The following is a 55,335-nucleotide window of genomic DNA, read 5'->3' on the forward strand; positions in this document are numbered from 1 at the left end:
ACTGGATACAGTTCTCCGTAGCGATGTCCTTTTCGAGGGTAAAAAGAAGCTTCTTGCAGTTCATCTCCTGATCGTCGATCATGAGACTGTAATTCGTCTTATCGAACTGGGCAATCATGTCCCGGTCGTTTGAACAGAGTACAAGGAGACAGGTGCTGTCACGTACTGCTGAAAGGTCCAGTGGGTCATCAACCTCCTCCACTTCAAAACGAGCCGCTTCAAGAATGAGTCTCATCGCATTCTTGGCTTTTTCCCGCATGTCTTGTTCCATCATACATAAATTGCCATGGTCTTATAGAACAATTTTTCTATTGTAATGTCCGAGATTAGTGTAATGATGCCTCCTCTGAAATTTGTCAATCACAATATCGAGGATTATGCCATCCAGGTCACGTTTGATCCCGTTGAGGGCACGGGTAAAATCGTGTACAACCTTTCTCTTATTAAAAATGAGGACCTGGAATTTGCTATATCCATCCTCAAGGATGCGAATAAAACCGGGGTCAGTGTCAGCGGGCTGGTCAAATTCTTTGCATCCGGCCAGAAAATAACGGACTTCACCGTTCCGAAAGGGTGCACGGGAATCTGTACCATGTGCAGCATTACATTCGACGGTCTCCTGATCCGGCGCGGGATCCCGGTCAACCCGATCGGCGGCGGGGTTGTCGAGATCGAGAACCGGATACCCATCCGGTTCACCCATATCATCCTCTACGAGCATACCACCATTGATCCGCTTCAGGTACTGATATCCCAGAAGACAACCTCGGTGACGAACGTGATGCGCCAGGGCAGCGGTCACATCCTTGCCAACATTCGAGAATTCCACATGGAAGCAGAACCCCTTGTGGGGCAGGTGCTCGACGAGCTTTCGAGCAGCAGCTACTCGGGGATCCTTGAAGTGGGCATTCCCAACGTATCCCTGCTCGGTGTCCCGGTAAATCCCCAGTATATTGCGATTGCCGCAGTCGGCGGGACGAATCCGATGGCGGCGATACGGGAAGGCGACCGGTGGGTGCAGACCCAGGCGATGAAAGGCCTGATGGATATTGAGGACATGGAAGAGATCCGGAATTTCTGAAACGATTCTTTTCTTATCTTCTGCTCCCCGCATTTTTGCCCCTTCTATGATCAGGTAATACTACTGCACAAAGAACCGGATACCTCCTTCCGATTCTGAATAGACGGCCACGGCATCCCGATGTGCGCGGAACCCCCCGGGGCTTGTGGCTCCTTCTTACGGTAGTACTCATCGCCCTTATCGCGGGAGGCGCCGGGTATTATTTAGTTGTAATAAGAAAGAATAAATGATGCTTGGATGGGACGGGGAGCTGCCTCCCCCTGCAGTCCGGACAATCGAGGAGATGCGCCCTGTCCTTGCCGAATCGTCATGTACATGCAGCGAGCCGCTCTATTTCATGTACCGCGATCTGGCAAAGTCAGATGCCGACTGGCGCTGGTTGCATGCCCATAACCTGAGGTATGACCTCACGGTGATCCCCCCCCACGATCTCTGCGGGGAGTGGGTGAAGACCAAGGGCCATTACCACCCGAAGAACCCGGCACGGGTAGGCTACCCGGAGATTTACGAGGTGCTTGAGGGAAAAGCGCATTACCTCCTCCAGTCACGGGATCTTCGCGATATCGTTATGATCAGTGCACATGCCGGGGATATTGTCATCATACCACCTGAGTATGGTCATATCTCCATCAACCCTACTCGGGATGAGACGCTCGCGATGGCAAACATCGTCTCGACCGCATTTGAGAGTGAATATGGGGAGTACGAGTCGCACCACGGGGCAGCTTATTTCGAATTATCTACCGGGGAACTGAGGAAAAATCTCCGGTACCCGGATATCCCCCCGGTCAGGTTGGTCAGGCCGAAATCTGGAAACGGGGATCACCGTATCTTAAGGGGGCCCCTGTACAGCCTTATAGGAAACGCAGAGGCACTGGCCTTCCTGAACAATCCGGAACACTATTCCTCTATTCTGGACATACTGCTAATAGATTAGGTGACGGCTGCCGCTTGTGCCCGCTCTTTTTCACAAGGGCAAGCACTTTCTCTTCTGTCGGTGTCCCTGCCTGCCATTGCTGGTGTTCAAGGGCTTTGAGCGATGTATCAATATCTGCATAGGAAAGACCAATCTCCCCCTCGTCGCTCTGCCCCTCCCACAACCCTGCAGACGGTACTTTGTTCAGGATCGGGTCCGGTATGTCGAGTTCCTTTGCCACAATGTATACTTCAGTTTTATAGAGATGGAGGATCGGCTGGAAATCTGCCGCATTGTCACCGTATTTCGTGCAGTAACCCAGCATGTACTCACTCCTGTTCGATGTGCCGCAGACAAGGCGGTGATCCCGGTTCGCGTGGTAATAGAGGACGGTCATGCGGATACGGGCCATCAGGTTGCCCAGCAGGTACGGGGACTCCGTGAAATCCGGGATGGTCTTAAAACCGGCAAGCATGGGATCAATGCTCACGATACGGTGGCTCATACCGAGCCTGGCGCAGAGATCTGCGGCATCCCGGGCGTCAGCCGGGTCGCTGACCGACGATGGCAGGGAAAGGCCGAGCACCTTGTCCGGGCCAACCGCACGGCAGCAGAACGTGGCTGCCACCGCGGAATCGATACCTCCGCTTAACCCGATCACGATCCCCTTGCACCCGGTATTCCAGTATGCGTACCGGATCATCTGCTCCACCCTGCCCATGCTGCACCCGAGATCTGATGACATGCTCTTCACTCCGTTATAGTAGTCGGATAAACGACTTTAACTGATCGGTGTTCCCGACGGCGATCACATTGTCTCCCTGCTGGAGCACCTCATGCGGGTCTGGTGCGACTATCGAGCGGATCACGCTTTCCATGCCAATTATCCGTACGCCGGTCTTTCCGGCAAACCACCCGACCGTCCGGGAATCACTCTTATTGACCTGTTTCATCACCACGATATTCCCATTTGGAAGGTCGAGCAGGATGGTCACGGTGTCCGCAAGCACGATACGCCCGATGGATTGTCCGCCGATCATGGGAAGAAGGGCGACATAATCCGCTCCGGCGCGATAGAGCTTGTCCACGGATGCCGGTTCATTGGCCCTCGCCAGGATCCTGATCCCCGGGTTGATATTACGTGCCATGAGAGCGGTGAAAATATTCACGTCATCATCGTTGAGAGCGACGATGCAGTACTGGGCGGACTCGATATGTGTGGCCTTGAGGACCTGCTCATCCTCGGCATTTCCTATCACCTGGTCAGTGATGTCCTGCTGCCGGGAATCGATCACCGTGCAGGCTGTCCCGGAAGACTGGAGTTCCTGGTATGCGGACTTACCGACATCCCCGAAACCGGCGATAATGGCCCGGGCGTCCCGTCTCCCTCCCACATCGAACTCAGCAGTGATGGCCCTGACAATGGCATCGGCCCTGCCGAAAAGGAAAAGCGATGTAGTGTCGTCAACGATCACATCCTCTTCGGGCTGTGCAACGAATGTGCCCGATTTCCAGAGGAACAGTATAATGATCCCGTACTTGTTGAATAACTGGAGTTCCCGGAGGTTCTTCCCTTCGGCAGTGCATCCGGCCACGACCGGGGTATTGATGAGGCGGATCTCACGATCCGGCGTATGGTTAAAATTGATCGTGATCCGGTCCATTCCCGGAATCTCCGCGACCGTATCTCCACCGGGATTGAGGACCGCGTGGCGTGCGAGGATCCTTCCGGTCGAGTGCTTGGGTGAGAGGACATAATCCGCGCCGGCATAGCGCAGGTACCGGTCGAAGGAGATCTTGTCCACAACGGAGATGATCCTCCCCGTTGCCATCTTGCGGATCCCAAGGATGATGTTGGCCGTCAGGCGCTCATCCATGGAGATGACGATAAAACTGGCTTCAGAGATATGTGCCGCATCCCAAGTGGAAGGATCGGTATAATCGCCCCACACCACGTAGGCCCTCCGCCGGTACTGGGTGGCAATTTCCAGGGCAGCAGTCTTGTCCTGCTCGATGATCACGATGTCATGGTCGGAGATGGTCAGGCTGTCGATAACCGACCGGATCAGCTCATCGTACCCGAAGACGATGATATGCCCGCTGAGTTTGTGGGGAGTCTTTTTTGGGGGTGCAGGGGCGAGAAGGGTCGAAAGGAACGGGGCGAGGAGCAGGGGAACGACAATGAAGATCATGATGACACCGGAAATCATGATCTGGATGGCAAGAAGTACCGTCAAATCATTGACAAAGGGAGGAAGATCAGTATATCCTACCGTAGTCATTGATTCCACGACGAATAACAGGGCATGAGACCAGGATAGTGTATTGTTCTCAAGAACCGGGTAGAACATGTGAAAGGTATAGGTATAAAGGCCAATGAGCGAAGCAAAGGCGATGAAGTAGATCGATATCTGGATCCCGGGGGAATTCCTGACCGCTCTCCAGATCCGTCCCCGTTTATGCGCCATGCGGGAGCACCTCGTCAGACTTCCTGCAGGTGAGTGCCAGCGATTCACTGAGGTTCAGTACGGCATGGGGTGCCGCGGGGTGGCGTTTGGAATAGTCGATCAGCATAGCCTTCACCTCAGTATATAACGGGTCATTTTCCTGCGGGCAGGGCAACTTCTCCTCCGTTATCCCATGAACCCGGGCATAAACCGCAATCTCTTCTGCCGGGATATGACTGAGCGGGGTTATCAGAGGCAGAGTGCTGGCACAATCGTCGCTGTAGGGAATATGCCTCTCAACATTTCCCTGCAGGACATCTGCAAGAGCTGATGCAGCTGCGTCTTCCAGCATAGTGGCAATGGCGATCTTCGTAATCCCGGAATCCCTTGCCATTTCTTGGTACCCTGCAATCCCCTCGCAGGCAGGAATTGCAGAAACCCGGATGTCCCTTCGATTTCCGGTCAGCTTATCTAAAAAGAAGAGCAGGGCCTTGCCCGAGGAATTTCCGTCTAAAGGAACGCCGATATGATCGCCCGGCCGCATCCACTGGTGCACCCGGATCGCCCGCTTCACTTTTGCCTCAAGATCATTAATGAAATGGTCCCGGCAGAGGTGCTGCCCGGAATAGGGCTGGTAAACGATCGATTCCTTCCTGCACTTGCTGCATTGCATCTTTCTTTATCCAATCAATTCTGGATGATGAAAGATGTTTAAGGTTATGCCAGCCGGGTGGCATGACACGGAAGATCCTATGATCTTCCTCTCAAGCTTCGGTCCTGATGGCCCTCTGCTTGAAACAGAAGATGTGATTTTATAGTCTCGCACATAACCACTCTAACGATTATGGTCGTCGCCGCGGAACATATCCGCACCTTAAACAAGTATGAAAAATCCATCCTCCTTGCTCTCGAACGGGGGATGAAGCGATACTCGTGGGTGCCGCTGGAGCACTTGAAGACGACCACAAAATTGTCCGAATCGGAAATCAATTACCGCCTCTCGCGGCTCATCGCGTGGGGGATGGTCCGGTTCAACCCGGTTCCGTATGATGGCTATACCCTTGTCTTCGGGGGATACGATACGCTTGCGCTTGCTACCCTCACGCAGAAAGGAACAATTTCGGCACTGGGCACCCTCATCGGTGAAGGAAAGGAGTCCGTCGTGTACGAGGCCCTGGGACTTGGCCCCGTGGCGATCAAGTTCCACCGGGTGGGTGGGCGCTCCTTCTCCTCAGCCCGGCTCAACCGTGAGTACATGGAGGAGGGGCACTGCCCGTGGCTTCTTGCATCGCGGAGATCCGCGGAGCGCGAGTTCCAGGCCCTCAAAGCGCTTCACCCGAAGGTGAGTGTCCCGCTCCCCATTGCCCAGAACCGGCATACGGTGGTGATGTCCTTCATCAATGGCGCCATTCTCAACCGCTGCCGTCTCGACTCTCCCGCAGAAGTCCTCGATGAGATCCTCGAAAACGTCCGCACGACGTACAAGGCTGGCATCATCCATTCAGATCTCTCGGAATACAACATCATGGTCGAGGACGGGAAGTGCATCCTCATCGACTGGCCCCAGTGGGTCGAGACCAGCCACCCGAACGCAGATGCGATCGTCGGGAGGGACATCGACAACATCCTGGCATTTTTCAAGAGGAAATACAAACTCAGGCGCGACCGGGAGGTTGCGTTGCAATGCGTGATCACCTGAAGGTCTTTGGCATCGATATCATCAAAGGCTCCGTCCGATCACGATCCCGGCGGCCGATGTACGCCCTTGTCCGGATGGACGGCTCACGAATCGAGAGCGAGAGCGAAGTGTCGATGTTCCGCCTCTTCCGCCAGCTCGCTAATGAACAGCCGGATATCCTAGCGGTTGACAGCCTGCAGGAGATCGCGGCTGACCAGCACGAACTCTTCTTCTTCCTGCAGGGTCTGCCCCCCCAGACCCGTCTCGTGCAGGTGACGGGGGGCGAACGCAAAGAGACCCTCGGGAAGGTCGCGGCACGGTTCAACATCAGTTTCAACAAGTTCGATCCCTTTGCGGAAGCCCGGACCACAGCACAGGTCGCAACGCTGGGTGCCGGCGCGGAAGTGATCGCGTTCGAGAACGAGAGCGAGGTCGTGGTCAGCCGGCACCGCTCGCCGGGCAAGGGCGGGTGGAGCCAGAACCGGTATGTCCGGAAGATGCACGGTGCTGTCCAGCTCAAGGGCAGGGAGATCGAACAGGCGCTCGTAGCTGCGGGCTTGAGATACGGGAAGAAGGAGACCCGGGCATTCGGCGGGTGCAGCAGGGTTGCGTTCCGCGTCTTTGCCACCCGGGACCAGGTACCGGTCTCCACGTATCGCGGGGCCGATGTCCAAGTCCGCATCAGCGGCAAGCGTCTCGAGCGGATCCGGTTCCGCCCGCTCTCCGCAAAACCGCGGTACCTGATCGTAGGGATCGATCCCGGCACCACCATGGCAGTTGCCGCACTCGACCTTGACGGCAACCTGCTCCACCTCGCGAGTTCCCGGCAGATGAACATGTCGGATGTGATCGAATCGCTCTACAAAGTGGGAAAGCCGTTAATCATCGCCTCCGATGTCGAGGAGATGCCCTTCACGGTGGAGAAGATCCGCCGGGCCTTCTCGGCAATTGCCTTCACGCCAAAGCAGGATACGAGCGTGGAGACCAAGATGGAGCTTGCCGCGCCGTTTGCCTACGCAAATGACCACGAACGGGACGCCCTTTCCGCGGCTCTCGATGCGTACCGCCAGTACCGCCACCGCTTCCAGAACTTACTGAAACGCATCCCGCCAGGCCACGACCTCGACGAGGTGCGGGCCCGGGTGATCCGCGGGCAGTCACTCGACCAGGTGATCGGGGAGATGAACTCGGTGGCTCCCGTGCCAGTGACACAAACCCCCCCGGTTGCAGTTGACGAGAAACATGACGAACGGGTCCGGATGCTGGATGGGATGGTGAAACGCCTGCGGACCTACGTGGCCGAGCTTCAAGAAGAGGTCAAGGGGAAGGACTACGAGATCCGCCGTCTCTCTGCACGGTTGCGGAACGTCCACACCACGAGGGATGCGGAGCTGGCGAAGGATACGGAAGTGGTCAAGAAGGATGCGGTCATCCAGAGCCTCAAGAAGCGCCTGCACATGGAGGAGCGGTACAACCGGAACTTGGCAAAACGCCTTGCCCGGATCAAGAAGTTTGCCGAGCTCTCCATGGACGGAGAGGTGGTGCCGGTGAAAGTGATGGAGACCCTGACAAAGGAAGGGCTCCGACGGCTCGTTGACGATGTGGGAGTCGATGAGGGCGATATCATTTACGTAAGCCGGACGGACGGGTGGGGGAGGAGCGTGATCAAGGACTTATCGGAACTCCGGGTAAAGGCAGTCATAGTCGGAGAGAAGAACCTCTCCGAGAGCGATCCGCTGATCCTCCCCGGCTTCAGGGGAGCAGGTGTTTCCCTGCTCTCAGACAAGGATGCAGGGGTCCAGGTGCGGGGAAAGCAGGGACTCTGCGGGAAAGAGACTCTGGATGCTGCCCTTGCACGCTGGAACGACCAGCAGGCACAAGCCGAACGCGAGAAGAAGTCGGAAATGATCGAGCACATCTTCAAGGAGTACAAGAGCGAACGGGGTAAGGAGGTGCGCAAAGGTGGATGACCGGGAGCTCCTGAACGTGGTAATGGGCATCGTCGGGCGGGAGAACTGCCTCGACGACTGCGCAGTATTCCCGTGCGGGGAACAGGTAATGGTCGCGACGACCGACATGCTCCACCGGACCACGGATTTTGTCCCCGGTATGACGGACTGGCAGGCCGGGTGGATGAGCGCTGCGGTCACCCTTTCCGACATCGCGAGCATGGGGGCGGTACCGAAATACCTGCTCATTGCGGTCGGGCTCGATGACTGGAAGAGCCTTGCCGGCGTCATGCAGGGGGCAAAGGACTGCTGCACGCGCTATGGTGCGGAGATCATCGGGGGAGACATTGATCGTCACGGCGAACTCACCGTCGTAACGACGGGGCTCGGCCTTGTCGACAGACAAAACCTTGTCCGGAGAACCGGGGCTCGGCCGGGCGATCTTGTCTGCATCACCGGAACCCCGGGACAGGCGCAGGCATGGCTGGACGGCTATCACCAGTACAAGAAGGCCCTGTTCGAGCCGCAACCCCGTGTTGAGGAAGGGCAGATCCTCGGAAAGGCGGGAGCGAGTGCGATGATGGATGACAGCGACGGGATCGCGCTTTCGCTCTATGACCTGATGAGCGTGAACGGTTGCGGTTTTACTCTGGACTCGTCAAGACTCCCCCTCCCTACAGGTATTCCCGCAGCACAGGCCCGTGAGCTCGCCCTGTATGGCGGGGGGGACTACGAATTGATCTTCACAATCCCACCAAGAAAGTTCCCGGTTGCCGGTGTCCCCTCCACAGAAATCGGCATGGTAGTCCCGGAAATATCCGTCACTGTGGACGGCCAGCCCCTGCAGAAGCGAGGGTACCAGCATACGTGGGAATAATTTTTCACCCGTCGTGGACCCCCTGCCCCGCAGTTCTCTTAAATACAAGGCGAAAGAGACATTTTACCTGGAATTTCTGCCAGGGGAGATACTGATGGAATCACTTGAGAGCAGGATGGAGCGTCTGACACCGGAACAGCACAAGGAAGTAGAGGATTTTGTAGACTTCCTCCTTTTGCAAAACAATATCCGGCAGGCACCGGTCACCATCTCCCCACCACCACCCGTTCTCCGGAACACTCCTCCCATACTTTCCGCTGAGCCGTCCCCTTCTCTGCAACAGCCTCCTGTCCGGATGCAGGATCTGGTTATCCGGGACGAATCGCATTCATCCGCGATCGGTGCTGATCCCGCTCCTTCTCCGGTCGGGGAGAACACGGCTGGCGGTGATGACTGGATCACCCGCGACTATATGGACTACGGGAAGTTCGACCAGCAACCTTCCCCTGCAACAGAAGCGGTCAAGAAAGTGAAACAGAAGAACATTGCCCGGGGGGCTGAGGAAAAATCCCGGCAGCTGCTCGACTGGGTGGATTAAATCCATGTATTTTTAAAAAAAGCCTAATGGTATGTTCGGTAGGGCAACAGTTTATCCACGATGGTCTTTGTCTCACCCGAATAAAGCATGACCTGGACCTGAACCCGGTCGGTGCCGCGTGTACCCTGCAGCGTGACTTCCGACAACTGCTGGTTGAAATTGAGTTTTCCCTCGGTGACCGTTCCATCCGACCTCGTCAGGATCACCCGGTTATCCTTCTCGAGGCCCATCCCCGGTCCTCCGTTGAACTGAACGGTCACCATTGCATTGCTGTCATCCTTTCTCGCGTCCACGTAGAGTTCGGTATCCTTTGCCAGCGTCTGGGTAGGTTCAACCGTGAGTACAACGGTATTCACCGCAGCATCCGAACTCCGGTAATTGACGCTAGCCGATGGTGTAAGATTGTTCGGATTCGAGATGTTCGAAATAAATCCAAGGTTGAACATTCCCATCTGCATTCCAATGACAAGGAGAATAACTGCCACCACCGTGATCGCTGCAACGGCAAGTCCCTTTTTATGTCTTGCAGGAAACACCGTGGAGTAACTTCCTGGTTTTGGGAGATGTTCCAGCCCGGGTTCCGGATGAATCGTTTCAGGTTCGGAGGCCGGGACAGGTGTGGACAGAATCGGAGGAACCGGTGTGGAAGATTCTGTCATCTGCGGACTCTCTCGGAGAGATGCCGCGTTCAGACCGGCAGCCGGTTTCCGGTCTTGGTTTATGATGGCTTCAACGGTTTTGACCAGAAGATCGATGTGTTGCTCCATGGGAGGGGAGACGGCATCAAGCCAGTGCGGGACGCTGATCAGGTACTCCATGGATTTGGAGGGGGGCACATCTTCAATCCGGAATGGGATGATGATCCGGCCCTTGTTCACCGCATTCGTCAGCTCTCTGGTAACATGGGAGGATTTATTTGCAAAGGAGGAAAAGATGAGCACAACCACTTTTCCCTCTTCAATACCTTCGATGATCGCTTCCGGGAAACTTTTCCCGGGGGGGATATCGCGTGGGGCTATCCAGCAGCGGATATTCCGGAATTCAAGTTTTGCGCAGACCGCGTCAGCAATGGGTTTGTCATGCTGGGCATAGCTGATGAACACATCGTGATGACCTGGGTTTTTCCGAGACGATTCATCAGACATAAAAGGATCAGGGTTTTATGCTCTTAGAGGACTCTTTTTAAATGCTAACTGGGATTGCGAGATATTAGTAGTTTTCCCACGGGCCTGACGGAGAGTTATGAAAAACACCCGGCGCCGCGATCTCAGAAAAAAACCTGAAGGGTCATCGAACTACGGGGGAGGCGGATCATAACAGGATCTTTCCCGATTATGTAAAACGTCGTGAACCGGGGTTTCGGAGATCCAGGATAATTTCCGGGGTTGCTTCACTGAACTTTATATGGTTGGAGGTGATCCTCTGGTTCCGGTCCTGGACTATGCAGTCATAGTCACCATACATCACCCGGAACCCGACACTGCCGTCCTCGGTTGTGACATCGCTGCCGTCAATTTTGCCGGCTCTCCGGATAGATACGAGGCTACCTTTCTGCGGCACCCTGTCCCTGAGGATGATCATCCGGAGGTGCCCGATGCCCTGGCTTTTTTTGCCGATCTCGGGGATCACAGTAGTGACGTTCTTCCTCAGGTGGATCTTCTCAAGGATCCTGCACCCCACGACAACGGCTTCGACATTATCCGGCTTTATGCCATAAAGGACGAATTTTTCGTGGCCGGTTATCATCATCACTGCCTTGTCTCCATAAAGTTCCCCCTTCTTGTCGACATAGATCGCACCTTCGGCTTCGCCGTCGATAAACGAGAGGTACAGCTCCCGGCCGCCCTCTTTTGCTATGGCTATCCCGCTGACGCTGCCGGTCTCGGAAAACCTGAAGAGCTCGGGAAGGGTGAACGTGCCCAGGTACTTCGATCCCTTGAGAGTATTCTCGATGAGGTCCTTTATCGACCCCCCTGCGGGAGGCGATGGGGCCTGAACCGGGGGGGCCGGCGACATATTCTCGGATAATATGATATTTTCGACCGTATTTGCCAGGATCTCGATATGCGTATCAAGCGGCGGGGTGATGGCATCGAGCCAGTGAGGTACGCTTATCAGGTATTCCATGGATTTTGAGGGGATCACATCCTCAATCCGGAACGGGATGATAACCAGGCCCTTGTTCACCGCATTCGTCAGCTCCCTGGTGACATGGGGAGATTTATTTGCGAAGGAGGAAAAGATGAGCGCAACCAATTTACTTTCTTCTATTCCTTCGACGATTGCTTCCGGGAAATTTTTTCCAGGGGGGATATCCCGGGGGGCTATCCAGCAGCGGATATTCTTGGACTCAATCTTTACGCAAACCGCATCGGCAACTGGTTTGTCTTCTTGGGCATAGCTGATGAAAACATCGTAATGGCCTTGGTTTTTCCGAGACGATTCATCAGACATATATCATATCAGGATCGTATGAATTTCCTGCCCCGCTATGGATTTTTATTGTGGGCTATAAGATTATTATTGTTGCTCTTGTCCAAACGGACAATTTTCAGGTACACCTTTGCAAGGACTCCCGGCAGGGCTTGGACGGCGTTCCGGTCCTTCTGTCGTTGCGCCTCCGGTAGTTGTTCCCACGGGATAATGCAGTCGTGGATTTTCTGCTGATCATCACGGTTCTTGCCGTAAGTCCATCCTTTTTTCAGACGCTCATTCACCCACTGCCTGTGCTCCTTTTCTGCAAGGAACTCGGCCTCGCTATCGGTAAATACAAAGACCGGCTCACGGCCGCTTGTCGACAGCCCGATAGCACAATGGATCATATGGAGGGTCTTCCAGATATCCTCGACCTGCCGGAGGTTTGACTCTTTTAACCGATGGGGCAGCTCATCCCAGGGACGCACGGAAGGGTTTGATTCCGGTGTAGCACCGGCTTTTTTCTCCTGTTCGATGTATTCCTGGTGGATAGCCCGTGCAACCAGCTCGTGGGTTCCGGTTGCACCGATATCGTAGTATTTTTTGATGATATTCCGGACTTTTTCAGAATCAATCCATCCCCGGTCAATCCGGGTAATCATAGCGTCGATCTCCATTGCCCGGGTCTGGATCTTGGCAGCAGCAGTCCTGTCGTCCAGAAGGTCGCAAAGGCCGATGATCGCGGTGAGCGGGTTCCGCAGGTGGTCACCCAGGACGGCAAACTGCTCGATATTTTTCTCGATTTGGGTAAAAGCGAGCTTTTTTAATTGTTCCATCTCAACCGAGTCGGTAATATCCAGACCGCATAAATAAATGCTGGAAATGGGCTGGTCCGCATCCCTCCGTGGAAGGGCAGTGAACCGGATCACTTTTCTCTCCCCGGTCTGTCCCTGAACAGACCGGACAATGCCGGACCGTAATTCCCCGGATTCGATTACCTCGTGGAGGTCTTCCATGATCTCATCTGCGTCTGTAGGAAATATCTGCCATATTTCCCAGGGAGTAGCGCTGGATTCTCGCGTACCCATGAATTCATTGAATGCGCGGTTTGACCATTCAACGATCCCGTCATGTCTCATAATGAGCACCCATTCGGACAACCCCTCAAGGGCATCGGTGAGAGTTTCCGTTTTACCAGCAGACAGATCCATCCGTGTCCCCCCTCGTACCTTTCTAGTGGATACTATCCGTCAGTTGTTATCTAATAATATCTGTTCCCTGCCGGATCCGTGGCTCTGCCTTTCGAACCCGGCGAGACCTAACGGTCTTTTTTTAGGGAAGTTTTGGAAAACGAGTATGGACTCGACGGGATTTGAACCCGTGGCCTTCACGTTGCAAACGTGACGATCTACCCCTGATCTACGAGCCCGCTGCATGTATGCTTGCGGCATATTATTTTTCTGCCGATTCCATATAGTTGTTACTGATCACACGGGGTTTTTTGGTAATCCGTTCACGTTTTCCTTCAAGGCGGGGGCCGGTTTTACCGGGATGCAAAACCATTTTGTAAACCGAAAGAGATACAAGAACATACTCCGGGCAATCGATCCGGGATGGAGTTTTCATGGCAAAACTGATCATCGAACCCAAGAAAACAAAGGATGGACAGATCGAATACATCGTCAACTATCACGATCCCAAAAGCGACAACTCATTTACGGTGACAACCACCAATGATCTCAATGAGGCGGTTGAACGCCTGAAATCGACACTGGAGAGCGAGGTTCAGGCAATGCTGGAGAAGAAGTGACGATCAGGTAATTTCCTCATTTAAAAAACGGATATGGACCCGGCGGGATTTGAACCCGCGGCCTCTACGTTGCGAACGTAGCGATCTACCCCTGATCTACGAGCCCGCTGCTGGTGTGGTTTATAGGTTTTGAGCCGCAGGAATATAGTTGTTGGTGTCCTGCGGAAGAAAACGAGAACCAAAAAGGGATTTAGAGAATAATCTCGATATCCAGTTTTTCCGCCAGTTCCTTGTACCGGTTCCGGATGGTGACCTCAGTCACACCGGCAACTTCCGCCACTTCGCGCTGGGTGCGCCGTTCGCCTCCTAGGATAGAGGAGATGTAGATTGCAGCTGCTGCGACGCCCGTTGGACCCCGTCCGCTCGTTAGTTCACGCTCGCCTGCCTGTCGGAGAATCTCCACGGCCCGGCTCTGCACCTCGCCCTTGAGGGTGAGACCCGAGCAGAACCGAGGTACGTAATCGATGGGGGAGGTCGGGAGGAGCTTCAAGCCCAGTTCGCGGGAGATGAACCGGTAGGTCCTGCCGATCTCTTTCCTCGACACACGGGATACTTCTGCGATCTCGTCGAGGGTCCGGGGTACGCTGCACTGCCGGCATGCGGCATAGAGTGCCGCTGCTGCAACACCTTCGATGCTCCGCCCGCGGATCAGGTTCTTGTCGACCGCATCACGGTAGACAACGGCTGCAGTCTCACGGACGTTTCTCGGGAGGCCCAGTGCGGAGGCCATGCGGTCCAGTTCCGAGAGGGCGAATGCAAGGTTGCGCTCCGTTGCATTGCTGACACGGATCCGGCGCTGCCACTTGCGGAGACGGTAAAGCTGTGCCCGGTTCTTGGACGAGATTGCCCTGCCGTACGAGTCACGGTTGCGCCAGTCGATCATGGTCGAGAGCCCCTTGTCGTGGATCGTGAAGGTCATCGGGGCGCCGACACGGGACCTCTTCATCCGCTGGTCATGGTCAAAGGCACGCCACTCCGGGCCGCGGTCGATAAAGTCATCATCGATGACCAGCCCGCAGCTCTGGCAGACCAGTTCTGCCCGCTCGTAGTCATGGACGAGCTGCCTGCCACCACACTCCGGACAGACGGTCTCGGTGTGGTTCTCGGCTTTTTTCTCCTGCTCTTTCTGTTTCGTACGGGATTTGAGCGCTTCGCGCTCAGACTGGAGGACTTTTAATTTTTCAACTTCCTGCATCCACATTCACCTGATTTGAGATTGGGATTTCTTTATTCTGATTGCCGGACAGGCGTATCCATGGGAACTGTTACTTTGTGAAGAGTTTTTCATTGGGCTGGACAGTGCATTTCTCCCGGCAGAGAACGGCGGCATAGGGGGCCTTCACGTTCCCGAAGAGATCCAGTATCTTGCCAACCGGCTTCATGCGCCGGTCGTTCACCTCGCTGTAGAGAGCGGGGAGCTGGGCGGCATCGCACTGGATAATGAGCATCCGGCTGCCAACGGTGCTCATCGCTCGACCAACAACTTTCACGAATAACCTCAGGGATACAATAATGCTGAAATATTTTAGTAATCTATATATGTGCGACGGCACGGTATTTAAATATTGCGTGAAAGTATAAATAGAGATTTCACAATTCCAAAAATTGGTCGATATTTAAAGATAGCACCTGTTTGCACTCTGCTTCGGTCAGTCCGGCCCCTTTGGCCACGATAAATTTCGCGCGCTCATCAAGGATATCGTGGGGAGCGTGAGCGTCGGAGTCCACGACCAGCTGGCACCCGGCCTCCCGTGCAACCCGTGCGACGTGACCATTGGTCCGGTTGTGACCCCCACGTGACGTGATCTCGAGAGCAATTCCGTTCTTTGCCGCTGCCTGCGCATCCTTAAGAGAAATGACGCCGGGGTGGGCCAGGACATTGACCTGCCTGCACGTGCAGGCAGCATGGTTAGTGCCCTCTGCAACAGGCTCGACCGGTGTCTCACCGTGGACAATGACAATATCAGCTCCCGCCGATTTTGCCGTTTTTGCAAGCGACGCGATCTGGGACGGGGGCACGTGGGTGATCTCCACGCCACAGAGCAGCCGTACGCCATAGAGACCGGCAGATTCCCTCAAGAGTGCAAGGGTAGTGAGAACGGGTTCTGCGTTGGAGAGATCCACATGATCGGTGATTGCGACGGTTGTATACCCAATGACCGCCATCCGGCGGACAAGCTCGATAGGGAGCATCTCGCCGTCCGAGAGGATCGTGTGGGTGTGCAGGTCGTACATGCCGCTCATTTCCGTACTTCCAGCTTCTGTGCGACTTTCCTTATCAGGACTTCCTTGCTCTCCGTCCATTCAGCAATAATCCGGCCTTCTCGCCGGGTCCAGTGGGCCGGGTGGTGATGGTCTTCCACGCGGTACGTGATGCCGGAACGTTTGAGAGCGCGTTCCAGATCCATCAGTACCGGTCCCTTGATAGCGAGGCTGCGCGGGACCCTCCGCCCAAAGGTACGGGAATACGCCACATTAAAGTAACAGGGATATAATATGCACTCGCCAGCTGCCATTGCCGGAATGTTTGTGGGTCAAGGTATAAACACTGCACGCTCTCACCTTGTACTATGCATCATATAGACGTCAGGCTGGAGAAGGATGTCTACGACGCCAACAACGCTCTTGCCGATCACAACGCAAATCACCTGAAGGCGCATGGGGTGCGGGCGTTTGACCTGCTGGGCGCAATAGGGTCGGGGAAGACTGCCTTGATCGAACGCATCGTTCCTCTGCTTGAGAAGAAGGGGCTCAAGGCCGGTGCAATCGCCGGCGACGTATATGGTGACGACGACTTCAAACGGATCGTAGCCCTCGGTGTTCCCGCGTACAACGCCAACACGGGCAAGGAATGCCACCTCGATGCCCATCTTGTGGAGCATGCGATCGATCACCTCCCGCTCGATAACATCGACATCCTGTTCATCGAAAACGTGGGCAACATGGTCTGCCCTACGGATTTCCGGCTCGGGGCGGAGAAGCGTATTGTAGTCGTGAGTTCCACGGAAGGGGACGATGTAGTGAACAAGCATCCTATGATGTTCCGCGACTGCACGATCGGCGTGATCAACAAGGTCGACCTGGCGCCGCTTGTGGGGGCGAACCTGGACCGGATGGAGTCGGACATCCGCCGCTACAATCCCGGCATGCCGGTGTTCCGGACGAACCTGAAGACCGGTGACGGGGTGAAAGCGCTCCTTGACACCATACTTGCCTGAACCAGTATGGTGACGGGCAGAGAAAAACAAAGAAGTACTATAAATAATTCTGAAAGGAATATATACAGCACCATCGTCGGGAAGAATTTCCGGAGAATACGATTTGAGAGAGTGACACCATGCAGTGGCAGGGAGAATCAGTACGGAAGGTAACCGGTGGCAGGCGCCGCCCGGCACAGATGAAGAGGAGAGCAGAGATCGGACTTGCACCGGCAGACACCCATATCGGTGAGGACCGGATGAGGATTATCCGGACGTACGGCGGGAACGACAAGGTCCGTGCGCTGCGTGCGAGCGTTGCGAACGTGACCAACCCGAAGAACGGCGAGACCAAAAAAGTCAAGATCGAGACCGTGGAGAAGAACACGGCAAATCCGAACTATGTCCGGCGGAACCTGCTCACCAAGGGCGCAGTCATCAAGACCGAGATCGGGCATGCCCGGATTACCAGCCGCCCTGGCCAAGACGGCATAATCAACGCGCTGTTACTCGAATAAAAATAGTACAATATCCCTTTTTCCCTATCAGGGTTTTTTAGGTTCGTGCGATACCCGGCACCCTTTTATTCAGCAATCTTTTTTCTTTCAGATGTACAATGCTCTAGTCATGCGAAGGATCTATTATCGTTTCCCCCAGCGGGTGGATCTCTCGTTTGCGATGGGCATGCCGTTTAACGAGACCCTCAATTATATCGCACACCTGAACAACGAGGAATCGACAAAGACCACCGGGAAAGAGCTGGTCAAGGTCAAGACCAAGGTGGAGATTGCGATTGACCGTGCCACGTTTGGCGAGATCATGCCGGATGTCCTCCGTCCCGGCGTCATCACGGAAGCGGTCGATCTCCGCGTGTCCGTACTTGCGCTTGCCCTGCGCGGCGGCGGGAAAGTTCCCATTGCCAATGATATTTTTTACCTCCGGCTGAGTGACCAGGTCTCGCGGACAGATATCGATATTGCAAAAGAAGGCCGCGGGGAAGGGCTGGATGCACTTGATATGAAAAATATTCTCCTGGGTGCCCAGAAGTGACCCTCCGGACAACGATCGCTGCCCCCTTCAGGCATACCCGGAAGACCGGCATGCGCAAAAATGAGTTGGTCTATTACTACGCCCTTGACCGGAAATGGATGAGCACCGAGCAGGCCAACCAGCTCCTGCGCCGGGCGGAAGAAGACGGCCTGATCCGGCAGGAGAATGGGATATATTCCCCCCTGTTTAATAGTGCGGAAGTGACCATTCCCATTGGCTTCAAGCCGACCTCCGCGATCTTTGAGCGCAACGACCCGACGCAGGAACTTATCGGCCGTATTGCACAGGCCCGTAACGTCGAGGAGACGCAAATTGTCGCAGAAATGAATCTCGTCATCAAAGACGGGTTCGATACTCATCTCCTCCCACCGGCAGCGCTGGTCATTCTCGCAAAAAAATACCATGTCCCGTTTGAGGACCTGCAGGGTCCACTCATGAAGTCCATACGGAAAGCGTAGGAAGCCCGGTTTTTCTGGTTACCCCGTGTTTGGGCCCGGGAGGAACGGATCAATACACAAAGTATTTCCTTAATTTATTCATTATCTATCATAGAGTATATCCGGAGACCAGACATGAGACACAGGAGTAGAGATCTTGGAGATACGCCGTGGGTCACCATCGCGGCGGTTGTCGGCGTGATCGCTGTAGTGATTATCGCACTGTTTTTTTTCCTAGGCGGGGGTTCAGGACAGACATCGGGGGCCACATCTTCCGGGAGCAGCAGCGTCGCCCCGCAGGCCACCGTGCTGTCGAACAAGGGAGTGACATCCATTACAGTGAAAGCGACCACCCCGGTATCGGTTCCGGCCACAGGTGTGTTCGTTGAGGTAAATTACCTCGGAAGTTACTCCGGAACCTATGGGACGAACAGTTCGGTGGAAAAGACACAAAATTCCGGCGATCGCTTGTACGCTATTGAAGACGCAAACAATACGATCGTGGCAAAATTCCAGAAGCAGGACCACTCCACGAGCCATGACCTGACCGTGCAGATCTGGAAAGATGGGAAAGCCGTTAAGTTCGCCAAAAACGGTTCGGCATACGGTATTGTCAGCGTCCAATACCCGTGATACTTTTTTAAAAAATTCCGCGTGTAAACCGGCAAAGAAGATCAAAAAGAGATTATGTTATTTCTTGCCGACCCGTGCTTTGGGTGCTGATTTTTCTTCTGCCTTCTTCTCGCCTTCAACTTTCGGGAAGAGCTCATCGAGCGTTTTCTCACCATATGCGGTAACACGTGCATTGATCTGCACGAAATCCTGAGTGATCTCGTTTGAACGGATCATCTTTCTGCGGCGCTCCCCATCCATCGTCGGATGGAACCCGATACCGCCTGCAAGGAGGAGCTTCTTGCGCCCTGCACCCGGGAGGCCCTTCTTTGCCGTGATCCCGGTCCGGTCCGAGGCACCGGTGATCAGGATCTTGTATCCCGCGAGCCCGAGGGATCCTGCTTCAAGTTCGTCACCGATACGTTTGCCCACGATCGCACCTGCTGCACCGCCACTGGCGTCAACATTGTAGGCACGACCGGTCTTGGGGTCTGATACAACGACTTTAAACTCAACCATAACTGATTCTCCTTATTGTTTTATCCAAAAAACCCGATCCTCCGGGTTTCTTTTCACGTCTCCGGCTTCTGGCGGATTCGCCTACACATGAGAAGTACCCATTTTATTATACTGGTACGCTATTAAACCCTCGCGTTCTCCGCAGGCAGTATAACGCCTATTTACCCCAGAAGGGATCGCCTTTGCGCCGCATCGCGGTAAATTCTGCTAGGATTTCCTGTGTGCTCGTGTTCAGGGTCTTGATCATCTCCTTCTCGAGCACCTTGACATGGCGTTCAGGGATATCCACGAACAGGTCATCGCCAACGCTCACCTGCCTGCCAACCGTTGCTCCCTCGATGGAGATGGCAACTTCGAGGCCGGCATCGGCCTCGCGGATCGTTTCCTGCCGGAGCTGCATGCTCTTGAGGTGTCCGATCTTTTTCCCGTCCAGCTTGATCAGGTTGACATCGCTGCGCAGTTTCCCTCCAAGCACTCGGACACCTACGACGGCCGGGTTGCTCTGGCGGAACACGCAGTCGGGGAGAAGGCGGATCTTCGCCGGCATAATTACGTGCTCGAACCGCTGCTTCTCCTGCAGTCGTTTCTGCTCGTCTTTCCATTCGACATACTGGTCGATCAACTGGTAGATGACGCGTCCTTCGAACACCTTTACCTGAGTGTACAGGGGATTCCTGATCATCTCCGCTGCATCCGGGAGGATCGGTGTGTTGAACGAGAGCAGGACCCGGAACGCCGGGTTCTTGATGGTTTCCGTCTCGATCAGGTCGTGACGGCTGACCGGCCCGACCTCCGCCCGCATGACCCCGATCCCCTTGCTTTCGAGTTCCTTGCAGAGTGCTTCAAGCGCCCCGATCGTGTCCGCCTTGATCACGATCCCTTCTTCGGCAAGGTTCACATGGATCTCGGTCATCTCCTTCCGGATTCGTGCTTCGACCTCATCGCGGTTGCCGCGGATGACAAAAAACGGCGATCCCGCGATCACGCCTTCGAGATTGGGTGCGGTGACCTTGATCCCTGAGGCCGCGGCAACGGATTTCACCCGTTCGAACCGGTCCTCCACGAGAATCTCCTTCATGGGCCGGGGTTTCAGCAGGGACCGCACTTTTGTCACCACAACATCACCCTGTGTCGCGACGGCGATCTCGTCACCGATCGCGAGAGTGCCGTTGTAGAGAATCACATCGAGGGTGATCCCGAGGCCCCGCTCCTCCTTGACCTCAAGGACGGTCCCGGCACCCGGGCCCTCCACCGAGAGTTTGAGCGCATCGCCCATGTACCGTTGGGCGAGGCCGATCATGACGAGAAGGAGGTCAGGTATGCCCTCACCGGTATGGGCACTCACCGGCACAATCGCGAGGTTGCGCTGGAAGTCAGAGACCCGGTCGAACCGGTCCGCGGAGAAGTCCAGCTCGGAGAGTTTGCCCACGATCTCATAGGTCTTGTTTTCGACATCACTCTTGACCCTCTCATTCTGCTTTGCAAAAGAGGAGAGGAACGACTCGTTCTCGTTGACACGCCAGCCGTGGATGCGGTCGATCTTCGTCGCGGCGATAACGAACGGTGTACGGCAGTTTCGCAGGATCTGCAGCGCCTCAATAGTCTGGGGCTGGAACCCCTGGTTGATATCCACAACAAGGATCGCCATGTCTGCAAGCGCACCGCCCCTGGCCCGCAGAGTGGTGAAAGCGTGGTGTCCCGGTGTGTCAATAAAAAGAAGGCCGGGAATATTGATCGGCACCTTATCCATCGTACCGCTCATCGTTAGTATCGCTTCGATAGGAACGATGGTGGCGCCGATATGCTGGGTGATCGCCCCGACTTCGGAACTGACGACCGATGATCCCCGGATCCGGTCAAGGAGCGAGGTCTTGCCATGATCCACATGCCCCATGACGCAGACAATCGGTGTCCTGATCTTCGGGTTCTCCGCCATATCCTAAAAACCCCTCTATCGTCCAAGCTCTGGTACCGGGTAAAAACCCCATACTCCCTCGTGCCCGTGCCATAGGACGCGGTGCGCCTCATCGTCAGGGAAGAGTATTCAGAGCCACCTGATATGTAATGGACGCCTGACCCTATTAATAATCACGCCTCGGTCAGGGCCCGAACCAGCGTCACATTTCCGCCCCTCCGTACCTATTCTGGCGGCAGCAGTACACGGATAGATTAATCAGATTCCGGTGCAAATGTAACAAGGACATCTGCCAGGGTAGGGTAGTCTGGTTATCCTAAGGGGCTGTGGATCCCTCGACCCGGGTTCAAATCTCGGCCCTGGCCTTTTCTTTTCATCTGGTTTTCCGGTTATTGGTCATTGAGCCGTTTATCCCGGTTCCGCGTTGCTTGTTCTGTGGCTCCTGCGTTCTCTCTGTTCCCAAGCCTCCGTCAAATCTGTTGTTATTACAGTACATATTTGTACAACAACAAACAAAAATGTACAATATCCCGGATGGGCCCCGCCGGCAACCGCAGGCCTTGTGAGGATTCGGATGGCACATCACACGTATGTTCATGGCTATTCAGCACGTGAATCGGAGCGGCTCTCCGACCAGGCACAGACACTTACGAACCTTCTCCACGATGACACCCGGTATCCCACGGGCTCGCGGGTGCTTGAGGCCGGCTGCGGCATCGGCGCCCAGACCGTGATCCTTGCGAAGAACAGTCCGGGTGCATTGATCACATCGGTCGATATATCTGAAGAGTCCCTGAAGCGGGCGGAAGAGAAGATCCGGCAGGAAGGGATTACGAATGTGACATTCCGGCAGGGGGACATCTTCCGGCTCCCCTTCGAACCGGGAAGTTTCGATCACATCTTTGTCTGCTTCGTGCTGGAACATCTTGCAGAACCACAGCGGGCGCTCAAACAACTCCGTCCGCTCCTGAAAGAGGGGGGTACTCTTACCGTAATCGAAGGCGATCATGGCTCGACCTTCTTCCACCCTGAGAGCGAAGATGCCCACCGGGCAGTTCAATGCCTCGTAACCCTCCAGCAGCAGATAGGTGGCAATGCCCTGATCGGCAGGGAGCTCTATCCGCTCGTCACGGGCGCGGGATACACGGACGTGCAGGTCTCGCCGCGGATGGTGTACGCGGATGCCTCCCGCCCGGCGATGGTCGAAGGGTTTACGAAACTGACATTCACAGCGATGGTCGAAGGGGTTGGCCCGGAGGTGCTGAAGCAGGGGCTGATGAGCCGGGATGAGTGGGAACGGGGGATCGCCGCACTCTACCGCACTGCCGAAGCGGACGGGATATTCTGTTATACGTTCTTCAAGGCAACTGCACGCAGGTAGCTGGCCTTATTACGAGTAATTATGTGCCCTCACTTTCGCGCCGTGTATCCCGCTCCATTTTACCTGTACATCTCGTCTTTTGTTCCGGAAACGTATTATGGACGACGCTGCACGAACCCGTGATATTGAAGAGTCAATAAAAGCCATGAACTGCTATTGGACAGCATCATGGAATGAGCCGGCATTCAGGAGATACCTTCACACCGATGCCGTGGCGGGGTTTTGTAGAAGCGGCAACGATCCGCGAATGGGAGAAACGCGATCACCGGGTTCAGCGCTACACTGCGGGAAAATGCGCCGTTGCCACGTACCTGTTCTCCATCACCTTCTCAATGGGCGGGCAGATACAGACCATGAAGGGCAGGGGCATGTTCTTCCTGGTAAAAGAAGAGAAGAGATGGCTTGTCGTTGCAGACCAGTTCTCACCCGAACCACTTCAGGTTTGAGGTACACTCCATTCGGAAGAAATGCTTCCCCATCTCTTCCGCCCGAAAAACGCGACCGGTATAAATTGTCTTGCGAAGAATACTAGGGAAGACACATCATGGACACCATCGTAATCGTCGGCTACATTGCAGGCGCCCTCACCACCATCTCGTTCGTCCCCCAGCTGATCAAAGCATGGAAGATGCGGGAGACGCGGGATCTCTCGCTTGCGATGCTCGTGCTGTTCGGCATCGGTATCCTTCTCTGGATCATCTATGGATTCTGGGTCGACTCCCTGCCCATCATAGCCGCAAACGTGAGCACGGTTGTCCTGATCCTCGTGCTCCTCTTCCTGAAGATACGGTATAAATAATCATACCCCGTCACCGGGCCTGGAGCGTTATATCCGGTTGATGATGAATAACCCGACGCCGGAAGACGGGCCTGACGAAAAAACTATGAAAAAAGGATCGGAATGTTCAGTCCTGCAGGAGCACAAGGCATCCCGCGATCTTGTCGTGGAGCCCCTGGTGCTTTTTCGTGAAACCGATCATGATGAACCCGATGAAAATAATCAGGGTAGAGATATATTTCCCGAAGAAGCGGAGTGTCGTCCTTGCGAAGGATGTCTTGTTGCCCTCGAGATCCGTCACCACGAGGTGCATGAGCACCTTGCCGGGCGTTGCCTGGCTGCGGGAAGACTCAAAGCCTGCATAATAAAGCCACGGGATGATAACGAACAGCATGCCAAGTGCTGCCACGATCGGTCCCAGTGCCGCATCAAGGGTTCCCGCCTCGGTCAGATCATGGTAGCTGACACCGCTGGCAGACATATAATAGGCATATTTCAACCCGTTTGTCAAGGAGAAGAATGTAATGACGATACTTCCCCCGATGAGGATCAGAATGAAATCAACGATGAACGCAATAAACCGCCTGCCCAGACCTGCATAAACCCCGACTTCGGGCCCCTCGTCCTCTTCAGGAGTGGCGACGGGTCTCGACTGGATGGACTCTATGTCGGCCCCGCACCACTGGCAGAATTTTCCGGAGGCATCAGTCTCTTTTCCACATTTAGGACAGAACATTCGTTTTACTCCTGATATGTAAACTTAATCCGGGTGTCCTTTTTAATTTAACTGTTCATTACTGGTATTTTTCCCAAATTTTCCTTTCGGATTCATGTTTTGCACGAAACTGCTGGGTCCGGAGAAGCATGTTCGACCGCTTGGTCATCGGAGCACAAATCAGTAATATGAATACATTCAAGCACTCTGCATGAAATATGCCCTGATTCCTGCAGTTCTGGCGGGGCTGGTGCTGTGTGCGCTCTCTGCCGGCTGCACAAGCCCGACCCAGACAGAGATCAAACCCGTGGAAACCGCCACGCTTCCGACAGCGGTTCCCACCACGTTCATCTCAACGGTTGTGGCGACACCGGTCCCGGTGGAAACACTGCCGGCCGAGCAATATGTCGACCTCCAGTTGTCCAAGGAGCGCCCCGATTACACGCTGCACCTGATCTACAACGGCGGCAAGGGTGAAGGCAATGTCGTGAACATCCTGATGAAAGCGACCCTGTCGGATGGGACGGTCGTCGAGAAGTACATGAATGACGGACAGAGACAGCCCCGGCGCGGAGACGAAATTATCATCCAGGGGACGAGGGGCAGTGACCGTGTCGAGGTGTTCGTGACCAGCGCGGGCAGGACCTACAAGGTGCTTGACCAGCCAATGATGACGCACACGCTCTGAACTGCCAAAAATACCTCTTTTCATTGCTATCCCGTGTGACTCATCCTGCTGATCCTTTCAGCGCACGTTCCGGGTCACGTACCCGAGCACGGCAATGACGGCCGGTGTCACCGCAAGTACAACCCACTGCCCCCAACCCGGCCGTCCCCACGGCAAGACGGGTCAGGAGGTTCATCGGGTTGGCCGGCGGGGAGAGGGATTCTTTATCACCGAAGCTGCGGACAAGAAGGATTTCAAGGAGTCAACGGCAGCTATCACGGAAGCTCGCGGCACGGTCGAGAAGATCGAGTCCCGCTATTCCTCGCTCGAAGAGATGCTCCTCAAGATCGGGAACCAGTCAGCAACCCGTCTTCACTCTCTTTTGCGTCCTGTACCGGGTGGGCAGCGGTTGGTTATATTACCCTGACGACCGCCCCGCTGTTGCGGGCTGAAGTGACCAGGGTCGTTCCCCCGACGGCCTGCTCCTGCATGAACGACCGTGCCGCTCGCTCAAGGTCCTGCATACCTGTATCTCCTATGGCAAAGATCGCGGGGCCGAACGAGCTCATGCCTGCACCGGCAGCTCCGGCCGTACGCACGGTGGAAAGAAGGCTTGTTACGACATTCGGCTGGCGGCTGATCTCGACTTTCTTGAACCCGAGGCTTTGGAGGGTATTGATGGAGGAGCCAAAGAGGTCGAGGTCGTGCTCGACAATTCCCGGGAGCATCCGCATCATCACCTCATGAGTGATGGCCCGGACATCGTCGAGCGGGACCGGGCATGACTCTCGGAAGATATCGGCTTCATAGCCCCCGCTGGCACCGGTAGGAAGGTCGGGGATGGCAAGCAGGATGCGCCAGTCGGCCGGCATGTCATGGCGGACGATCACCGGCGGGGGACTGACCCCCCGCGATGCGGATGACGGGCGGAAATCCGATTTCTCTTTCCCGGTTCCGAGCCGGTGCCCGCCATCGATGATGAACCCCCCGTGATCGAATGCCGCGGTGCCGATGCCGGAGGTCCCGCCCCGGCCCGTGAGCCGGGCAAGCTCGCGTGTAGTGAGCTGCCGGTCATGAAGTTCTGCGATCGCCCGTGCCACGGCAAGCGAGATCTGGGACCCGCTCCCGAGACCGACATGGGACGGGTATTGGTTCCTGACCGTGATCGCCACGTTCCCTCCAAGACCGAGTTCCCGCAGTACGCCTGCCGCCACCTGCCCGATCCGTTCCTGTGTTGCCAGGTCGCAGCCGGTTACAGAAAGGACCGGGGAGAGCTCTGCTTCCAGCAGGATGCCGGGTTCGTCAAGGGTGATGCCGATGCCGCCGTCAACCCGTCCCGAACCGCCATGCATGTCGATGAGCGAGATGTGGACCCGTGACGGGGTGTTCACGACCACCCTCCGGGTATCGAGGAACCGGTTGTAGGGGAATCGCTCCTCGATGAAGATGAGCGGCTTACCGCCGTGGATAATCTGGTACTGCCGGGAGAGGAGCGGCTCGTTCCTGCAGATAGAGAATAATTTACCGGCCTCTTCCGTTGCGGGAAGGACCCGGGCGGTGAGGATCTCCCGTCGGGCCTCGATATTGTGCTGTTTGATAATTTTTCCAATGGGAATGTCGGCCTTCATCAGGTCGTCCCTGAATTCCGGCGAGAGGCGCCGGATGGGCGTGTGGGATATCGCGTAGATCAACACTTCCCCGTTCTCTTCCGTTGTGATCTCCACGATCCGGAAGTTGACCGGGTCGCCTTCGGCAATGCGAAGGTGATCAGCGGTTGTGCAGTCGGCAGGGACGATATCCTGGACCAGCGTCCTGATAACGACTTTTTTTCCGGTGATTGATTCGAGGAGCTGGGTGACCGAACCGTCCGTGCCCAGGAGGAATTTCTGGACGGGCGAGATCCTGCCAACCTGTGCCTCCATCTCCCGGATTGCCTGTGCAATGTCCATCCCAACAACCTTATCACCGGATATAATAAGGATGCTGATGCACCATATCCGGCTCCAGGAAAAAATAAAAAAATCCTGAAACGATTCGCTGTTTCAGCGCACGTTCCGGGATCTGTTGGACCGTTTGACTGTTGCTGTACCGGGAGGCATGGCTGCCGGCACCCGTGCGGTAATTTCCGCGAGCGACCCGGCAGTGAGCCGGCCTTTTTTCCCGATCACGTCCCTTCCCGAAAGGGTGAGTACCCGTGATGTCATCACGTAGCTTTCGCCAAAGAGATCGAGCCCCCCGGTGGCAAAATCGTCAATGGAGAGCGGCAGGCTAGGTGCATCAGACGGCGGCTTGCTGCTGACCGGGCAGATGTGGATCCTGCCGGACTCTTCCGTCCGGATTACCACGACCGGCCGGGTCTTGGGTAAGGTCCGGTCATCCAGCGCGACCGATGCAAGAAGGACATCTCCCTGTACGTACTGCCCCATGCATAATTATCCGGTGTGGTATGGCATAAGGGATCCTATTCCATATAGCTGGAGGCAGAACCATTTATCCGTAGAACATCATAGGAGAATTGATGACGGCTTGCGATCACTGCGGCAATGAGACTGCACTGCCGTTCACCTGCCAGCACTGTGGGGGAAAGTACTGCGCTGACTGCCGGCTCCCGCCCAATCATAACTGTACTGGCATCGGGAGCTGGAACAGCAAACCCCGGCCTGCGGTGGGCATGAACTACAACCGGGGTGGCGGTGTACGTGTAACCGGCGGGGTGACTGTGGATACACGGCGCGAAACCTCAAGGAAAGCCGCCGGAGGGATCCCGTACCTGAAGATCATGGTCGCTGTTATCGTGTTGGTTCTACTCGGGCTCGTGGGGCTCATGCTGAGCGGGTACAGGTTCAGCTGAAATTCCGATCGTGCCGGCTCCGGAACCTGTTTTTTTGAGACATGGAAATTTGCTAAAAACGGCAGACAGAAATGCCCAACCTCTCCGGAATGTATTTGGGGTCAGCGGAGAGATTGTGCGCTATAGCGGGGGAATTTGCATGATGTGGCTTGCACTTGTTATTTTTGCTATCGGTATTGCATTTGGCTTTTTTCACAAGGGAACGGAGGATTACCGGGGGCTTCTTCGGAATGGTGCTATCACCGGTGTCATCATAAGCGTCGTCCTGGTGCTTCTTTCGATGGTGCTGCTTCCCGAGTATATCAGTTCCGGTCTCGCATTCCTTGGCGCGTTCGGTATCCTGATTGAGATCGTCATCTCCGTGATCATCTTTATCATCGGGGCCTTTGTCGGCGACAAGATCGAGCGTGTCATCAGAAAGTAACCCGCAGAGGATGCCTCAAGACAGTCCTCCGCAGATTTTTTTAATGCCTGTTTTCCTTCACCCATATTAACATCCGGCTCCAAACCTGTAAACAGGAGCATACTGACTGATGAAGATCCTCGCCATCCACGGGAGCCCCCGGACCGTCCGGAGCACAACGCGAATACTGGCAAACTTCGTTCTCGAAGGAGCCGCCGAAGCCGGCGCAGAGACCGAGATGATCGACCTCTGCGATTACCGGGTCACGCCCTGCTCGGCCTGCGAGGGCTGCTCGTTCAACGGGATCTGCGTGTTCGAGGACGATGTCCCGGCCATCATTGCCCGTATGAGGGAGGCCGACGGCATCATCTTCGCCTCTCCGGTATATATCGACAACATCTCCGGCCAGATGAAAGTCTTCTTTGACCGGCTCGCAGACGCGATCCACTACCAGCTGCTGGCCGGCAAATTCGGCTGCTCGGTTGCAACCACGCACACGTCCGGCGGTGATGACGTGGTCACGTACCTGAACCATGTCCAGAATTACCTTGGCGTGATCTCCATTGGGGGGCTCGGTGTTGCCACGGGCGGGAATACGGAAACCGTTGATGCGGCGGAGGCCTCTGCCCGGGAGCTCGGGAAAAAACTGGCCGGTGCGATACGTAATGGTTTCTCTGATCCGAACCAGGAAGAAGAGATTGCCGGCAACCGGGAGTTTTTCAGGGATATCGTCATCGAGAACCGCGACTTCCGCACCGAAGACTATGATCGGTGGGTGCAGATGGGCTGGATTGAGTAGCCCGCCAACTACAGAACATTATCGGCAAATTTGTGTAACGGCCTGATTGGGCATCTCACCGGTCGTGATATCGCTCCGCGCAAAACGCCACCCGTGTTTTGGGCTATCCGGAGGGATTTTTCCTTCCATGATATCCAGTAAAACGTAATACGACACAATCGCTCTGCCCGGGGGCAGTTGGGGGGACCGCATACCTGTCTAAAAACGGGTATGATGTGCAGAAGATTTCCATCAGGTAATCTTTGAAATGCAACGAAGGAGCATGAAAAAATGTGGACGTGAAGATTTTTTAAAGAGAACACCGCCCCATCCTCAACTATCCGTCTTTTTCAGAATCGAAAAAATGAGTTAAAATAAAAAAAATCAGTAGTTCTCTGCCACCAGCTCGAAGTATGCCCGCGGGTGATCGCAGACCGGGCACTTCGCGGGTGCCATCTTACCATCGTGGACAAACCCGCAGTTCCGGCAGTACCATTTCGAGGGCATCTCGGTTTTGAAAATGGTTCCGTTCATCAGGTTCTCATGCAGTTTCGCGTACCGCGCCTCATGGTGGGCCTCCACTTCCCCAACCATCTTGAAGAGATAGGCGATCTCCCCGAATCCCTCTTTCTTTGCTGTGGCTGCAAATGCCGGGTAGAGCGTGCCCCACTCCATCTGCTCCCCCGCAACTGCTGCCGCGAGGTTCTCTTTCGTGGTCTTGATCGCACCGGCAGGATAGGCCGCACTGATCTCCACATCGCCGCCTTTGAGCTGTTTGAAGAAGAGTTTCCCGTGTTCCTTCTCCTCATCGGCAGTCTGCTGGAAGATCGCCGCGATCTGCTCGTACCCTTCCTTTCGTGCTGCACTGGCAAAAAATGTGTACCGGTTCCGTGCCTGTGACTCACCGGCAAACGCAGCGAGCAGGTTCTTTTCCGTTTTGCTTCCGTTGAACTTCAAAGTAACAACCTCATGACTGTTCTTTTTTTCCCTAGAAGATATACCCCGCGGTTAGTATACAACCTGTTACCACATGGATCGATCAAAAGGATGCGAACGCCGTGATAGAAAAATAAAAGAAAAACGGGCCTGAAGGGATTTGAACCCTTGACCTGCGGATTAAGAGTCCGCCGCTATGCCGAACTAAGCTACAGACCCAAGCCTGTTAGACCTAATAATGTGGTCGATATTGCCGAATAAATGTTTTGGCGCTCCCGCACGATCCTGCAATTGGAATTCCTTAATACACTGGAGTGGTACATCTTCTGTAATATGCCACCAGAAGCCGCTTTTGAACAGCCGGGACCGACAAAATACAGTATTTTCGGGTGCGGCACGAATGGGTACAATATCATTCTCGAGCTGGCAAAAGAGAACGAGCGCGTGGTGGTCATTGACAAGGACGAGACCCGGGTACGGCATCTCCGCGACCAGAAATACGATGCATACCAGCGTGATATCACCTCCCCGGACCTGCTCGCCGGCCTTCCACCGTTTGAGATTGCCTTCGTCATGACCGGCGATGGGGACGCAAATCTTGCCGCAGTCCTTACGATCCGGAAGCGCTATCCCTCCACCCAGATCGTCGTCCGGGCAATTGACCCGGTGAACGGCGAGAAACTCACGGCTGCCGGGGCCGAAGTTGTTCTCTACTCTCAGGAAGTAGTAGCACGGTATGCGATCCTCCAGATCAAAAAGCAGCACTCGAGCAGGATCTCGCAGCGGCTCTTCACGCTGCTCGCCGGCTGGGAGGGGACGCTCGGCATCATCACGCACAAGAACCCGGATCCCGACGCGATCTCGTCTGCCATGGCGCTTGCCGAGATCGCAAAACATGCAAATCCGAAGACCCTTGCCACCCGGATCTTTTATGAAGGCAACATCGGCCACCAGGAGAACCGGACGTTCGTCAACCTCCTCGATATCAAGATGGAGCACCTCACTGCCGATGCCCTCGCGAAGTGCACGTACCTTGCCCTTGTCGACTGCTCGGGCCCCGGCGCCAACAACGACATCCCGCCCCAGACCAAGATCAACATCATCATCGACCACCACAAGGAGGGGAAGCACATGGCGACCCAGAGCATGTTCATCGATATCCGGCCCGGGGTCGGGGCTACGGCAAGCATCATGACCCAGTACCTGCAGGAGCTGGACGTACCAGTCGACAAGAGGGTCGCAACTGCCCTCCTCTACGGTATCCGGACCGATACCAAGGAATTCAAGCGCAACGTGACGCCGCAGGACCTCAACTACGCGGGCTTCCTCCTCCCTCTGACGGATGCCGACCTGCTCGATAAGATCATGTCGCCGTCCATGTCGCAGGAGACACTCGACATCATCGGGAAGGCGATCCACGAGCGGAAGATCCAGAGCGGGTACCTCTTCGCGAACGTGGGGTACGTGATGAACCGCGACTCCCTCCCGCAGGCGGCCGACCTCCTGATCACGCTCGAAGGCGTGAACACGGCGCTCGTCTATGGCATCACGGACAACGCGATCGTGATCTCGGCCCGCAACCGCGACATCCGGCTCCATATCGGCAATGCCCTTTCCGAAGCGTTCGGGGATATGGGGGATGCGGGGGGCCATCCGAACATGGCCGCTGCAACCCTTCCCCTCCACTATTTCGGCAAGGTCGAGAACAAGGCCCAGCTCCTCGAGATCGTGATCGAACCCGTGCTGCAGAAGTTCAAGAATCTCGTCGGGCTTGAGAACGAGGGTAGGAAGAATGGAATATAGCCGGTGGGAGCCCTGCTACTGCAGGATTCTCGCGTACTTCGGGTTCGACCGCGGGGCGGATGAAGAGGCAGCCCGACTGCTCGCCTTGCTCATGACCCGTGACAACCTTCTCTCTCTGGTAACCCTGACAGACGGCAACGAAGTCACCGTGTGCGGGAACGCCCCGTGCCTTGAGAAGGAACTCGGGAAGATCAGGGGCGTCGTGTTTGCCGCTGATGCGGCTGCCGACGTGCTCGAGGACAACGGCATCCGCCCGGACGCGATCTTCACGGATCTCGATGGGGCGACCGACCGGTTCCTTGAGATGAACCGGGAGGGAACCATCATCGTCATCCACGCACATGGGGACAACATCCCGCTTCTGAAGTACTGGGTCCCGCAGTTCACCGGCCCCGTTGTTGCCACAACGCAGGCGTCCCCTCTCCCCCATGTCCACAACTTCGGAGGGTTCACGGACGGGGACCGGGCCGTATTCGCGGCCGATGAACTGGGGGCGTCCTCCATCACGCTGGCCGGTTTCGATCTTGACGATGAGGATGTCGACCCGCTGAAACGCGGCAAGCTCCATATTGCAAAGAAACTCCTCGCCATGATCGGGCATTCTCCATGAGCACGACCGCGTTCATCCTCGACGGGTACGTGGACGAACCGGCATGTCTTGGCGTACCCCCGTATATTTCTCCTTACATCCGCACGGTCGCCGGTGCACTCATCGCCCATGGGTATCCGGTCAGGTATCTTACAATCGACCAGCTGAGGAAAGACCCGCTGCGGGCAAACGTGCTGAACACAGCAGCCCTGCTGGTCATGATCGCGGGGGCCACCGTACCCGGGAAGTATCTTGGCGGTACCCCGGCCACGCTCACCGAGATCCAGCAGATCGGCCACATGGTGAGGGGGCCGAAGAAACTGATCGGAGGCCCCATCGGGTTTGGCTATGCAGGAGAAGGCGGGCAGAAGGCGATCCGGCAGGTTATCAGCGGATTCGATGCCTTTCTCACCGGCGAACCTGCAATCGCGCTCGATAATTTTCTCACCGGCAATGAACCGGCCGGGGTGCTGGACTATGCCCGGACTGACCCGTGGAGCGTGGCGGGCAGCGGGATCATAGAGTGGCACCCGGACTACCCGTACGTGATGTGCGAACTGGAGACCGCCCGGGGCTGTGCCCACGGTGCATCGGGCGGCTGTTCGTTCTGTACGGAGCCGTTCTATGGCATGCCGAAATACCGGAGTATCGCCGCAATTGCAGAGGAGGTGTCAGCTCTCCATGCGCATGGGGCCCTCCACTTCCGGGTTGGGCGCCAGCCGGATATCCTCGCCTACGGGGCCGGTCCGGGTGAGTATCCTGCACCGGTACCGGAGAAAATAGAGGCTTTGTTCTTCGCTATCCGGTCCTCTGCCCCGGATCTGAAGACACTGCATATCGACAACACGAATCCCGCCACCATCGCCCGGCACGAGAATGCGGCCCGGGAAGCCCTCCAGGCGATCATCCGGCACCACACTTCGGGAGATGTCGCTGCGTTCGGGATGGAAACGGCTGACCCTGCCGTGGTCACAGCGAACAACCTCAAGGCACAACCCGATGACGTATTCCGGGCAATAGAAATCGTGAATGAGGAAGGGGGAAAACGCCGGGACAATGTGCCCGAGCTGCTCCCGGGCCTCAACTTCGTCTGCGGGCTTGCGGGAGAAACAGAGAAGACGTACGAGCTCAACGAGCAGTTCCTCGTGCGGGTCCGCGATGCAGGACTCTCGGTCCGTCGCGTGAACATCCGGCAGGTGATGCCGTTTGAAGGCACGCCAGCCTATACGGATAACACTCTCGGGAAATATGAGCGACGGTTCAGGAAGTTCAAGGACTATGTCAGGAACCGGATCGATCTCCCGATGCTCCAGCGGGTATTCCCGATTGGCACCGTGCTCCGGGATGTACGGATCGAGGTCTCCGGGGATCTCTCGTTCGGCAGGCAGATGGGTTCGTACCCGATCCTCGCGGGGCTGCCCCTCCGATTGCCGCTTCATTCGGTCACGGATGCGGTTGTCGTGGACTGGGGGATGCGTTCGGTTACGGCACTGCCGGCCCCTGTCGCGATCAATACGATCCCGGCCTCAGCGATCAAGTGGCTGCCGGGCGTAGGGAAGAAGAAGGTTGCAGCCGTCATCGCGAAGCGGCCGTTCCGGGGTCTCGAAGACTACCGGAAGGTGACGGGGAGTTCCGGCATCGATTCCCTGCTGGCATTCTGAACTGTTTTTATATCTGCCTGAGTTGAGTCACTTTCAGGATATCGGTCCGGGTCACGATCCCAACGATTTTGCCGTTAGTGATGACCGGGATCCTGCCGATGTCATGGGCCGACATGATCCGGAGGGCATCGATGACCGGGGCGTCAGGAGGAAGCGTGATGAGGTCACGGGTCATGATGTCCCTTACCTGCATTGCCTCCCGGTCGATAGGCGAGGTCCTGTTCACGTCGGCGAGCGTGACCATGCCCACCAGCGTATCCCGCTCGATCACCGGGAAGCCGAGGTGCTTGCTTGAGTACATCATACCGATCACCTCGCTGACGGGAACCGTAGGGCCAACGGTCGTCACCGGGCTGCTCATCATACTGCCTACCGTGACATCCTGCAGGAAGTGGCTGTATTTCACGGAGGTCGACTCCATGTTCGCCCCGATATAGATGAAGAGTGCGATCAGGATCAAAAACGGGGAGAAGGCAAAGAGCCCGATGATGCCGAAGAGGATAGCAAATCCCTTGCCGATGTCCGCAGCGATCTGGGTTGCCCGGTGCAGAGGCATCCGTCCGGCAAGCCATGCCCGGAGCACCCTGCCCCCGTCCATGGGGAACGCCGGGACGAGGTTGAAGGCGCACAGGATGATGTTGAGCACGCCAAGATAACCTGCAATGAAGATGAACACCCCGGTCATTCCCGGGCTGGCAGTGACTGATGGAACGACATACACCAGCGCACTGCAGAGGATCCCGAAGATAAGGCTTGCGATGGGCCCGACAAGCGCCATCGGGAGCTCGGCCTTCGGGTCGGGGACTCCCTCCTCCATCGTGGCGATGCCGCCGAAGATCATGAGCGTGATGCTGTTGATCGCTATCCCCTTCGCCCGGGCAACAAGCGAATGGGCGAGTTCGTGTACGAGGACCCCGAAGAAGAGGCCGAGGGCGACGATCGTCCCGAGGACATACGGCATGTATCCCGCAGTGGCGAGGGTGGTATCGATCGGGACCTGGTAGATCTCCCTGAGCATATCGATTGTAAGATTGATCTGGCTGCCGATGATCCAGGCAAAAAGGGGGATCACCAGGAGGAACGTGTAGTGGATCAGGATCGGAATCCCAAATATGCGCCCGATCCGAATAGATCCGTCCATATGAAAGGATTATCTTTTTAACTCTTAAGTATATACTTTCATCTGATAACGATGGAAGCCCAGATTACAGAATTGTTCGGTCTGCAGATCTATACTGATAAGGGAATGTTTATCGGCGAAGTCGAAGACGTAGTGATCGACGTGGACCAGAAGAAGATCGAGGCCTTAGTCGTCAGCAAGGTCAACGACCAGCTCTTCGAGCTCAAGAACTTCAAGGGCCTCAAGATTCCCTACCGCATCATCAGCGCAATTGACGATATTGTCCTGATCCGCCACCTGCCGGGCGCCTTCACGGGTGCAAGCACCGAAGAAGAGTAGGGAACAAAGCGCAAGAGAACAGCGGGAGAATCCCACATATTTTCTGTACTCCCGTATGGTACTCGTATGGAGAACCGGGAAATATTTTCAACGATCACTGCCATTCCCCCCGTTTTCGTACGACTTGACGGCCGGGCATTCCACCGTCTTGCCGATTGTCTCGGGCTTCAAAAGCCGTTCGACGAATTTTTCCACAAGGCGATGGTAACTGCCTGCACGTCGCTTGTTGCCGACAGCGGGCTCAACCCGGACCTCGCGTTCACGTTCTCGGACGAGATCAGCCTCTACCTCACAAAGCTCCCGTTCAATGGCCGGGTAGAGAAGCTCGATTCGGTGGCAGCATCGTATACGGCAAGTTCCTTTACCGTCGCCCTTGGAGGGACGACACTCGTCGCGTTCGATGCCCGGATCATCCCGGCAACCCCGGAGTTCGCCATCGAGTACCTGACAAACCGGCAGGCCGAGGCGTGGCGTAACCATATCAATGCCTACTGCCAGCAGGCCCTGATCGAGGATGGGATGGATGCGAAGAAGGCTGCAGAACAGCTCAAAGGTCTGCAGTCCAAGGACCTTCACGAGATGATGCACGTGCGGGGCTTCAACCTTGCAACTACACCTGCATGGCAACGCAGGGGTACACTCGTATATAAGAAAATCACGGAGAAGGAAGGATTCAACCCGATCACGAATAAGACCGTGATCGCTGAGCGGAGTGCGGTCACGACCGAGACGGATCTGCCCCTGTTCACGAGTCCCGAGGGGAAGGAGTTCCTGAGGATGGTGCTGGGGGGAGTGTGACATAATTCATACACCCCGTTTTTGGATAAACCGTGTTTTAGGAAATTGATACCCCCTCTTTGTGACTCCAGCTGATCGAAGGGCCAGGGGTTCTTCTCCAGCCTCCTTGTGCCCTTCAAGAGAAGGAATCGCCCCTAAAAAAAAGGGAGCAGGGCACAATCACGATGCCTCTAATCTAACCCAGCTCATTGAATTCTCTATCGCTGCCTTAAACAGGTAATAGGACGTCATCGCAAAACGTGCATTATCGAGCGGCCTATGCATACCTTGGATCCGCCGGATCGCTCTCAAAGTATAATGACGCGGTAAATAACAATCTTTAAATGAAGCTACGGGTATATTGCCCCATATCTTATCCGGATTTCTCCGGATATTACCGGGCCGGATAATGGAGACGCTGGGGGGCGTAGGGTGATGAAAGATTTTGGTTATGGTTCGGTAACAATCGGTGGAAGGGAGAAGGATCGGTGGAAACCATCCCGGGCATGGTACCGGGTAATGTTCGGGGTTATTCTCCTGCTCGTCTGTACCGGCATGGTAGACGCGAGTGTTCCAGGCGCAACGTGGACACAGGTAACACCGCATGCCACCTGGCCGGTGCGCATAGGACACCAGGCACTTGTGTTCAATAACAAGACGTGGGTGATGGGGGGATTAGGTTCTACGGGACGGACGAGCGATGTCTGGAATTCTTTGGATATGGGCAGTTCGTGGACGGAGGCGAATGCAAGTGCCTGGCCGGCCCGAAATGACTTCGGTGTGGTTGTGTTCAAGAACAAGATGTGGGTGATGGGGGGAACCGGCGCGGGGGGCGAGATGAACGATATCTGGTATTCGAGTGATGGCATTATATGGACGCAGGAACCGCTATCGGATGCCCTATGGTCTCCGAGAGCAGATCTTAGTGTGGTTGTATTCAACAACAAGATGTGGGTGCTCGGGGGAGATAGCGATGGCGCGCCTACGAACGATGTATGGTATTCGGATGATGGCTTGACATGGACGCAGGTCCAGGGTATCAGCTGGAACGCAAGAAAATACCAGCAGGCAGTTGTATTTGATCACAGGATATGGGTGCTCGGAGGAGATACCGGGTATACCACCACTACCCTTGTGAACGATGTATGGTATTCGTATGATGGCACTACATGGACGGAGGCGAATGCAAGTGCCAGCTGGCCGGCCCGAGATATGTTCGGTGCGGCTGTGTTCAATAACATGATGTGGGTGATGGGGGGACAGAGTGGTCCTACGGGACGGGTGAACGATGTCTGGGTTTCGGCGAATGGCACCATATGGACACAGGCAATTTCAGCTCAGCAGCAGACCTGGACTGCGAGACGAGACTTTGCGACGGTTGTATACACTACTAACGTGGTGACACCCACTTCCGGGACAACGGGCCAGCCAGCGGAAAATATGCTGATACTGGGAGGGTCTGCCCCAACCGGTCCGGCGAACGATGTCTGGCAAACTGGTTTGGTTCCAGTTCCGATTACCGTCAGTATCGTGCCGCAATCACCAGTTGTGATAAACGGGACCTCGACCACTTACAACATTATACTAAGCGCTGCGCCGTATGGAATATCGGGAATAGAATACCAGATCTGCCAGAATAACACGGCAAATGGCCAGATAACCAGCTTTACCACGCCCCCGTGGGCAGGATTAGCAAACTCTGTACAGACTCACGGCTATGTGAGATTTGCGGCAGTTGACCTGACGGGCACATCCGGCACCACTAATATCACTCTCGGTTCGTTCAGCATATTAAACACGCAACCGGGTATCACAACGTTTAGTTATGGTTCGCAGTGTGCAGAACAACTGATCATACCATCAATTCAGGACCGTATAGGTGGGTCTTATATGGTCAAGTACATTCCGGAAAATTTCACGGTCATGACGGACCGATTGCCATTCCCCCGCCCCCAGCCCCTTGGCGGGTTCTTCGGTGCTCCAAAGGATCCTAATCATGACGGGTTATACGAAGACCTTGACGGCAACGGCTTCGTTACGATGAACGATGTTGTCGTGATGTTCACGAATCTGGACGACATCACCGCCGGCACATATGGTCTGGTCAGTTACTATGACTTTGACGGGAGTGGCGATATCGGGTTTAACGATGTTGTGACGCTCTATAATGAAATAAGAGTGCAAGTATGACCCCTGTAAAAAAATACGCACAATGGATACCATGAAGCAATGCATGCAAAAAAACTGGATCATTGCCGGCATACTCCTCCTCCTTTTTACTGTACCTGTAAGTGGCGCAGTGTTTACGGCAAACGGGGGGTCCGGCTGTGCACCGGTATCATCGCCCCTCTCCGTCCCGGTCACCCTCACCGATATCCCCACGGGGCTCTCGGGACTGAATGTGACCTTCGCCATCAGCGATCCCCAGGCAGCCCAGATTGTCAGCATCGCATTCCCTGCCTGGGCAGCACTTCACGACGTGTCACCACTTCCGGCACAGCAGGTCTGGGTCAGGGTGGTCGACCTGGACAGGAAGGTGAATGCGAATGACAAGGACGTCCCGGTCGCCACGCTGTCGGTACAGGGGCTGAAAGCGGGGAGCGTGGTCCTGACCATCAGTCCCACGAGAGTCGAGGACGATGCAGGGAAGGTTTACTCAATTGCGCCCCAGAGCCAGACCCTCTGCTTCAGCGGTTCGGCCGCCTCTCCCCCATCAGCGGCATTCCCGCAGGCTGCGGCGGCCTCCCCTTCAGGTACATCCCCTGCATCAAACGGGCCGCGTACCACCTATTCGCCGCTCCCCATATTCCTCCCGGTATGCTGCTGTATCCTTGCCGTTATTGCAATCCACAGGATGCGGGAAAGATGGAGAGAATAGCGATATAAAACCCTGAACAGGCTTTTAATCTCATCCCATTTTTTTATCTCTCGCATCAGCCGATCCTCCAAATAATAGGGAGTCTGCCGTTCTGCAGGGGACGCGGTGTAGTGGAATACTCCCAAATCGTTTGTTGATTCAGTCACTGACCCGCCGGGAGGTGCCCCGTCGTGAGTAGCGACGCCTATCCATCTGAGGGTTTGGGGGCATCAGCCCCCATCAATATTCCCTGACATCGCGAAAAAATTTTCATTCACCCCCTCAGCCCCTGCCCGGAATTTTTCACACAGGGTCTGGTTGATCAGACTTGGCGTCCACGTCGGAGAAAACAAAACATTGTTAGATAAATATCCAATTGTTGGATAATTATCCAACAGTTGGCAACATTACTAACACCCTGCGATCGCGATTGAAAATATTTCAGCGGGTACGAGCCGATTATTCGTACCAAAAAAGGTGCCTTATATCGCTTTTCCGATCCCGATCGTCATCCCCACATCCTCGACGTCCCACTCCTTGACGGAAGCAAAGCGTGCAGTATCGGGCTGCGTCCCGTCTTTTGAGAATCCGAAGAACTTCGCCCGTACTTCGTCCCCAATCATGGCGATCGTCGCATCGCTGTGGAGCAGGGCAAGCACCCGCTTGTCACTCACTGCCACCTCTGCGTTGATCATGTCCTCCACCGCGAGGTCGAGCTGCTTGCGCATCTCCTGGATCCGCCGGATCACTTCGCGGGCATAACCTTCCGCTTCGAGATCGGGAGTGAGGGCCACGTCTACGTAGACCATGGCATCCGTCATGGGAGCAGAGAAGATATCCGCGGGAAGTTTCTCGGTGAAGGTGACATGCTCCGGCCCGATCTCGAAGACCTCGTCGCCGCTGCCCAGCCGGTATTTCCGCCCGGCATCGATCTCGGCCTTGAGCGCATCCCCATCTGCTGCCTCGATGAGGGCTTTCAGCTTGAACGAATCCTTGCCAAACCCTTTTCCGAGCGCCTTCATCACCGGCTCTGCGTGCCATCCTATGCGATCCCACCGGCCCATGACTACTGAGACCTTCCGTGCATTGGCCCGGTCCATGCAGACCGCGTTGAGCCTGCCTATCGCATCCTTCACCGGCACTGCACTGGTCACTACCACGACTTCCGCTACCGGCCACCGGAGTTTTCTCTTCCCGGCCTGGCGGGCGTTTGCCGAGGCTTCGTCGAACGAGCGGACAATCTCGACCGCGTGCTCCAGGTCCCGGTCTACGAGCACCGTCTCCCCGGCATCCCAGTCGAGCAGGTGGATGCTTTCGGGGTCGTTTGCACAGCGGAGGTTCCGGTAGATCTCCTCGGTGAGGTGCGGGCAGAAGGGCGCAAGGAGCCCGGTCAGCCGGTGCATCACGTAATACATCGTCTCGTACGCAAAGACCTTCTGCTCCGACTCCCCCTCGAGCCACATGCGGGGCCTGACGAGCTGGACATACCAGCGCGAGAGGTCTTCGAGAATGAAGTTTGTCAGTTCGCGGGTGGCCCGGTGGAGCTGGCACTCCCTGGTCGCGGTGTCAACGATAGAGGCGACCGAGTTGATCCGGGAGATGATGAACCGGTCCTCATCTGGCATCTCCCGTATGTGGGCCCGGACGTAGGCATCGTCCCAGACCCCGTTCTTCGACGCGGGTTCGAACGTATCGAGGATCATATAGGGAAGCGGGAAGCGGTACACGTTCCAGAGGATGTTGACCGCCCTGTTAACCGTCCCGACACCTTCCCAGTTGAACTTCAGGTCGTCCCATGGCGCCGAGGAGGAGAGGACATAGAGGCGCAGGACATCCACTCCGACCTTCTCGATTACGTCCCCGGGGTTTACCACGTTCCCGAGGCTCTTTGACATCTTTTTGCCCTCTGCATCGAGGGCAAAGCCATGCATGCACACGCTCTTGTAGGGCGCTTTCCCGAACGCGATCGTGCTCGCGCCCAGCTGCGAATAGAACCAGCCACGGGTCTGGTCCTGCCCTTCAGTGATAAAATCAGCAGGCCAGAGCTTTTCGAAGTCCTTTGTCTTGCCCGGGAATCCGAGCGTTGCCCACGATGCGACCGCGGAGTCGAACCAGACATCGAAGATGTCCTCGACCCGTCTCATCGTGCCGCCGCAGCTGCACGGGATTGTCACCTCGTCCACATACGGGCGGTGGGGGTCGGGAAGGGATGTACCGCTCCGTTTCTCGAGTTCCGCGATGGTGCCGATCACCCGGTAGGTATTGCATTTCGGGCAGACCCAGACAGGTATCGGGATACCCCAGTAGCGCTGCCGGGAGATGCACCAGTCACGGGCTTCCTTGATCCAGTCGTAGAACCGGGCGCTGCCTGCCCAGTCGGGGTACCAGGTGACCTTCGCGATCTCGGAGAGCATCAGGTCCCGCATCTCAGATGCTTTCAGGAACCACTGGGAGGTGGCCCGGAAGATGATCGGGGTCTTGCAGCGCCAGCAGTGGCCGTAGCGGTGGGTGACCGTCTCTCTGGCGAGGAGGTCATCGCCCAGTGCCGCGAGCACATTCTCGTTTGCGTCTCTCACGTATTGGCCGGCAAATTCTCCTGCTTCCTCCTTGAACTTCCCGGCACCGTCGACCGGGCAGACAATGGGCAGGCCCTCTTTTGTCCCGAGCACAAAGTCGTCCCAGCCATGGCCGGGGGCGATATGCACCATGCCGGTATTCTCGAGCGCCACGAAATCCGCAGTCACGATCCTGTGCTGGATCTCCCGCTGGAGGGGTACCTGTGTGTCGAGCGGGGAATGGTATTCCCATCCGACAAGTTCAGTGCCCTTCTTCTTCTCAACGAGGGAAAAGTCCTTGAACCGGCCTTTCTTCAGCACGGCCTTGACAAGGGGCTCCGCGATCCAGAGATACACTTCCTTCCCGTCCTTTTTGGCGAGCACCTTCGCGTACTCGAACTCCTTCGATACGGCAACCGCGACATTGGCCGGAAGGGTCCACGGGGTCGTGGTCCAGATGACGAGAAACTCATCCGGCTTTCCGGTGAGCGGGAACCTGACGAAGATCGAGGGGTCGTTCTCGTCCCAGTACTCCACCTCGGCGTCAGCGATCGCCGTCTCGCACCGGGGGCACCAGTTCACGACGCGGTGGCCGCGCTCAAGCATCCCATGCTCATCGGCTTTCGCAAGGGTCCACCACGCTGCCTCGATGTATTCCGGTTTCACGGTCTGGTACGCGCCCGGGAAATCGAGCCAGACGCCGAGGCTTTCAAACTGTTCGTCCATCAGTTTCTTGTTCGTGATCGCGAACTCCCGGCATTTCTCGATGAACGGCCGGATGCCGAACGTCTCGATGTCCTTCTTGGACTTAAAACCCAGTGCCTGCTCGACCTTCACCTCGATCGGCAGCCCGTGCATGTCGTAGCCGGCCCGGTCGATGACATTCCTGCCATTCATGCGGTAGTAGCGCAGGATGGAATCCTTGATGATCTTGTTCCAGGCAGTCCCGAGGTGGATGTGCCCCGTGGTGTACGGCGGGCCGTCCACGAAAAAGAACGGCTTGCCTGCACTCCGGTGCTTTCTTACGGTCTGGTACGTGTCGTGAGTGCACCAGTATTCCTGCACTCCACGCTCGATCTCCTTTGCATTGAAGTTCGCGGTGACTTCCCTCAAAAAAACCCCTCTTTTTGCCCCTCGTCGCTCAGCGTGACGCCCGTTTATGCGATAGAATGTTGGCGCCACTGCACAAAGTAGTTTTTCTTGGGTACTGTACGTTTCGCCTGCTTCAGGAAACTGACAGAACGGGAATCGCAACCTATATGTGTACCGCTTTGAAGAGGAATATCATGCGATCCCATGGTTATGCTGCCCTGACCGCCTCCCTTCTCGTGCTGGTTATCGTACTTCTGTGTGCAGCCGGCTGCACTACGGCACAGAAGACCGATACGGCGACTCCTGCCCCGACCTCTGCCTCCACATCAGCAGGAGTGATATCCGCAACGGCAGCGGCAAAGACTGCGAATATCGATACGACGATAGGTGTCCATTTTAACGATTACGCGTGTCTTGACGTGCAGAAAGAGATGCGCGTCTCGTACCTCTACCCTGACGAGAAGTATATCCTTTCCGCAACCACCCCGGGTCCAGGTACCGTGAACGTCAACATCATCTTCCTGGACACGAACGACCATATCGCCCTCCAGGCGGTCCAGCCGAAGTGGGACAGCGTGAACAAGAAATGGGTGTACGAGGGAATTGTGCCGGTTGTCCAGTTCAACGACGTCACTGCACCGGTGCAGAAGACCTTCACCATTAAGAACCAGGGGCAGTATTATCTTTGTGTCGACGACCGCAAGGAGACCGGCGTGAACGATGCCATCTACCAGGTTCCGGTCAAACTGCTGAAGATCGCTTAGCCTCTCCTTTTTTTTACAATGGTGATGGCACGGTCACCGGGCATCAGACCGTGCAGTTCTTATTGCAGGTCTTTTCATGCTGTATATACGGGTATATGTGAGTGATGCGTGATGGAATCCTATCCGATCCTTCTTGGCGGGGAGAAGAAACAGACGGCTGAAACAATCCAGGTCCGGTTCCCGTATACGGGCGAACGCTATTGCCAGGTCTGCCAGGCTGGTACCAGTGACCTGAAAGCAGCGGTAACAAGTGCCGTGGCCGGGTTCGGGAAGACGAAACGTCTCTCCTCCCATGCCCGGGCTGAGATACTCTGTAATCTCGCGGACGAGATCCATCGGCGCTCGGCCGACTTTATTGATGTCATGATCATGGAAGGGGGCAAGACCCGGAAGTTCGCCACGACTGAAGTGGCCAGGGCCGAGGTGACCGTCCGGACTTCCGCAGAGGAGGCAAAAAGGATCTATGGCGAGATCATCCCCCTTGACCTGAGCGAGGACATGCAGGGAAGGACCGGATTCCTCCAGCGCTTCCCGCTCGGGCCGGTGGTTGGTATTGTCCCCTTCAATTTTCCGCTCAACCTCGCCTGCCATAAGCTTGCCCCGGCGATTGCAGCCGGGAACTCCGTAGTCCTTAAACCCGCGTCTGTAACGCCGGTCTCAAGCCTGATCCTCGGGGACATGGCTGTCGCTGCGGGCCTGCCCCCGGAAGCGATCAGCGTGGTTCCGTGCGCCGGCGCCCGGGCAGAAGCCCTTGTCCGTGACCCCCGGGTCGCCTACCTCTCCTTTACCGGCAGCTGTGCGGTCGGCTGGCACCTGAGGGAGATTGCCGGAAGGAAGAAAGTGGGGCTGGAACTGGGCGGGAACGCTGCAGTGATCGTGCATGACGACGCGAACCTTGCATTTGCGGCTCAGCGGATCGCAACCGGCGGCTTCATCAACGCCGGGCAGGTCTGCATCTCGGTCCAGCGGGTGCTTGCCCACCGGCCGGTATACGAGGAGATCGTGGAGAAGATCCTCGCGGCCACAAAGGCACTGAAGTTCGGTGACCCACGGGATCCGTCTACGGATGTGGGCCCGATGATCGACCGGCTGAAGGCTGAGGAGGCCTACCGGAAGGTGCAGGAAGCGATCCGACAGGGCGCCCGGGCGCTCACCGGCGGGACGCTCAAAGAGACGATGTTTACCCCCACGATGCTGGTCGATACAACGCCCGCGATGCGGGTGAACCGCGAGGAGGTCTTCGCGCCCGTCATCTCGGTCACGCCGTACGATGATTTCGCCGATGCCATACGGATCGCGAACGCGGGCGAGTACGGGCTCCAGGTGGGCATCTTCACGCAGAACATTAACCGGGCGATGCGGGCCTTCGCGGAGATGGATGTCGGGGGTGTGATGGTGAATGACATCCCCACGTTCCGTGCCGACCAGATGCCGTACGGCGGGGCGAAAGGTTCGGGGCTCGGCCGGGAAGGCCCGCGGTTCGCGATCGAGGAGATGAGCGGGCTCCGGCTGATGGTGATCAACCGGCAGGGAGGGACGGAATAAAGAAACGATCTTTTCCGGCCTATTTTATTCGATATGGAGCATTTCCGGTAAGAACGATTTCATCAGCTGCTCGATGTGAGTGTACGCCTTTTTGTGGTCGATATAGATCCGGAATGAACCGCGATCCTTTGTTGAGATGGTCAAAAACCCGGAGAGCAGCACCGGCTTTTTCAGCTCGATCTTCGTGATATCCGCTTTTTCCGCCGAGTAAATCTCCTGATCTTCCAGTTCATGTATCGACTTCTGGCGCGTGTCCACAGTCGTCCCGAAGAGTTCGTCCATCATGAACGAACTGAACTGGACGCCTTTCGAGGACTCTGCGTTCAGATCAGGGTTCTGGATCACAAAGAGTCGTCTGGTTGTCGCATACACCCCGTATCCCCCGGTGGAGGAACCGATTGCCCCGGCGATTGCACCGCCGAGGCCCTCACCCGAGACTTTCAACGTGATGCTCGAGATCCCGCCAAGGTACCCTTCCTGGCCTGCCATCTCCTTCTGGGGCTCCCCGACCGTTATTGCCTCGATGGCTGCAATGAGCGAGCCCTTTGCATCATACACCGGGGAACCCTTGCCCCACAGCAGCATCGGTTTGCCCCGGATGGTGATATGCTCCACGTCCCCGATGTAGGTATCTCCTGCTTTCTTTATCCCGGTTCCGGAGCCTGCACTGGGCCGGATAATGTGATCGATGAGCATGAGCTTCGGCTTGCCGTAGAAGGGAACCGAGTACTCGTAATTGCCTTTTCCGATCATGGATGAGGCAGAGATTCCCGTCAGTTCTTCAAGCCCCTTGTTCCACGCGATGATCACACCTTTTTTGTCCACGGCAAAGACCGGGTTGTCCAGCGACTGGATCGTTTCGACAAGTCCCCCCCAGTCAGCGGGCCCCTCCTGGGGTGCCGGGGCAACAGCGGGTGCTGGGCTGGCTCTTGCCGGTGCTGCCGATGTACGTGCCGCCACAGGCTGTTTCGGGCTCCCGATAGAGACCAGACCCCCCGTATCCCTCCCTGAGACCTGGTATTCCGAAACAGCGCCGGTACCCGTGAAAAAACCATGGTAACTCCACTGGAGAACCACCGGTTTTCCATCGCCACCGGCAATGCTGTGTTCCATGAGGATGTCGGGTTTGATCGCCGAGAGGTTCTGGAGCCGGAGGAGGACCACCTGCCGCTCATCATCCGGCAGGAGGGAGAAGAAACTGGTCTTCAGTAACTCCTCGTACGGCCTCCTGAAAAAATGGAGCCCGGATTCACTGGCAAACCGGAATGAACCGTCCGGGCCGATCCGGCAGATGATGTCTGTATGGTTCTCGATAGCGGACTGGTAAAATCTCCCCCATTCCGTCAGTTCTTGTTCGGCACGCCGCTCGGGCACGCGTTTCCTGATGAACTCTATGAGCTTCGTTATCTCCGGGCCTGCCTCCGCCCCCCCCTTCTGCAGGTAATAGTCCGCCCCGGTGTTCAGCGCATCGATGGCGATATGGGCAAGGCGCTTGGCTGTCACCATGATAAAGATAGACTGGCAACCCCGCGCCCGGATCTCCTGAAGCAGTGTGATACCGTCCATGTCCGGCATCGCATAATCCGAGATGATCACATCAAAATATTGGGTGTTGATGAGCTCCAGGGCCTCGGCGACGGTCGATGCTGATACGATGGAAAACCCGGGCTCGCGCTCAAGTCTCTGCGTAAAGGCGTCCAGGAACAGGGGCTCAGCGTCTATGCATAAAATAGATATCATCTGTGGATCCTGCATGTGATTTCCCCTTGTAGATATAGTCACATTCTTTTCTCCCATGGTAAAATAAATTGTGTAATCGTATCCGGGAAGTCCGGTCCCGGAGAAATCCAGTTTTATCTGCTGACAGGACAACACATCCCTCATGCAGATCGCAGTTGCCGGTGCAGCCGAGACGACGCGGCAGGAATACAAAACGGCATATGCCGTCGGCCGTCTCATCGCCGGGAGTGGTGCAGTGCTGGTCTGCGGCGGGCTTGGCGGGGTGATGGAAGCCGCATGCAGGGGTGCCCGGGACCATGGCGGCACCACGGTGGGGATCATCTCCGGCACCGGTGACGGGAACCCGTACCTCGATATCGTGATCCGGACCGGGCTCGGCCATGGCCGGAATGTCCTTGTCGCCCAGTCAGGGGATGCGATGATCGCCGTCGGCGGCAGTTACGGAACCCTCTCGGAGATCGCGATCGCCCTGAAGACCGGGTGCCCGGTCTTCGGCCTCTCCACGTGGAAGATTGAGGGCGTGGTGAAGTGCAGTACCCCGGAGGAAACGGTGAAGATGGCGGTCGAAGCGGCGCGCAACCGGTCCCCCCGGGCCGGAACGGGATGACTGGCAGGGGCAGCCGGGGACGAACGGCCACATGCTCCCTTAATCGTCTGCCGCGTCTACGTATGCTGTAATGAGGATCGCGCTGGTCAACTCCCGGCAGGACACGGCAGGTCTGAATATCCGGCACCACATCGAGCACCTGCTCGACACCGGGGCCGGGATACCGGGGCAGGAAAACGGCAACACCTACAATTTTTATGATGTTGGAGAACGGCTGATCCATGCAGAGGCGGTCGACCGGGAGATCGAAGCCGACCTCCTTATCTTCCTCTCCCGCCACTCCAGCGTCAACCCGGTCCCCATCCTCACCGTCCACGTCACCGGGAACTTCGGTGCAGCGGAACTCGGCGGCAGTCCCCGGACCCTCGCCCCCGCCGCTCCGGCCATGATGCAGGCAACGCTGCGGGCCCTTGCCCGGCACTGTCCCGAAGGCTACCGGGTCTCGTACGAGGTGACCCACCACGGGCCGACCGGCCTCTCGCTCCCGTCGTTCTTTGTCGAGATCGGCAGCACAGAGAAGGAATGGGGCGATCCCGTGGCCGGCAGGGCGGTGGCTGAGAGCGTGCTGTCGGCAGTCCCGCAGGAGCCGGTCCCGCTCATCGGGTTTGGCGGCACCCATTACGCGGCCCGGGAAACGGAGATCGCCCTCACATCCCGGGGGGCATTCGGCCACATTGCCCATACCCGCGAGATTGCGGCACTTGACAATGAGATGGTGCGCTCGATGATGGAGAAGAGCGGGGCGGTTGGCGCTTATATCGACCGGAAAGCACTTGACCGCGAAGTGCTCAACCGGTTATCAGGGATGCTTGAGGCACTGCAGATCCCACGACTCTCCGAGAGCGAGATCACCGCACTGGGCCACCTGTCCTGGGACACGTATTGTGCGATCCGGAAGATGGCCGGGGGGGTATCGCCCGGATCAAGGTGCTACATCCACGCACTCTCACGTGCGGGTACACCGGTGCTTGTACGGGCAAATCCTGTTTTACTGGCCGAAACCGTCAAAACGGACGAGCCGGGCCTGTTAAAAAATCTAACCAATCTGCCCGTTGTTCATCTTTCCACGCACGATAATCGCCTGCTTCCCGAATTCATTACCTATACGGAACATTCGGCCCAAATAATAAATGATTTAAATACATTGTGCGTAAAAATCATACGTAGTAAAGAGATCACTGCAACGGAGAGAGATTACCTGATCATTACCAAGGTACGGTTCGATCCCAAAAAAGCGCGCGAACTGGGAGTTATACCCGGACCTTCCTACAAGGAGCTGGCAGGGGGCCGGCCGGTAGTTGTTGATCAGAGGACAATCACACCGGACCTGGTGTCTTCCCGCAGTGAAGTCAGAATCCACATCCCGGGGTTGGAGAAGTTTTCATGAGGTCAATTGTTGAAGAGGCACTCACTAAGGCGAGGGACGAAACCGTGTCCCCCACGCAGAATAACGAAGACCTTGACCAGATTCTCGCTGAGCTCAAGACCGAGATCGCGGTCATCGGCTGCGGAGGCGGAGGGTCGAACACGATCTCCCGCATGATGGAGGAGGGTATCCACGGGGCGAAGCTCATTGCCATGAACACGGATGCCCAGCACCTGATCCGCACCCGTGCGGACCAGCGTATCCTTCTCGGCCGGCAGCGGACCCGCGGTCTCGGCGCCGGTTCCATCCCGCAGATAGGGGAGGAAGCGGCCCTCGAGAACGAACAGGAGATCCGTGCGGCCGTTTCCGGCTGCGACATGGTCTTCATCACGGTCGGGCTCGGCGGGGGTACCGGTACCGGTGTCGCGCCGGTCGTGGCAAAGGCCGCCCGGGAGGAAGGGGCCCTCACGATCGCGATTGTCACCCTGCCGTTCGCCGCGGAAGGGTCCATCCGCATGGAGAATGCAGAAGCCGGCCTCGAGCGCCTTCGGGACGTGGCTGATACGGTCATTGTTGTGCCCAATGACAAGCTGCTCGAGATTGTCCCGAAACTCCCCCTCTATGCTGCCTTCAAGGTCGCGGATGAAGTCCTGATGCGTGCGGTCAAGGGCATCACCGAGCTGATCACGATGCCCGGGCTCGTGAACCTGGACTTTGCCGATGTGCGCACGGTCATGGAACGCGGCGGCGTCGCGATGATCGGGATGGGCGAGAGTGACAGCGAGGACAAGGCCGCAGATTCGGTCAAGAAGGCGATCCGCTCCCCGCTTCTCGACGTGGATATCAGCGGTGCAACTGCCGCGCTTGTCAACGTGGTCGGAGGCCCGGACATGACCATGGAAGAGGCGGAGGGTGTGGTGCAGGAAGTCTATTCCAGAGTCGACCCGAACGCCCGGATCATCTGGGGTGCTCAGATCGACCCGGCGATGGAAGACAAGATGCGGTGCCTGCTGGTGGTCACGGGCGTACGGTCGCCACAAATATATGGTCGTAGTGAGAAGCTTACCCCCAAAGTACAGAAACAGTTTGAGATCGATTTTCTCAAGTGAGCGGATATGGAAATTTCAAAGTCTGAAAACAAAACGAGCGTCATACACGAGGAATTGTTCCGTAAGTACCTCCGGGTCTTAAAACTCGCGCGCACTCCCACCCGGGACGAGTTCACCAAGATTGCCACCGTTGCAGCAGCCGGCGTCCTCCTTGTCGGCATGATCGGGTTCATCATCTTCGTCGGATTCGAACACAAGACCATGCTGGGATTCTGATCCCCGATGTCTATGACTCAGCCTCCCACCCCCGCAGCTCCGCAGGCTCCGGCCACCCCCGAAGTATTTGTCAACCGGATCTTTGCGATCAAGACGACCTCCAAGCAGGAGCGCACGGTAGCGGATAATATCCTCAAGGCGATTGAGACCAAGGCAATCGATGTCAAGGTGACCGCGATCATCGTGCCCAACGAGCTCCAGGGCTACGTGCTCGTCGAGACCCCCGAGAAGATGAACCGTATCGAGCAGCTCGTGGAGAAAGTTGCCCACGCGCGTTCGGTGATCAAGGGCGAGACGAGCCTTGCCGAAGTCGGCCACTTCCTCATCCCGAAGCCGGTCGTCTCCGGTATCGAGGAAGGCACGATCGTTGAGCTGATCGCAGGACCCTTCAAGGGCGAGAAGGCCGTGGTAAAAAGGGTCGATTCCGCAAAGGAAGAGATCACGGTCGAGCTCTACGAGAGCGTTGTCCCGATCCCGATCACGGTCCGCGGGGATAATGTCCGGGTCGTTGAGAAGTACTCCGACCAGAAATAACTCAGCTCTTTTTCATTTATCAATGCAGGCCGACCGTACAGGTTTATGAGCGGCGGGATCCGGATAGAGATTTTCCCCCCGATTCCCCCACCGTGCCCGGGCCTCCCATCAATACCTTTATCATGGATTTTCTCCGATTCCCATCCAAGAGGAGAGGACGTTTATGAAAAGTATCACCGCAGAAAAACTCCGGCTTGACCATGAACCCGTGGCCATTCTCTGGAGCAATACCAAACCCGAAGGTGCATTGCAGATAAAACCGCACGGGCAGAGCTGCATTATGCCATTCTTTGCGCAGGTCGCAACGAAGGGAAAGACCGCCGTGTTCGACCGGGAGAGCTATGGCTGCCCCGGTGCCCGTGCAGGACTCGGGTTCGGCAACGGGTACTACGATGCCTTTGGTGGCGCCGGTGTCGAATTCATGGCTGCATTCTTTGTAAAAGGGCAGGAGAGCAGCAAGAACAGGGAGGCCTATTGTGCAACCGTGCAGCATATTCCCGAGCGGGATCGGGCGAAGTTCCTGCATGGCGAACGCCTTCATAAGAATACGGAGAAGGCAAAGCGGTTCATGACCGCAGACCTCCCGATCACGGATATAGCCGAGAAGTACGTGATCTTCACCCCCTTGGGCAAGGTGAAGCCCGGCGAGCGCCCGGTCGTCGTGGTGTTTGTTGCCGATCCGCTGCAGATCACCGGGCTCGTCACGCTCGTCGGGGCGGTCCGCGAGGGCACCGATCCCGTGCGGGTCCCGCCCATGGCCGCCTGCCAGCAGATCGGGGCATTCGTGTACGACGAGGCAAAGAAGGAGCATCCCCGGGCAGTGCTCGGGTACACGGACCTTGCCGCACGGGCGAATGTGGGCAAGACGATCCCTCCGCATATGTTCACCTTTGCCGTGCCGTTTTCCCTTTTCGAGGAGATGGAAGAGGAGGCGAAAGATGGTGTGTTCGACGGCCCGATCTGGAAAGGACTGGCCGCAGAGCAGTGATGGAGGGTGATCATGACAGAAACGGATTTCAGGGAAATTGGGGCAAGGCTGAAGACCGCATTCAGGCTTTCGACACGCCCCCTTGTGGTGTACGGATCGGAAGTCCTGCCGGCGGGCGTTCCCCGGCTGGCTGAGGTGAACCGGTGTTTTGCCGTCTCCCTTTACCGGATGGCGACAGGAACTGAGGTATCAGCGATCTATCTCAGTGCCGACACCAGCGAGGGCTGTTGTCCTGGCGGGCTCTACCATGTGGGGTATATTCCGGTGCCCGATGATATCAAATATTTCGTATCGACCGGCAGGAAAGACGTCCGCGGCGGGGCGGCGGAATACCTGAAAGCAAGCCCGGATCTTGTCGAACGCTGCACGGTGGCGGCAGGGCCGATCCGCTCCCCGGGAAAATATCTTGTCGTGCAGGCATGCGAGACCCTTCCGGATGCCGGACCTGCCATCAGATCCCTCTGCTGCTTTGGTACGGGCGAGCAGATCCGGAACATGGCGGCACTCATCCACTTTGACCGGGATGACCCGTTCTCACCCGTCATCGTTCCCTGGGGATCTGCCTGTTCGACCTATATCACGTTCCCGGCGGGCCTTGCGGAAAACACGCCCCGCGACACCGCGTTCATGGGCCCGCAGGACCCGACGCAGAACCATTCCCTTCCCCCGGAGATGATGGCGCTGGGCATTCCCGCAGACATGGCCGAACGAATGGTAAAAAATCTGGACGCCTCATTTATTGTACGGAGACCGCAGGTGGCATTTCCCGGCCACGGGAAGCGGCTGGACCGGTAGGCTGCCGGATATACCATTAAAATAAATTTTTCAGGGATCCAGGAAAATTATCAGGACCGATCATCGTTTCAGACGATGCTCCCGGTACATCTTCTCGAGCTCGGCGAGGTCGTTCACCGGTGTCGGGATGACCTGTGAATCATTATCCATAATCGCTTGTGCAAGATTCCTGAAGACCTCCGCTTCAGTTGATCCAGGAGAGAACTCCACCACGGCCCGTCCTTCCATCTCGCACGCCTGGATCACAGAACTCCGGGGCACGAACCGGACAAACGAAGTCCCCAGTTTTTTTGCAAATTCCGGGATGACTGCGTGCTCGAACGCATCATCACCGTTGCTGTTGCAGATGATCCCGGCAAGCCCGGTATCCCCCCGCTTGGCGAGGCGCTGCACGGCCCGGGCAATGTTGTTTGCCGCATAAATGCTCATGAATCCGCCGGAACAGACAAGGTAGATCTCTTTTGCGAACCCTTCGCGGATGGGCATCGAAAATCCCCCGCAGACAACGTCGCCGAGTACATCGTAAATCGCCACATCGATCTTGTAGGTCTCGAATGCGTTGAGGTCCTTTAAGATCTGCAGCGCTGTCAGCACGCCCCGGCCGGCACAGCCGACTCCAGGCTCCGGGCCCCCGGCCTCGACAAGGTAGATCCCGCCGGGCGATTTGAAGACGATATGGTCCAGTTTGATCGCATATTCGTCCCTGCCCACCCTCAGCTGTTCCCGGTGCTCTTCCAGGACCGCGGGGATAAACCGACCCCCGGCAAGGATCCTCGTCGAGTCCCTCTTGGGATCGCAACCGACCTGCATGACGGTATGCCCCATTTCGTTCAGCGCCGCAGACAGGTTTGAGGCAATCGTGCTCTTCCCGATGCCCCCTTTGCCGTATATCGCGATTTGTCTCATGCTTTAATTCACCACTTCGCCTCGTACCTTCTCTCTTTTGAACGCCACCCCATCGTCCATTCGTTCTGGACACACTCGAAGAGGTTCAGGATGCCGGTATAGCCGAAATATTCCCGGTTGATCATCCTGAACTGGCGCATCATTCTCACCACTTCGACCACGTATGCCACCGGAAGTCCCTCGCTGGCATGCCGTTCGATGGTGCTCCCGAATATGACCTTCGGCCTTATCTCCCGTAAGCTCATCCTCGTCTTGTATACGTCCGTGCCATACACGACTCTGGGGCTGAGCCCGAGTTCTTTCAGTTCCTTTTCAAGGAGTTCCCGCACCGGGCGCTGCGACGTGTAGAGAGCCACGAGTTCCGGTGTCATCTCCATCTCCTCGGTGACAAACCGGACCAGCGGGATCCCGATCGTGGCATCGGCAATGATCGCGGCAGGAGTCCGGTACAGGAACCGCGCCATCGGCATCTTGCGCCTGCACGTCGCTGTCACCATTCGCTCGCCTTCCGCAACCATGCCCTCCACTGTTTTCTGCGCATCGAACCGCTCCCCGAGCGCAGCCAGCCATCGCTGCGTGTTGGTCAATCCTATGGGGAGCGGCATCCCCCTTAAAATCTGTTCGATACCATAGGCCGAAGAAAGATAATCCGCTGCTTTCTGCCCGGCATCGTGGCTGAGCAGGAGAGATGTCTCGGCAGATGCCACCTTCTCAATCTCAGAAAGGGGAGTCTTGTGGGTGAGCGTGGCAACAACCCGGACACCCATCCGGGAAAGGACCTGCTGTACCCATGCAAGGTCTGCAGTCCAGGTCGGGTTGGCATTCGCGTGGGGAGCGATAAGGCAGACCGATCCCGACCTCTTCTCCCCCCCATTCTTCACCAGTCTTTTCAGGAGGGTATCCAGTGCAATGTCGATGCCGTCATACTGCGATCCCCTGAACCCGGCACAGGGAATGGGTACAAGCCTGAACTTCACCTCCGGCTGCAGGGTCTCGCATACCGCAACGATGTCATCACCGACAATCTCGGGCCCGCATGCACTGATTACGAACAGGGAGGAGATGGGGAGATCTTTTGCCTCCCGGATCGTCCGGGCAAGGATGTCTTCACCGCCGTGCACGATCTCGTTTACGCACAGTTTTGTACAGAGCGTAACCGTCTCCATATAGTCGCACTCCTGCGAGGCAAAGGCATTGTTGACAAGGTACTCGCACCCCTGGGGGGAATGAGCAAGCAGGGCGGAACCGGAGACACCCAGCGCTGTTTGGGCTGCGCCGTTGAAGGCGCACCGGAGGTAGGGGTCGGTACATGACTCCGGGGAAGGGATCCTCCGCCCGGCTGGCTCTTCACCGTTTTCCGGTTCCATAAAGCATCCCCCTGAAGAGGCGCGAGCGCGGGAGGTCCTTGTTCTCCAGTGCCTGCCTGACGAGAGCAGCGATGTTTTTGATCCCCTTGTAGCCGTACTGGGGCTGGAACGCCGGGTTCATGAGCGTCAGGTTCACCACCGGGCAGGGCGGGAACCGGCCGGAGTTCCCGAAGAAGATCGCGTTATCATACCCTTTTACAATCGCTTCCAGCTCGTCCTCGGTCTCTTTTGACGAGCGGAAGCTCCCCAGCCGGAAGAGTCCTTTTGTCAGGATAATTTCCGGGTTGACGCCGGTCTCTAACAGGAACTTGATACTGGGCATCCGCTCCTTGATCGTATACGGGTGAACATTGATTACGACCGGATGTGCCCCGAACTCCGCTGCCATCCGTGCAAGGGAGAGGGCCCGGATCGGCCCGGGAAATTCCGATATCTCGATGATTGCGGTTTTTCCCGAGAGGGCCTGCCGCAGATAGGTAAGATCCGGCTCAACCTCTCGCATTTCCTGCTCAATCACCTCAAGCGCTTTTTCCTCCATGCCAAGAGGAGTTGCAACACCGAGCAGCCACTCTCTGGTTGCCTCAGGTCCGTAGGGTTGCCCGGTCCTGCTGTACGGGATACCGAACCGTTCCTGCATCAGGTCGCCGAGCTTCTG

General features: G+C 56.5%; 59 protein-coding genes and 4 tRNA genes (2 of these 63 running past the window's edge). 37 read left to right on the top strand and 26 right to left on the bottom strand.

The genetic code is table 11. The annotated features are described in order from the left end of the window. Positions 1 to 274: the 5' portion of a two-component system regulatory protein YycI gene (locus ABSG49_RS00315; protein ID WP_424024101.1), read on the bottom strand. Its footprint begins 680 nt before the window's first position; 274 of the gene's 954 nt are visible here — the first part of the coding sequence; the start codon lies at positions 272 to 274; the stop codon falls past the left edge of the window. Between the two features lie 60 nt (positions 275 to 334). Here ABSG49_RS00315 and ABSG49_RS00320 point away from each other — a divergent pair, with 60 nt between their 5' ends. Then, positions 335 to 1,081 carry a DUF128 domain-containing protein gene (locus ABSG49_RS00320; RefSeq protein ID WP_424024102.1) on the top strand — a complete coding sequence of 249 codons (747 nt, stop codon included), beginning with the start codon at positions 335 to 337 and terminating at the stop codon, positions 1,079 to 1,081. A gap of 226 nt (positions 1,082 to 1,307) precedes the next feature. Beyond that, complete coding sequence (locus ABSG49_RS00325; protein WP_424024103.1) at positions 1,308 to 2,018, top strand: glucose-6-phosphate isomerase family protein; 711 nt, start codon at positions 1,308 to 1,310, stop codon at positions 2,016 to 2,018. Here the strand turns inward: ABSG49_RS00325 and ABSG49_RS00330 are convergent. Genes ABSG49_RS00330 through ABSG49_RS00340 form a run of 3 tightly spaced genes read right to left on the bottom strand, consistent with a single transcriptional unit; the run spans position 1,990 to position 5,117 of the window. Continuing rightward, positions 1,990 to 2,742 (bottom strand): NAD+ synthase, encoded by a 753-nt coding sequence (locus tag ABSG49_RS00330; protein WP_424024104.1) that lies wholly within the window; start codon positions 2,740 to 2,742, stop codon positions 1,990 to 1,992. The two genes, ABSG49_RS00325 and ABSG49_RS00330, sit on opposite strands and share 29 nt — an antisense overlap. A gap of 13 nt (positions 2,743 to 2,755) precedes the next feature. Continuing rightward, a complete protein-coding gene (locus ABSG49_RS00335; RefSeq protein WP_424024105.1) occupies positions 2,756 to 4,465 on the bottom strand; it encodes a potassium channel family protein in 1,710 nt (569 codons plus the stop codon). Continuing rightward, positions 4,455 to 5,117, bottom strand: a complete 663-nt coding sequence (locus ABSG49_RS00340; RefSeq protein ID WP_424024106.1) for an adenine nucleotide alpha hydrolase family protein — start codon at positions 5,115 to 5,117, stop codon at positions 4,455 to 4,457. Before ABSG49_RS00340 ends, ABSG49_RS00335 begins: the two co-directional genes overlap by 11 nt. Before the next feature lie 171 nt (positions 5,118 to 5,288). Between ABSG49_RS00340 and ABSG49_RS00345 the strand changes: the two genes are divergently transcribed. The 4 genes from ABSG49_RS00345 (at position 5,289) to ABSG49_RS00360 (ending at position 9,486) form a co-directional block, all read left to right on the top strand. Then, positions 5,289 to 6,143, top strand: a complete 855-nt coding sequence (locus ABSG49_RS00345; protein ID WP_424024107.1) for an RIO1 family regulatory kinase/ATPase domain-containing protein — start codon at positions 5,289 to 5,291, stop codon at positions 6,141 to 6,143. Next, positions 6,128 to 8,092 (top strand): DUF460 domain-containing protein, encoded by a 1,965-nt coding sequence (locus ABSG49_RS00350; protein ID WP_424024108.1) that lies wholly within the window; start codon positions 6,128 to 6,130, stop codon positions 8,090 to 8,092. Before ABSG49_RS00345 ends, ABSG49_RS00350 begins: the two co-directional genes overlap by 16 nt. Further along, entirely contained in the window at positions 8,085 to 8,948 is an 864-nt protein-coding gene (thiL, locus tag ABSG49_RS00355) for a thiamine-phosphate kinase (RefSeq protein ID WP_424024109.1), read from the top strand. Before ABSG49_RS00350 ends, thiL begins: the two co-directional genes overlap by 8 nt. Before the next feature lie 94 nt (positions 8,949 to 9,042). After that, a complete protein-coding gene (locus tag ABSG49_RS00360; RefSeq protein ID WP_424024110.1) occupies positions 9,043 to 9,486 on the top strand; it encodes a hypothetical protein in 444 nt (147 codons plus the stop codon). Between the two features lie 23 nt (positions 9,487 to 9,509). Here the strand turns inward: ABSG49_RS00360 and ABSG49_RS00365 are convergent, their stop codons facing one another. From ABSG49_RS00365 to ABSG49_RS00380, 4 genes are all read right to left on the bottom strand, one after another. Then, the gene (locus tag ABSG49_RS00365; RefSeq protein WP_424024111.1) at positions 9,510 to 10,631 is read right to left on the bottom strand and encodes a toll/interleukin-1 receptor domain-containing protein; all 1,122 of its coding nucleotides are present in this window, start codon (positions 10,629 to 10,631) and stop codon (positions 9,510 to 9,512) included. A gap of 187 nt (positions 10,632 to 10,818) precedes the next feature. Then, entirely contained in the window at positions 10,819 to 11,940 is a 1,122-nt protein-coding gene (locus tag ABSG49_RS00370) for a toll/interleukin-1 receptor domain-containing protein (RefSeq protein WP_424024112.1), read from the bottom strand. A 35-nt stretch (positions 11,941 to 11,975) separates the two neighbouring features. Then, positions 11,976 to 13,112, bottom strand: coding sequence for a RyR domain-containing protein (locus ABSG49_RS00375; protein ID WP_424024113.1), 1,137 nt, complete (start codon positions 13,110 to 13,112; stop codon positions 11,976 to 11,978). 146 nt (positions 13,113 to 13,258) lie between these two features. After that, a tRNA-Ala gene (locus tag ABSG49_RS00380) sits at positions 13,259 to 13,330 on the bottom strand. A gap of 195 nt (positions 13,331 to 13,525) precedes the next feature. Here ABSG49_RS00380 and ABSG49_RS00385 point away from each other — a divergent pair. Further along, positions 13,526 to 13,711, top strand: a complete 186-nt coding sequence (locus tag ABSG49_RS00385; RefSeq protein ID WP_424024114.1) for a hypothetical protein — start codon at positions 13,526 to 13,528, stop codon at positions 13,709 to 13,711. A 34-nt stretch (positions 13,712 to 13,745) separates the two neighbouring features. Here the strand turns inward: ABSG49_RS00385 and ABSG49_RS00390 are convergent. From ABSG49_RS00390 to ABSG49_RS00410, 5 genes are all read right to left on the bottom strand, one after another. Next, positions 13,746 to 13,817 (bottom strand) — tRNA-Ala (locus ABSG49_RS00390). Positions 13,818 to 13,901: 84 nt separating this feature from the next. Further along, positions 13,902 to 14,906 (bottom strand): transcription initiation factor IIB, encoded by a 1,005-nt coding sequence (locus ABSG49_RS00395; RefSeq protein ID WP_424024115.1) that lies wholly within the window; start codon positions 14,904 to 14,906, stop codon positions 13,902 to 13,904. A 70-nt stretch (positions 14,907 to 14,976) separates the two neighbouring features. Beyond that, complete coding sequence (locus tag ABSG49_RS00400; protein WP_424024116.1) at positions 14,977 to 15,201, bottom strand: H/ACA ribonucleoprotein complex subunit GAR1; 225 nt, start codon at positions 15,199 to 15,201, stop codon at positions 14,977 to 14,979. A 100-nt stretch (positions 15,202 to 15,301) separates the two neighbouring features. Next, positions 15,302 to 15,955, bottom strand: a complete 654-nt coding sequence (locus ABSG49_RS00405; protein ID WP_424024117.1) for a histidinol phosphate phosphatase domain-containing protein — start codon at positions 15,953 to 15,955, stop codon at positions 15,302 to 15,304. Continuing rightward, a complete protein-coding gene (locus tag ABSG49_RS00410) occupies positions 15,952 to 16,227 on the bottom strand; it encodes a signal recognition particle subunit SRP19/SEC65 family protein (protein ID WP_424024118.1) in 276 nt (91 codons plus the stop codon). The genes ABSG49_RS00405 and ABSG49_RS00410 overlap by 4 nt, the downstream gene beginning before the upstream one ends. A gap of 54 nt (positions 16,228 to 16,281) precedes the next feature. Between ABSG49_RS00410 and hypB the strand changes: the two genes are divergently transcribed. The 5 genes from hypB (at position 16,282) to ABSG49_RS00435 (ending at position 19,028) form a co-directional block, all read left to right on the top strand. Beyond that, entirely contained in the window at positions 16,282 to 16,929 is a 648-nt protein-coding gene (gene hypB / locus ABSG49_RS00415; RefSeq protein ID WP_424024119.1) for a hydrogenase nickel incorporation protein HypB, read from the top strand. A gap of 119 nt (positions 16,930 to 17,048) precedes the next feature. Next, positions 17,049 to 17,426, top strand: a complete 378-nt coding sequence (locus ABSG49_RS00420; protein ID WP_424024120.1) for a 30S ribosomal protein S8e — start codon at positions 17,049 to 17,051, stop codon at positions 17,424 to 17,426. Between the two features lie 91 nt (positions 17,427 to 17,517). After that, positions 17,518 to 17,958 (top strand): hypothetical protein, encoded by a 441-nt coding sequence (locus tag ABSG49_RS00425; RefSeq protein ID WP_424024121.1) that lies wholly within the window; start codon positions 17,518 to 17,520, stop codon positions 17,956 to 17,958. Then, positions 17,955 to 18,416: a DUF2240 family protein gene (locus ABSG49_RS00430; RefSeq protein WP_424024122.1), complete on the top strand. Its 462-nt coding sequence runs from the start codon at positions 17,955 to 17,957 to the stop codon at positions 18,414 to 18,416. The genes ABSG49_RS00425 and ABSG49_RS00430 overlap by 4 nt, the downstream gene beginning before the upstream one ends. Before the next feature lie 114 nt (positions 18,417 to 18,530). After that, entirely contained in the window at positions 18,531 to 19,028 is a 498-nt protein-coding gene (locus ABSG49_RS00435; protein WP_424024123.1) for a hypothetical protein, read from the top strand. A 57-nt stretch (positions 19,029 to 19,085) separates the two neighbouring features. Here the strand turns inward: ABSG49_RS00435 and ABSG49_RS00440 are convergent, their stop codons facing one another. Both ABSG49_RS00440 and infB read right to left on the bottom strand, forming a co-directional pair. Further along, the gene (locus ABSG49_RS00440; RefSeq protein ID WP_424024124.1) at positions 19,086 to 19,526 is read right to left on the bottom strand and encodes a 30S ribosomal protein S6e; all 441 of its coding nucleotides are present in this window, start codon (positions 19,524 to 19,526) and stop codon (positions 19,086 to 19,088) included. A 157-nt stretch (positions 19,527 to 19,683) separates the two neighbouring features. Then, positions 19,684 to 21,462: a translation initiation factor IF-2 gene (gene infB / locus ABSG49_RS00445; protein ID WP_424024125.1), complete on the bottom strand. Its 1,779-nt coding sequence runs from the start codon at positions 21,460 to 21,462 to the stop codon at positions 19,684 to 19,686. Positions 21,463 to 21,732: 270 nt separating this feature from the next. Between infB and ABSG49_RS00450 the strand changes: the two genes are divergently transcribed. From ABSG49_RS00450 to ABSG49_RS00465, 4 genes are all read left to right on the top strand, one after another. Further along, positions 21,733 to 21,806: transfer RNA gene (locus ABSG49_RS00450), tRNA-His, on the top strand. 209 nt (positions 21,807 to 22,015) lie between these two features. Next, entirely contained in the window at positions 22,016 to 22,822 is an 807-nt protein-coding gene (locus ABSG49_RS00455; protein WP_424024126.1) for a class I SAM-dependent methyltransferase, read from the top strand. A gap of 173 nt (positions 22,823 to 22,995) precedes the next feature. Then, a complete protein-coding gene (locus ABSG49_RS00460) occupies positions 22,996 to 23,268 on the top strand; it encodes a nuclear transport factor 2 family protein (protein WP_424024127.1) in 273 nt (90 codons plus the stop codon). A gap of 98 nt (positions 23,269 to 23,366) precedes the next feature. Beyond that, positions 23,367 to 23,621 carry a SemiSWEET family sugar transporter gene (locus ABSG49_RS00465; RefSeq protein WP_424024128.1) on the top strand — a complete coding sequence of 85 codons (255 nt, stop codon included), beginning with the start codon at positions 23,367 to 23,369 and terminating at the stop codon, positions 23,619 to 23,621. 106 nt (positions 23,622 to 23,727) lie between these two features. On the opposite strand, the gene ABSG49_RS00470 is transcribed toward ABSG49_RS00465, so the two are convergent. Next, positions 23,728 to 24,336 carry an RDD family protein gene (locus ABSG49_RS00470; protein WP_424024129.1) on the bottom strand — a complete coding sequence of 203 codons (609 nt, stop codon included), beginning with the start codon at positions 24,334 to 24,336 and terminating at the stop codon, positions 23,728 to 23,730. 190 nt (positions 24,337 to 24,526) lie between these two features. Between ABSG49_RS00470 and ABSG49_RS00475 the strand changes: the two genes are divergently transcribed. Both ABSG49_RS00475 and ABSG49_RS00480 read left to right on the top strand, forming a co-directional pair. After that, complete coding sequence (locus tag ABSG49_RS00475; RefSeq protein ID WP_424024130.1) at positions 24,527 to 25,003, top strand: hypothetical protein; 477 nt, start codon at positions 24,527 to 24,529, stop codon at positions 25,001 to 25,003. 94 nt (positions 25,004 to 25,097) lie between these two features. Then, a complete protein-coding gene (locus ABSG49_RS00480) occupies positions 25,098 to 25,409 on the top strand; it encodes a hypothetical protein (protein ID WP_424024131.1) in 312 nt (103 codons plus the stop codon). Here the strand turns inward: ABSG49_RS00480 and ABSG49_RS00485 are convergent. Next, positions 25,396 to 26,931: a beta-ribofuranosylaminobenzene 5'-phosphate synthase gene (locus ABSG49_RS00485; RefSeq protein ID WP_424024132.1), complete on the bottom strand. Its 1,536-nt coding sequence runs from the start codon at positions 26,929 to 26,931 to the stop codon at positions 25,396 to 25,398. The genes ABSG49_RS00480 and ABSG49_RS00485 overlap by 14 nt on opposite strands. Before the next feature lie 93 nt (positions 26,932 to 27,024). Beyond that, positions 27,025 to 27,408 carry a type II toxin-antitoxin system PemK/MazF family toxin gene (locus ABSG49_RS00490; RefSeq protein WP_424024133.1) on the bottom strand — a complete coding sequence of 128 codons (384 nt, stop codon included), beginning with the start codon at positions 27,406 to 27,408 and terminating at the stop codon, positions 27,025 to 27,027. Between the two features lie 92 nt (positions 27,409 to 27,500). Here ABSG49_RS00490 and ABSG49_RS00495 point away from each other — a divergent pair, with 92 nt between their 5' ends. From ABSG49_RS00495 to ABSG49_RS00505, 3 genes are all read left to right on the top strand, one after another. Then, entirely contained in the window at positions 27,501 to 27,833 is a 333-nt protein-coding gene (locus ABSG49_RS00495) for an AN1-type zinc finger domain-containing protein (protein ID WP_424024134.1), read from the top strand. A 139-nt stretch (positions 27,834 to 27,972) separates the two neighbouring features. Continuing rightward, a complete protein-coding gene (locus ABSG49_RS00500; RefSeq protein ID WP_424024135.1) occupies positions 27,973 to 28,257 on the top strand; it encodes a hypothetical protein in 285 nt (94 codons plus the stop codon). Between the two features lie 109 nt (positions 28,258 to 28,366). Continuing rightward, a complete protein-coding gene (locus ABSG49_RS00505; RefSeq protein ID WP_424024136.1) occupies positions 28,367 to 29,035 on the top strand; it encodes a flavodoxin family protein in 669 nt (222 codons plus the stop codon). Between the two features lie 363 nt (positions 29,036 to 29,398). On the opposite strand, the gene rbr is transcribed toward ABSG49_RS00505, so the two are convergent. Beyond that, entirely contained in the window at positions 29,399 to 29,971 is a 573-nt protein-coding gene (rbr, locus tag ABSG49_RS00510; RefSeq protein WP_424024137.1) for a rubrerythrin, read from the bottom strand. 124 nt (positions 29,972 to 30,095) lie between these two features. Next, positions 30,096 to 30,169: transfer RNA gene (locus ABSG49_RS00515), tRNA-Lys, on the bottom strand. 114 nt (positions 30,170 to 30,283) lie between these two features. On the opposite strand from ABSG49_RS00515, the gene ABSG49_RS00520 reads away from it, so the two are divergent. Genes ABSG49_RS00520 through ABSG49_RS00530 form a run of 3 tightly spaced genes read left to right on the top strand, consistent with a single transcriptional unit; the run spans position 30,284 to position 34,003 of the window. Beyond that, positions 30,284 to 31,753, top strand: coding sequence for a DHH family phosphoesterase (locus ABSG49_RS00520; protein ID WP_424024138.1), 1,470 nt, complete (start codon positions 30,284 to 30,286; stop codon positions 31,751 to 31,753). Continuing rightward, entirely contained in the window at positions 31,743 to 32,363 is a 621-nt protein-coding gene (locus tag ABSG49_RS00525) for a 6-hydroxymethylpterin diphosphokinase MptE-like protein (protein WP_424024139.1), read from the top strand. The genes ABSG49_RS00520 and ABSG49_RS00525 overlap by 11 nt, the downstream gene beginning before the upstream one ends. Then, complete coding sequence (locus tag ABSG49_RS00530; RefSeq protein WP_424024140.1) at positions 32,360 to 34,003, top strand: radical SAM protein; 1,644 nt, start codon at positions 32,360 to 32,362, stop codon at positions 34,001 to 34,003. Before ABSG49_RS00525 ends, ABSG49_RS00530 begins: the two co-directional genes overlap by 4 nt. Positions 34,004 to 34,010: 7 nt before the next feature. Here the strand turns inward: ABSG49_RS00530 and ABSG49_RS00535 are convergent, their stop codons facing one another. Next, positions 34,011 to 35,144 carry a CBS domain-containing protein gene (locus ABSG49_RS00535; RefSeq protein WP_424024141.1) on the bottom strand — a complete coding sequence of 378 codons (1,134 nt, stop codon included), beginning with the start codon at positions 35,142 to 35,144 and terminating at the stop codon, positions 34,011 to 34,013. A gap of 51 nt (positions 35,145 to 35,195) precedes the next feature. Between ABSG49_RS00535 and ABSG49_RS00540 the strand changes: the two genes are divergently transcribed. The 4 genes from ABSG49_RS00540 (at position 35,196) to ABSG49_RS00555 (ending at position 39,117) form a co-directional block, all read left to right on the top strand. Further along, positions 35,196 to 35,462 carry a PRC-barrel domain-containing protein gene (locus ABSG49_RS00540; RefSeq protein WP_424024142.1) on the top strand — a complete coding sequence of 89 codons (267 nt, stop codon included), beginning with the start codon at positions 35,196 to 35,198 and terminating at the stop codon, positions 35,460 to 35,462. Between the two features lie 66 nt (positions 35,463 to 35,528). Further along, a complete protein-coding gene (locus ABSG49_RS00545) occupies positions 35,529 to 36,260 on the top strand; it encodes a tRNA(His) guanylyltransferase Thg1 family protein (RefSeq protein WP_424024143.1) in 732 nt (243 codons plus the stop codon). A gap of 414 nt (positions 36,261 to 36,674) precedes the next feature. Then, a complete protein-coding gene (locus ABSG49_RS00550) occupies positions 36,675 to 38,429 on the top strand; it encodes a Kelch repeat-containing protein (RefSeq protein ID WP_424024144.1) in 1,755 nt (584 codons plus the stop codon). A gap of 43 nt (positions 38,430 to 38,472) precedes the next feature. After that, on the top strand, positions 38,473 to 39,117 hold the full coding sequence (locus ABSG49_RS00555) for a hypothetical protein (protein ID WP_424024145.1): 645 nt from the start codon (positions 38,473 to 38,475) through the stop codon (positions 39,115 to 39,117). Between the two features lie 461 nt (positions 39,118 to 39,578). Here the strand turns inward: ABSG49_RS00555 and ileS are convergent, their stop codons facing one another. Further along, positions 39,579 to 42,764, bottom strand: coding sequence for an isoleucine--tRNA ligase (gene ileS / locus ABSG49_RS00560; RefSeq protein WP_424024146.1), 3,186 nt, complete (start codon positions 42,762 to 42,764; stop codon positions 39,579 to 39,581). A gap of 173 nt (positions 42,765 to 42,937) precedes the next feature. On the opposite strand from ileS, the gene ABSG49_RS00565 reads away from it, so the two are divergent. Both ABSG49_RS00565 and ABSG49_RS00570 read left to right on the top strand, forming a co-directional pair. Beyond that, positions 42,938 to 43,507, top strand: coding sequence for a hypothetical protein (locus tag ABSG49_RS00565; protein WP_424024147.1), 570 nt, complete (start codon positions 42,938 to 42,940; stop codon positions 43,505 to 43,507). Between the two features lie 111 nt (positions 43,508 to 43,618). Beyond that, positions 43,619 to 45,052 (top strand): aldehyde dehydrogenase family protein, encoded by a 1,434-nt coding sequence (locus tag ABSG49_RS00570; protein ID WP_424024148.1) that lies wholly within the window; start codon positions 43,619 to 43,621, stop codon positions 45,050 to 45,052. Positions 45,053 to 45,076: 24 nt separating this feature from the next. Here ABSG49_RS00570 and ABSG49_RS00575 read toward each other — a convergent pair whose 3' ends face one another. Then, the gene (locus ABSG49_RS00575; RefSeq protein ID WP_424024149.1) at positions 45,077 to 46,792 is read right to left on the bottom strand and encodes a response regulator; all 1,716 of its coding nucleotides are present in this window, start codon (positions 46,790 to 46,792) and stop codon (positions 45,077 to 45,079) included. 142 nt (positions 46,793 to 46,934) lie between these two features. Here ABSG49_RS00575 and ABSG49_RS00580 point away from each other — a divergent pair, with 142 nt between their 5' ends. From ABSG49_RS00580 to ABSG49_RS00610, 7 genes are all read left to right on the top strand, one after another. After that, a complete protein-coding gene (locus ABSG49_RS00580) occupies positions 46,935 to 47,399 on the top strand; it encodes a TIGR00725 family protein (protein WP_424024150.1) in 465 nt (154 codons plus the stop codon). A gap of 70 nt (positions 47,400 to 47,469) precedes the next feature. Then, entirely contained in the window at positions 47,470 to 48,786 is a 1,317-nt protein-coding gene (locus ABSG49_RS00585; RefSeq protein ID WP_424024151.1) for a D-aminoacyl-tRNA deacylase, read from the top strand. Continuing rightward, the gene (ftsZ, locus tag ABSG49_RS00590) at positions 48,783 to 49,874 is read left to right on the top strand and encodes a cell division protein FtsZ (RefSeq protein WP_424024152.1); all 1,092 of its coding nucleotides are present in this window, start codon (positions 48,783 to 48,785) and stop codon (positions 49,872 to 49,874) included. Before ABSG49_RS00585 ends, ftsZ begins: the two co-directional genes overlap by 4 nt. Positions 49,875 to 49,880: 6 nt before the next feature. Beyond that, positions 49,881 to 50,090, top strand: coding sequence for a protein translocase SEC61 complex subunit gamma (locus ABSG49_RS00595; RefSeq protein WP_424024153.1), 210 nt, complete (start codon positions 49,881 to 49,883; stop codon positions 50,088 to 50,090). 12 nt (positions 50,091 to 50,102) lie between these two features. After that, entirely contained in the window at positions 50,103 to 50,624 is a 522-nt protein-coding gene (locus tag ABSG49_RS00600) for a transcription elongation factor Spt5 (RefSeq protein WP_424024601.1), read from the top strand. Between the two features lie 163 nt (positions 50,625 to 50,787). Further along, a complete protein-coding gene (locus ABSG49_RS00605) occupies positions 50,788 to 51,612 on the top strand; it encodes a DUF169 domain-containing protein (RefSeq protein WP_424024154.1) in 825 nt (274 codons plus the stop codon). 12 nt (positions 51,613 to 51,624) lie between these two features. Next, on the top strand, positions 51,625 to 52,407 hold the full coding sequence (locus tag ABSG49_RS00610; RefSeq protein WP_424024155.1) for a DUF169 domain-containing protein: 783 nt from the start codon (positions 51,625 to 51,627) through the stop codon (positions 52,405 to 52,407). A 60-nt stretch (positions 52,408 to 52,467) separates the two neighbouring features. On the opposite strand, the gene ABSG49_RS00615 is transcribed toward ABSG49_RS00610, so the two are convergent. The 3 genes in view from ABSG49_RS00615 to ABSG49_RS00625 are tightly spaced (at most 8 nt apart) and all read right to left on the bottom strand, a layout consistent with a single transcriptional unit that may run on beyond the window. Continuing rightward, the gene (locus tag ABSG49_RS00615; RefSeq protein WP_424024156.1) at positions 52,468 to 53,313 is read right to left on the bottom strand and encodes a nucleotide-binding protein; all 846 of its coding nucleotides are present in this window, start codon (positions 53,311 to 53,313) and stop codon (positions 52,468 to 52,470) included. 8 nt (positions 53,314 to 53,321) lie between these two features. Continuing rightward, the gene (locus ABSG49_RS00620) at positions 53,322 to 54,680 is read right to left on the bottom strand and encodes a nitrogenase component 1 (RefSeq protein ID WP_424024157.1); all 1,359 of its coding nucleotides are present in this window, start codon (positions 54,678 to 54,680) and stop codon (positions 53,322 to 53,324) included. Beyond that, a protein-coding gene (locus ABSG49_RS00625; protein ID WP_424024158.1) for a nitrogenase component 1 crosses the window boundary here: on the bottom strand, positions 54,661 to 55,335 show its 3' end. Its footprint extends 747 nt past the window's final position; only the last 675 of its 1,422 coding nucleotides appear in the window; its start codon lies beyond the right edge, outside the window; its stop codon occupies positions 54,661 to 54,663. Before ABSG49_RS00625 ends, ABSG49_RS00620 begins: the two co-directional genes overlap by 20 nt.

Origin of the sequence: Methanoregula sp. (assembly GCF_049510175.1) — an archaeon.
Taxonomy (GTDB): domain Archaea; phylum Halobacteriota; class Methanomicrobia; order Methanomicrobiales; family Methanospirillaceae; genus Methanoregula.

Coding starts and splice junctions, on each gene's coding strand:
- ABSG49_RS00320 (WP_424024102.1), top strand. CDS start 335: ATGATGCCTCCTCTGAAATTTGTCAATCACAATATCGAGGATTATGCC.
- ABSG49_RS00325 (WP_424024103.1), top strand. CDS start 1,308: ATGATGCTTGGATGGGACGGGGAGCTGCCTCCCCCTGCAGTCCGGACA.
- ABSG49_RS00330 (WP_424024104.1), bottom strand. CDS start 2,742: ATGTCATCAGATCTCGGGTGCAGCATGGGCAGGGTGGAGCAGATGATC.
- ABSG49_RS00335 (WP_424024105.1), bottom strand. CDS start 4,465: ATGGCGCATAAACGGGGACGGATCTGGAGAGCGGTCAGGAATTCCCCC.
- ABSG49_RS00340 (WP_424024106.1), bottom strand. CDS start 5,117: ATGCAATGCAGCAAGTGCAGGAAGGAATCGATCGTTTACCAGCCCTAT.
- ABSG49_RS00345 (WP_424024107.1), top strand. CDS start 5,289: ATGGTCGTCGCCGCGGAACATATCCGCACCTTAAACAAGTATGAAAAA.
- ABSG49_RS00350 (WP_424024108.1), top strand. CDS start 6,128: ATGCGTGATCACCTGAAGGTCTTTGGCATCGATATCATCAAAGGCTCC.
- ABSG49_RS00360 (WP_424024110.1), top strand. CDS start 9,043: ATGGAATCACTTGAGAGCAGGATGGAGCGTCTGACACCGGAACAGCAC.
- ABSG49_RS00365 (WP_424024111.1), bottom strand. CDS start 10,631: ATGTCTGATGAATCGTCTCGGAAAAACCCAGGTCATCACGATGTGTTC.
- ABSG49_RS00370 (WP_424024112.1), bottom strand. CDS start 11,940: ATGTCTGATGAATCGTCTCGGAAAAACCAAGGCCATTACGATGTTTTC.
- ABSG49_RS00375 (WP_424024113.1), bottom strand. CDS start 13,112: ATGGATCTGTCTGCTGGTAAAACGGAAACTCTCACCGATGCCCTTGAG.
- ABSG49_RS00385 (WP_424024114.1), top strand. CDS start 13,526: ATGGCAAAACTGATCATCGAACCCAAGAAAACAAAGGATGGACAGATC.
- ABSG49_RS00395 (WP_424024115.1), bottom strand. CDS start 14,906: ATGCAGGAAGTTGAAAAATTAAAAGTCCTCCAGTCTGAGCGCGAAGCG.
- ABSG49_RS00405 (WP_424024117.1), bottom strand. CDS start 15,955: ATGAGCGGCATGTACGACCTGCACACCCACACGATCCTCTCGGACGGC.
- ABSG49_RS00410 (WP_424024118.1), bottom strand. CDS start 16,227: ATGGCAGCTGGCGAGTGCATATTATATCCCTGTTACTTTAATGTGGCG.
- hypB (WP_424024119.1), top strand. CDS start 16,282: ATGCATCATATAGACGTCAGGCTGGAGAAGGATGTCTACGACGCCAAC.
- ABSG49_RS00420 (WP_424024120.1), top strand. CDS start 17,049: ATGCAGTGGCAGGGAGAATCAGTACGGAAGGTAACCGGTGGCAGGCGC.
- ABSG49_RS00425 (WP_424024121.1), top strand. CDS start 17,518: ATGTACAATGCTCTAGTCATGCGAAGGATCTATTATCGTTTCCCCCAG.
- ABSG49_RS00435 (WP_424024123.1), top strand. CDS start 18,531: ATGAGACACAGGAGTAGAGATCTTGGAGATACGCCGTGGGTCACCATC.
- ABSG49_RS00440 (WP_424024124.1), bottom strand. CDS start 19,526: ATGGTTGAGTTTAAAGTCGTTGTATCAGACCCCAAGACCGGTCGTGCC.
- infB (WP_424024125.1), bottom strand. CDS start 21,462: ATGGCGGAGAACCCGAAGATCAGGACACCGATTGTCTGCGTCATGGGG.
- ABSG49_RS00455 (WP_424024126.1), top strand. CDS start 22,016: ATGGCACATCACACGTATGTTCATGGCTATTCAGCACGTGAATCGGAG.
- ABSG49_RS00460 (WP_424024127.1), top strand. CDS start 22,996: ATGAGCCGGCATTCAGGAGATACCTTCACACCGATGCCGTGGCGGGGT.
- ABSG49_RS00465 (WP_424024128.1), top strand. CDS start 23,367: ATGGACACCATCGTAATCGTCGGCTACATTGCAGGCGCCCTCACCACC.
- ABSG49_RS00470 (WP_424024129.1), bottom strand. CDS start 24,336: ATGTTCTGTCCTAAATGTGGAAAAGAGACTGATGCCTCCGGAAAATTC.
- ABSG49_RS00475 (WP_424024130.1), top strand. CDS start 24,527: ATGAAATATGCCCTGATTCCTGCAGTTCTGGCGGGGCTGGTGCTGTGT.
- ABSG49_RS00480 (WP_424024131.1), top strand. CDS start 25,098: ATGACGGCCGGTGTCACCGCAAGTACAACCCACTGCCCCCAACCCGGC.
- ABSG49_RS00485 (WP_424024132.1), bottom strand. CDS start 26,931: ATGGACATTGCACAGGCAATCCGGGAGATGGAGGCACAGGTTGGCAGG.
- ABSG49_RS00490 (WP_424024133.1), bottom strand. CDS start 27,408: ATGGGGCAGTACGTACAGGGAGATGTCCTTCTTGCATCGGTCGCGCTG.
- ABSG49_RS00495 (WP_424024134.1), top strand. CDS start 27,501: ATGACGGCTTGCGATCACTGCGGCAATGAGACTGCACTGCCGTTCACC.
- ABSG49_RS00500 (WP_424024135.1), top strand. CDS start 27,973: ATGATGTGGCTTGCACTTGTTATTTTTGCTATCGGTATTGCATTTGGC.
- ABSG49_RS00505 (WP_424024136.1), top strand. CDS start 28,367: ATGAAGATCCTCGCCATCCACGGGAGCCCCCGGACCGTCCGGAGCACA.
- ABSG49_RS00520 (WP_424024138.1), top strand. CDS start 30,284: ATGCCACCAGAAGCCGCTTTTGAACAGCCGGGACCGACAAAATACAGT.
- ABSG49_RS00525 (WP_424024139.1), top strand. CDS start 31,743: ATGGAATATAGCCGGTGGGAGCCCTGCTACTGCAGGATTCTCGCGTAC.
- ABSG49_RS00530 (WP_424024140.1), top strand. CDS start 32,360: ATGAGCACGACCGCGTTCATCCTCGACGGGTACGTGGACGAACCGGCA.
- ABSG49_RS00535 (WP_424024141.1), bottom strand. CDS start 35,144: ATGGACGGATCTATTCGGATCGGGCGCATATTTGGGATTCCGATCCTG.
- ABSG49_RS00540 (WP_424024142.1), top strand. CDS start 35,196: ATGGAAGCCCAGATTACAGAATTGTTCGGTCTGCAGATCTATACTGAT.
- ABSG49_RS00545 (WP_424024143.1), top strand. CDS start 35,529: ATGGAGAACCGGGAAATATTTTCAACGATCACTGCCATTCCCCCCGTT.
- ABSG49_RS00550 (WP_424024144.1), top strand. CDS start 36,675: ATGAAAGATTTTGGTTATGGTTCGGTAACAATCGGTGGAAGGGAGAAG.
- ABSG49_RS00555 (WP_424024145.1), top strand. CDS start 38,473: ATGCAAAAAAACTGGATCATTGCCGGCATACTCCTCCTCCTTTTTACT.
- ABSG49_RS00565 (WP_424024147.1), top strand. CDS start 42,938: ATGCGATCCCATGGTTATGCTGCCCTGACCGCCTCCCTTCTCGTGCTG.
- ABSG49_RS00570 (WP_424024148.1), top strand. CDS start 43,619: ATGGAATCCTATCCGATCCTTCTTGGCGGGGAGAAGAAACAGACGGCT.
- ABSG49_RS00575 (WP_424024149.1), bottom strand. CDS start 46,792: ATGATATCTATTTTATGCATAGACGCTGAGCCCCTGTTCCTGGACGCC.
- ABSG49_RS00580 (WP_424024150.1), top strand. CDS start 46,935: ATGCAGATCGCAGTTGCCGGTGCAGCCGAGACGACGCGGCAGGAATAC.
- ABSG49_RS00585 (WP_424024151.1), top strand. CDS start 47,470: ATGAGGATCGCGCTGGTCAACTCCCGGCAGGACACGGCAGGTCTGAAT.
- ftsZ (WP_424024152.1), top strand. CDS start 48,783: ATGAGGTCAATTGTTGAAGAGGCACTCACTAAGGCGAGGGACGAAACC.
- ABSG49_RS00595 (WP_424024153.1), top strand. CDS start 49,881: ATGGAAATTTCAAAGTCTGAAAACAAAACGAGCGTCATACACGAGGAA.
- ABSG49_RS00600 (WP_424024601.1), top strand. CDS start 50,103: ATGACTCAGCCTCCCACCCCCGCAGCTCCGCAGGCTCCGGCCACCCCC.
- ABSG49_RS00605 (WP_424024154.1), top strand. CDS start 50,788: ATGAAAAGTATCACCGCAGAAAAACTCCGGCTTGACCATGAACCCGTG.
- ABSG49_RS00610 (WP_424024155.1), top strand. CDS start 51,625: ATGACAGAAACGGATTTCAGGGAAATTGGGGCAAGGCTGAAGACCGCA.
- ABSG49_RS00615 (WP_424024156.1), bottom strand. CDS start 53,313: ATGAGACAAATCGCGATATACGGCAAAGGGGGCATCGGGAAGAGCACG.
- ABSG49_RS00620 (WP_424024157.1), bottom strand. CDS start 54,680: ATGGAACCGGAAAACGGTGAAGAGCCAGCCGGGCGGAGGATCCCTTCC.